This window comes from uncultured Anaerococcus sp. (genome assembly GCF_963512375.1).
Classification (GTDB): Bacteria; Bacillota; Clostridia; order Tissierellales; family Peptoniphilaceae; genus Anaerococcus.
On sequence record NZ_CAUPMI010000002.1, the window covers coordinates 1 to 55270 of the forward strand.

The following is a 55270-nucleotide window of genomic DNA, read 5'->3' on the forward strand; positions in this document are numbered from 1 at the left end:
GATTGAGAACAAAATGTAGTATTTATTACTACAACTATAATATACGAGGAGGTTTGTGTATGGAGAAGGCCATTACAAAGATTCATGAGGTTATTGATAATAATTTACCCTCTAGATATGTTGAGGGTCTTGAATTTACTAAGGATAAGCTGCCGGGTATGTCGATTGATGTTTTGAGGAGGGCCTGTAGGGCTGGGATGCTGACTTTTGCGGTTGGTTTGCCGCCTGAGGGTGAGAATATCAAGTGGAGATACTTGGTGGATGTGAATGCCTTTGAGAAGTGTCTTAGGGGCGAAATGAATTTATTTAAGTAAGGAGGATTTATGAGTATTGAAGATTTTAACAAGGCTCTAGGAGAGCTTGAAAAGGGATACTACGCTAGGGAAGAGGGGGAGCTTTTCTTGGTGTATAAGGATGCGAGTCCTGTGGATGAATTTGTTGGGTCTTGCTATGCAGATGAGGTTGAAGAGTATGGGATTGAGGATACTCTTAGGGAATTTGGAGTTTATTAGGAGGATATTATGGATAATTTGAAGAGAAAAGATATTTATAGGATTTTGAATGATGAGATGGTGAACAAACCTTATAGGGTGCCTAGGAGGTGGAAGCTTAGGAAGAAGGATAGGCTTATTGAATTAGGCATTATTGTTATTGTTGCTAGTGGGATGTGTATGCTGGCTTTGGCTGGTCCTAGGGAGGCTGATAGGGTTTTTGGTGTGATTGGTCTGTTTGTGATTAGCTTGGTGGGGAGTTTGGTATGAGTTTGGATTTTAAGGAGGCTATGGAGTGTCTAAAGAGTGAGAGGCCTGTCTACTATGACGGGGTTTTGATGAGAAAGATTACTGGCGTTATTTGGAGACGTGATGTGGATGCTTTGGTGGCTAGTGCTGAGATCTTGGATGAGGAGACTCATGCTATATCTTTTGTGGGGCTTGATAAGCTTGAAGTTGCTCCAGATATCGAAAGGGATGTGGCGGATGGCCAGGATGTGCTTAAGGCTATTTATAGGATGGAGGATATATTAGGTCAGATTAAGTCTTGTGTGATTTATGAGCGTGGGGCTGGGGCTGCGGATGGATATGTGAGGATGATGCGCGAGGCTATTAAGCTTGATGAGTCTATTTTTGATTTGCAGCAGAAGGAAGCTGATAAGAAGATGGTGGCTGAGATTGATGCAGCTAGGAAAGAGATTGATCCTTTTATCGTTAAGGCTGAAAATGACAAGTTGGCTGAAAGGGTTGAGCAATTTAAAGATTTTGAAGAGATTGAAGAAGTAGAAGAAGAAAGTTTATAAAAAAAGATGAGCTTTGAAAGCTCATCAGCGGTTTGTGTACTAATATTATACCCTCTAATCGCTTGAATGCAAGCTATTGAGCTAGTTTTGGGAGCTTTTGCGAAAGGCTCCCTTACGGGCTTGTAATTGGTATTATCTTTTCGACGGTACACAAAGTATGGGTGGTATATGAGAAATTTTGTTAGAGAAAAAAAGATTTACTGTGGTGATAAGTATATGGAGGTGGACCTCTATTCTTTATCTGAGTATCAGTTGGAAAGGAAAAAGGGCAAGAGGTCTAAGAAAAAGTACATGACTCTTCCTAAGCAGGAGAAGATGAATGATAAAAATGCTAGGAGAAAGTTTGTACAATTGGCTGAAGCAAATTTTGGCCAGGATGATATTTTCTTATCACTGACTTATAAGGATAAGTATCTACCAAAGTCTTATGATGAAGCCCAGAAAGAGATTACTAACTATATTAGGAGACTTAAGACTAGGATGAAGGCCCAGGGAGTAGAGGAAGAATTGAAATACATTATTGTTACTTCTATGAGGAAGCCTAGGGGCAAGGATGAGGGTGTGAGATACCACCACCACCTTTTACTATCCTGTGGCCTTGATAGGGATACTGTTGAGGACTGCTGGAGAAGACCTAGGAGGAAGGGCCAAGAAAAGGGTGACCTGATAGGATATCCTGACTCTAAGAGGATTCAGGAGGACATTAATACCGGGATTTTGGGGCTGGCCAATTATATGGCCAAGCATACTAGCTATAAAAGAAAATGGACTTGTAGTCAAAATTTGGAGAGACCTTTTGAGAGGACTAACGATCATAAGTACTCCAGGAAGAAGCTTATAAAGTTTGCCCTTGATCCTTTTGATATTGACAGATGGGAAAAAATCTATCCTGGCTGGACTATTACTGATAAGGATATGGGAATTGAGGCTAGGTATAACGATTTTACTGGCTGGGCCATATACCTTAAGATGCGTAGAAAGCCTGAAAAGATTGAATAGGTTGACTTATCCACATTTGAAGTCTGTAGATAAGTGGTTAGTGAATATTATTCATGGGGATTTTTGTAAGGTTTATTATTTATTTATGAGTTTGATTTTATTAGGATTGTGATTTTAGGACTTATCCACAATGGATATATTGTTTAGTTTTGATTATCTTTTTAATTTATCCACATTGATTTATTGAAATAAATATTTCTAAAAGTATTGACTTATCCACAAGCAAGGTTAGGAATGGTCTATACTGTTGATAATCATTTAGGCATATTGGGTGGATTGGACTTATCCACAAGGCTTATGATGATTGATTTATAAATTATAGATTTACTTATCCACATGATTAAAATATATATAAAATTTAAAAATGCTATGAATAAATATTGTATAAGGAGGAAGTATGAGGATGCTTAGTATTAATGACAAAGAGATTTTTGGTGATTTGACTCTTATGGTCGATTCCAAGCTTTATGAAGTAATGACTGAAATTGCAGCTGGGAATTTCGGAGCTGGACAAGTTACTTTAAAGCTCGATGTCAAAGTTAGGTATGAAGAGTTAGAAGCGCCTAGAGAGGGTGGCGATTATGAAATCAAAAGCTATAAAAGACCAGTTATTGACTATAAGGTGGAGTCGACTCTTAAGAGGAAAGACTCTAGCTCAATGTCTGCTGTAACAGATAATTTGGCTATGGATGTTGATGATGATAAGCTTAGGATTTCTAAGGTTGATGATGGCCAGGTGAGTATGTTTGACTAGGGGAGATGACTTAATAAAAGAGATTTTAAAGATTTTTGAGTCTTTGAGATATAAGAGAGATTTGTGGAGTCTATACTCTGATTTTTTAGAGATGACTGCCATAGCTATTTCCAATTCTGCTGAGAGATTTTTCCTACCAGGAAGTTTTGAGAAAAGAGAGGAGAGATACTTATCCCTTGCCAAGTCTTATGATAAAGATGAGCTTTTGAAGATGTCGGAGGCCTTTAATCTTTTTGTTAAGCTTCAGGACTACAATCTAGAAAGCCAAGGTGCAAAGGACATCCTGGGTGGGATCCTTATGGACCTGGGTCTAGGGGATAAGTGGGCAGGTCAATTTTTCACTCCAGACCATGTGGCTAATCTTATGGCCAAACTTACTTATACTGAGGAAGGCTTGAAAAAAGAGATTAAAGAAAGAGGTTTTGTCTATGTGTCTGATCCTGCTGTTGGTGGTGGGGTGACTATGATAGGCCTTGTAAATGCCATGTTAGATGGTGGTTGCAATCCTCAGAGAGACCTTTTTATTGAGTGCGGGGACCTGGATAAGAGGGCCTGCTTTATGACTTATATCCAGCTTGCTACCCTTGGGATTCCTGCTATTGTGAAAAATCAAGATACCCTGCTTGGCAAGGTTTTTGATGTTTGGTTTACACCTGCCTTTTATATAGATGGCTGGTGGTTTAGGCTTAAAAGTTTTAAGGATAAGGAAAAAGGGGGAAATCTTGCGAAAAGTAAAGAAATTTTTGAGAAAAGGGAAGAGATTATTTATAAAGAAGATGAGCAATTGAGCTTGTTTTAGGAGAGATTATATGTTAGTGAAATTTAAGGTTTTTGATAAGCAGTTAAAGATTGTAAGAGAAGTTAAGAATATTGATTATGAAAATTCTGAGATTTTATTTTACTCAGATAATAATGCAGAGAAAAAAGATAGATGCAGCTTAGATGTTTTTAGAGGTTTTGATGATGTTATTTTTATGATGTCTACAGGCCTTATAGATAAAGATGGTGCAGAGATTTTTGAAGGAGATATTTGCTATTGGGAAAAATCTGGATTTCGAGGGATTTTCACTGTTAGCTTTGGGACTGAAAGTCTAAAGTGGATTGCAGATTCTAATTGTAAATTTAATAACTTGGGTGATTATAAAGATTATTATTTAAAAATCATAGGCAATGTTTATGAAGGGTCTCAGTTGTATCAAGAATGATTAGGAGAGATTATGGATATTTTTGAAAATAATGAAATAGTTAAGAGATCTAAGAAGTCTTTTACTGCTAGGAAGGCTTTGGGTTATGGTAAAAATTTTGAAAGTTTTATAAGTGCTGCTTGTGATTATTATAGGGATAATGGCATAGCTGATATATGCAAGGTGGATGAGCCTTTTAGAGTCCTTGAGCTTTATGATGAGGGCAAATTTAAGGGGCAGTTTACAAAGAAGGCTAATCCAGATTTTGAGGGGACTTTGAAGGGTGGCCACTCGATTTGCTTTGAGGCTAAGTACACCAGTCAAAAGAGGATGGCCAAGTCGGTGATTAGTGATAAGCAAGAGGAAGTTTTGAACTATAAATCAGCACTTGGAGCTGTTGTAGGTGTCTGTGTTGGTATTGGCCAGAGATATTTTTTTGTGCCTTGGGAAGTTTGGTCCAATATGAAGGAGATCTATGGCAAGAAATCCGTGTCGGCAGATGATTTGGCAAGATATGAGGTCAAGTTTAGTCATGGAGTTATGTTTTTGGATAGGATAAGTAAGGATAAGTAGGTACATGTGTAGGAAGTTAGAGGTAGAAGAATGAAGAAATGGTTGATTAGACTTATTGGACTTGTTTGTGTTTTGCTTTTGGTAGAATTAACGAATGCGAACAAAGAAAATGTCATTATTTGTATGTTGTCTTTGATTTACATGGATATGGCTAAAGAGAATTAGATATGAAAAGATATAGGGTCAAGGTCTTTCTAAGTGGGTCTAAGACTGTGGAGGTTGAAGCTTTTGATAAGGACCATGCTAGGATTAAAGCTTTGAGAGCTATTAGGCTTAAACCTGATGGTGGTTGTAAGTTTCTTTGCCAGGTGGATGAGATTGAAGGATTAAGGGATGAGTCTTAAAGAGAATTTGTTGTTTTGTTTAGCATTTTCATTATTTCAAGTTTTATTTATGGCTTTGTATGAATGTATTAGTATTTTTGTTGATGTACTTATAGAGATTTTGGAGGATTTATTTTTATGAAAGTTTATTTGTATGGGATGAAGTCTAGGGCTAGGGATGATAAGAATTATTTTTCTATGGGATATTTAAGAGATTTATACCTGGAGGAAATGACTTGTGATTTGAGGGATGAGTATTTTAATGTATTGGTTTATAAGTGCAAGTTGCCTACATTTATAGTTAAGAAATTTGATTATGAGTTTATTACCGAAAGAGAGATGGATATTGACAATGAGGGTGTCAACTTTTCGTTGATAACCAGTTAAGAGAAAATTTAAGGAGAGATTATGAAAATTGTTAAGGTTGTTTTTAGAAATGGTGTTAATAAAGATTTTGAGGTTGATGATTATAGTATCGCTGATAATGATATTTGCCTATATTTGCAGAGAAACCATCGTACTGCGGGGATGATTAATCTCTGTGAGGTCAGGTATTTTGATGTGGTGGATAAGGAGGATGATTAGTGGTTATGATTAAGAAAAATTCTGCTTTTGCGGCTTTGAAGTATAAGTGTGATTATGAGTTGACTAAAAAAGAGGGTGACCAGGGTTGGGATATTAGGTCTATTGAGGGGACTTTGATTAAGCCTGGTGAGAGGACTTTGATTGCGACTAGTTTGTTTTTGGAGTTGCCTGCAGGGATTTATGCGGATGTGAGGCCTAGGTCTGGTTTGTCTCTTGATGGGATTGATGTTTGCCTTGGTTTGATTGTTCTTCTTATCGTGGGGAGATTAAGGTTTGCATGATTAATAATTCTGGGAAGGATTATTGGACTTGGCCTGGTGATAGGATTGCCCAGCTTGTTTTTGGCCAAGAGATTTTGCTGGATCCTTTCCAAGTTGATGAGATTTCCTCTGATACTCACAGAGGTGAGAAAGGTTTTGGGTCTAGTGGGATATGAAAAATACTTTATGTTTTAGTTATTTAAATTATAAGATTGAGGATACTACTGGATATCCTGGGGCTAGGGATAATTTTATCTATATTATTTTTGAGCTGGAGGATGAGTATATAGATGACGTTAATAAAAAGGTTTATAAGCCTTATGATGGTTTTTTAAGGCCTTTGGATAAGTTTTCTTCTTGGGATGAGGATTTTAAAAAGGTTATCATTAAATATTGCCTGAAAAAGCTTGATGGCATCTTGGCTGAAATCTGGATTGATGATGTGAGGATTAAATGATTTTGTATCGTGTTTTTAAATTTGATAAGTATGCCAAGGAGTGGAAGAAGGTTAGAGTCTTTGATTGCGTAGATAAGGCTAAGGAATTTATTTATAGAAATTGGAAAGATATGGATGATATGTTTTACTTTGATATTAAGCTCTATGGGAAAGATTGTGGAGGCGAACATGCAGGAGTTGTATGAGAGATTGATGAAGGATTCTCTTAAGAAGTATATCTATGCTAGAGATTTTATTGACAAGGCTAGGCTTCAGGTGGAGGAGCTTGAGGTTAAGAAGGAGTCTAGGCAGGTTGCGAAGTATGGATTGTCTATGCCAGGGGGTGGTGGTCTGGCTAGTGATGATAAGATTATTAATATTAATGCAAAGATTTCAATGCTTGAGAAGAATATTAGGGCTAACCAGGATATTATTGATGAGCTTAAGTTTGGCTTTGAGGGTTTGTCTGATAAGGAGGTTGATATAACAGTGTCTATTTATGGTTATAGGCAGAGGTGGAGCAAGATTGATGAGCTTAAGGAGAAATATAATTATTCTAGATCTAGCTTGTATGAAATTGCTAATGCCAGTTTGGAACATATGGCCAGACGTATTTTTGGTGATGCTTGATTCTGGATTATTTCCGGACTATTTTCATTTTAATATGCGATATAATAATAGTGTGAAAGTGCAACCAAGTTTGATATGAGGCGGTTTTCGTACCGTCTTATGTCGCTTGTTTTTTATTTCTCCCTTTGAGTTAAGCTGCCATAGTCATCTGATCTCCTTATTTATTATAGATTCAAGCAGCAACAATAATGACAAGTTCTTTCATATGTACTCGGGTATATGGCGGCTTAACTGAGAGTGAGAAAGGGAAATGTAATGGCCAAGTTAAGACCAGATAGGCAAGGGAGCCATAGGGTAAACTTTGAGAAGAATAAAAAGATAATATTAAAGACACAAAACACTTGTGGGATATGTGGTAAGCCTGTTGATATGAGTCTTAAGTATCCTGATCCACTTGCACCTTGTGTGGACCACATAATACCAGTAGCCAAGGGTGGTCATCCAAGCGATATAGAAAATCTGCAGCTTGCCCACTGGACTTGCAACAGACAAAAGTCAGACAAGCTTTTTAAAAATAAAGAAGCAATGGAGCCTAAGGTTTTGGGCAACAGGAACTTGCCTTGGTCAATGGATTGGACTAGCTATGAACCAGACTAGGGGGGTAGGACCCCAGGTGGGCTAGCGGCCGATGTTCCGCCGTCTACTGTACATTTTTTCTCGTGAGGTGTTATTTTTGTGAAAAAGGAGGAATTTTGAAAGTATATTATGGAATATGGACTAGATTATTTGCGTGGAAAACTTGATAAGCACGCTGCAAGAGTTAATTTAAGATACAAACAATATGATGAAAAATACCAAGATAAAGATGTAGGAATAGTAATTCCTAAGGAAATGAAGGATAAGTATAGGGCGGTTATGGGCTGGTCTGCCAAGTCTGTAGATGCTCTTGCTGATAGGCTAGTTTTTAAGGGTTTTATTAATGATAATTTTAATATAGAGGAAATATTCAACATGAACAATCCTGATATATTTTTTGATTCTGCAATCTTATCAGCTTTGATAGGTTCTTGTTGCTTTATTTATATAAGCAAGGCTGAAACAGATGAGGCAAGACTACAAATAATAGAAGCTAGCAATGCTACTGGGATCATAGATCCTATTACAGGGCTTTTAACAGAAGGCTATGCGGTCTTATCTCGAGACGAATATAACAATCCAAAGTCGGAGGTCTACTTTAGTCCTTATTTCACTGACTACTACGAGAATGGCAAGTTTGCCTATAGGATAGATAATCCTACTGGTAGGGTTCTTTTAGTGCCAATTATGTATAGGCCTGATGCTGTAAGGCCTTTTGGCAGGTCTAGGATATCAAGGTCAGTGATGTATTATCAAGCATACGCTAAGAGGACTTTAGAAAGAGCTGATATCTCAGCGGAGTTTTATTCTTTCCCTCAAAAATACATGCTTGGTACTTCACAGGATGCAGAACCTATGGATAAATGTCAAGCAACAATTGCAACTATTCTCGAAGTCACCAAGGATGAAGATGGAGATATTCCAAAGCTTGGGCAATTCCAGCAACAATCTATGGCTCCATTTACCGAGCAATTAAAGACTTTAGCGTCTGTTTTTGCAGGTGAAACGGGTCTTACCTTAGATGACTTAGGATTTGCAACTGATAATCCATCCTCAGCAGACGCTATAAAAGCTAGCCATGAAACTCTTAGGGCTATCGCAAGGAAAGCTCAAAGATGTTTTAATTCTGGATTTTTAAATGTAGGCTACGTGGCAAGGTGTCTTGAAGACGATTATCCATACCTAAGGAATAAATTCTATAAAACAAAGGCTACCTGGTATCCAATATTTGAACCAGATGTGGCAGCCTTATCTGGTATAGGTGATGCTGCAATCAAAGTTAACCAAGCAGTTCCAGATTACTTTAATAAAAATAATTTATCAGATTTAACAGGTATAGACCATGAATAATGATATAGTTCCTGAATTATTAGAAGAGATTAAAAAGGCTTTTCTAAGTAAAAGTAGAGAATCAAGGATACTCCAAGATAAGTTACTTGCTTTAAAAAATAAGAAAGCAAACTATAAGGATGCTAATGAATTTGCAGAGGAACTTGGAGAAATACTTGCGGATACTTTTAAAGAAAATATAAAGACTGAAAACTTGCCAGATGGTAAGATGTTTTATAATATCGCCCAGAGAATAATAGACCCTAATATGCATATGACCTATGACATGGTAGGAGATTATTCTAGGGATGTACAAGCTTTGTTGAATCAAGAAGTTGGCATATCAATCGCTGCCTTAAAAGCTGATATAAACCAAGATAGGATTGATAAGATAGTCGAAAAAGTAAGCAGCTATGACTCATATGATGATGGTAAATGGCTACTAGATGAACCTATGATAAATTTTGCCCAGTCGATTGTGGACAGCACTATAAAGAAAAATGCTGATTTTCACTACAGTTTAGGATTTAAGCCTAAAATAGTAAGAAGAGAGGTGGGAGGATGCTGCAAGTGGTGCAAGGATAAGGCTGGGGTTTATGATTATGAGGAAGTCAAAGACACTGGCAATGATGTCTTTAGAAGACATAGGTTCTGCAGGTGTACTGTAGACTATGTGCCTGATAAAAGTAGAAGGCAGGATGTTTGGTCAAAACAGTGGAATAATTCTGACAAACGTGATAAAATAGAAGAAAGAATACTACTAAGTAAGCAGCCAAACCCAATAAGTGGAGGGATTTCTGGAGCTATAAGTGATACAAATAGTCCAGAAGCTAGAAAATTTGCTGAAACAGAGTATGGATCTATAAGAAAAAGAAAAGTAGATGTCAAAAGAATTGCTAAAAATACTGGCTATTCAGAAAAGCAAATTGAAGAAATTAAAAAATATTTATTCGTTGATAAACATGATTTAGGGGATGGAGAAACTAGAAGGTTCGACCCAAGTTTTGAAATTGCTCAGTCTTGGAATAGGCTTATGAGAGGCAATGCTGAAAATCATGATTTAACTCTAATTAAACATGAAATATTTGAAAAAGAACTTATTAGTAAAGGATTGAGTCAAGAAGAAGCTCATAAAATAGCAAGTAAGAAATATAATTATCGAAAGGAGAGTAGTGAGTATTATGCTAAAATTAAAAAACGTAAAAAGAATAAATAATTGGATACATGCTGACTATTATCCAGAAGATTGGGGTGAATTTGGAAAAGTTTCGGTTAATTGCTTAGATATAAGAGATTATAGAATGGAATTAAGTCCTACTGATAAAAAAGAATACAGTAGTTGCCCTTATGCAACAGAAGCATTAAATGGCCTTAGAGATATGGTTGAAGGGAAAAAAGAAATAAAAGATTGCACAATAATGTGGTATTAAAGCACAGCTAAACTTACAGGTGTAAGAAGTTAGAGGTGCTTTTTTAGTAGAAATTTATCGACCTGAGTAAGTCGTAAAACTGCTATTTTTTATTGGAAGGAGTCATGATGGTTCGATATGGTAGTCAGACTCCCAGCCAGTCGGTAATACTTGAGTATGATACAAGCCTTGGTGATGAGGCCCTTAAAATATATGAAAAGACAGGTCTTAAGCCATATCCTTGGCAAGAAGACCTGGTTAGGGCAATCTTTGCTACAAATGAGGATAAGCTTTGGACCCATTCTAGATTTGGCTATGCGGTTCCTAGAAGAAATGGTAAGACTGAAGCCTGTTATATAACTGAGCTTTGGTTTTTGATGCAGGGAAAGAACATTCTCCATACAGCCCACAGAATTTCTACTTCTCACTCATCTTTTGAGAAACTTAAAAAGTATCTAGAAAAGATGGGGATGGAAGATAAGGTTGATTTTAATTCTATTAAGGCCAAGGGCCAAGAAAGGATTGAACTTATAGAATCAGGTGGGGTTATCCAATTTAGGACTAGGACTTCTACAGGTGGTCTTGGTGAAGGTTTTGACCTGCTAGTAATAGATGAGGCTCAAGAGTATACAGATGACCAAGAATCGGCCCTTAAATATACTGTTACAGACTCTGATAACCCTATGACCATAATGTGTGGGACTCCACCTACTTTGGTATCTGGCGGAACAGTCTTTACTAAATATAGGCAGGCTATTCTTAGTGGAGCTAGAAAGCACAATGGTTGGGCTGAATGGTCGGTAGAAAATATTACTGATCCTTATGATAAGGAAGCCTGGTATAAGACAAATCCATCACTTGGCCATAAACTTACAGAAAGGGCAATCGAAGAAGAGATTGGCCCTGACAAGATTGACTTTAATATCCAAAGACTTGGTCATTGGATTAGCTACAATCAAAAGTCGGCAATTAGTAAGATTGAGTGGTCAAAGCTAAAACTTAAGGCCTTGCCAAGCCTTGTAGGCAAGATGCATGTAGGAATTAAGTATGGCAATGATGGCAAGAACGTAGCCATGGCCATAGCCATTAAGACCTTATCTGGCAAGGTTTTTATTGAGGTTATTGATTGCCAATCCATAAGAAATGGCAATGAGTGGATAGTTAAATTTCTAAGCCAGGCCAAACCTGCTAATATTGTTATAGACGGGGCCAGCAGGCAGGATATTCTAACAGCTGACCTAAAGAGGGTAGGCCTTAGGCAAGTTATATTACCGACAGTAAAAGAGATTATAAAGGCTAATTCCATGTGGGAGCAGGGCATATATGATAAAAGTCTTTGCCATCTAGACCAGCCGTCGCTAAGCCAAGTTGTTACTAATTGCGAAAAGAGAAATATTGGTTCTTCGGGCGGCTTTGGTTATAGGAGCCAGTTTGAAGATATGGATATTATACTTATGGATGCATGTCTTCTGGCCCACTACTCTTGCAAGGAAGTCAAAGAAAAGAACAAACAAAGAATTAGTTATTAGGATGACCCAAACCTGGGTCATTTTTAATATAAAATTACCGGACACGGGCAAATGGGAGGAAAAATGAGCGAATTTAAAGTGATAGAAAGTCAAGAAGAATTAGACAGGATAGTCAAAGATAGGCTAGAGAGAGCAGAGAAAAAAGCAAAGGAAGAAATGCAAGGCCTAATTGATAGCCTAAAGTCTGAGAATGCTGGTCTAAAGGAAGAAAACACCAATTACCAAAAACAAATAGAAGGGATAGGAGAAAAGGATAAGACTATATCAAGCCTAGAAGGTGAGATTGAATCTTATAAAAAGGCTGAACTTAGACGTAAGGTGGCCATAGAAAATAATATCCCTTATAAGCTAGCTGATAGGATAGTCGGTGATGATGAAGAAAGTATGGCAGAGGATGCCAAGAGATTGGCAGAATATGTAGGAAGTAAAACTTATGAGCCACCACTTAGGGATTATGAAAATAATAATCTAAATAGCGTGGATGGAGCATTAAAGGGTTTATTAAACAATATGAATATAGAAGGAGAGTAATATGGTATTAAGTAGAGGAGAATTGTTCCCAGAAATTTTAGTAAATGATTTGATGAACAAGGTTAAGGGTAGTTCATCTTTAGCGGTCTTATCTAAGCAAACTCCAATTTCTTTTAATGGAAATAAGGAATTTGTTTTTTCAATGGATAAGGAAGTAGACATTGTTGCTGAAGGTGGAATGAAAAGTGAAGGTGGAGTTACTGTTGATGATGTTATAATGGTTCCACTAAAGATAGAATATGGAGCAAGGGTAACAGATGAGTTCTTATATGCATCTGATGAATATAAATTAAATATTTTGAAGGCCTTTAATGATGGATACGCAAAAAAAGTTGCACGTGGTTTAGACCTTATGGCTTTTCATGGAATTAATCCAAGAACGGGACAATTATCTACAATAATTGGAGATAATTGTTTTGATAAAAAGGTCAGCCAAGCTGTTAAGTTTAATGCTGTAAATCCAGATGAAAATATTGAAAGTGCTGTCGCTTTAATTAGAGGCTCTGAAGGAGATGTTACAGGTGCTGCCTTTGACTCTTCTTTTGCAACCGCCATGGCTAAGCAAACTGTAGATGGTAAAGAAGGAAGTCCAAGATTGTTCCCAGAATTAAGATGGGGTGCAAATCCTGGTTCGGTTAATGGCTTAAAGGTAGATGTCAATGCTACTGTAGGCAAGGGGACTAAGGATAAGGCAATCATAGGAGATTTCGCAAATATGTTTAAGTGGGGTTATGCTAAGCAAATACCACTTGAAGTAATTAAGTATGGTGATCCTGATAACTCTGGTAAGGACCTTAAGGGCTATAACCAAGTTTACTTAAGATGTGAAACTTACCTAGGTTGGGGAATATTAGACCCTAATCATTTTGCTATTATCAAAGAGGGTGAACTATAATGTTTGAATATATAAATACAAAGACTGGGGCTAGAATATCTAGCCCTGATATTTTATCTGGAGAAAACTGGATAAGCTATGATGGTAAAGAAAAAATCGAAGAAGAATCTACAGAAACAGCAATTGAAAAGCCTATTGAAGAAAAGACTGCTGAAGAAGACCCAGCCTTGGATGGTATAACCAAAAAACAAATAGAACAAGAACTCCAAGCCTTGGGTATAGAATATGACCCGAAAGCAAAGAAAGCAGACCTTTATAAGCTAATGCAGGAGGCTTAAGATGGAATCTTATCTAAGTATTGATGACTTAATCAGATTATGGAGGCCACTTAAGGGTGAAGAGATTGAAAGAGCTGAGGCTCTTATACCAACAGTAGTAGATAGCCTGAGAGAAGAAGCAAAGCTGGTAGGTAAAGACTTAGATGAGATGGCAGAAAGCGTATCTTATAGGTCTGTACTTAAGTCGGTTATAGCAGATGTAGTAGCTAGGACCTTGATGACATCTACAGACACAGAACCTATGACGCAGTTTTCGGAGTCTGCCCTGGGCTATTCTTACTCTGGTAGCTTTTTAGTGCCTGGTGGTGGTCTTTTTATAAAAAACACAGAAAAGGCTAGACTTGGACTAAGAAGACAAAGATACGGGGTGATGAACATATATGACGAAGATAAAAGGTATTAAAGTTATATTAGTTGAAGAAGTAGAAGAAGGAAGAGACCCTTTCAATGCTCCTTTACTTGTAGAAAAAGAGATAGAAATTGAAAATGTCTTGGTAAGTCCTACTACAAGCGATGATATCATAAATTCCACCAATCTTTACGGTAAAAAGGCCGCCTATGTTCTAGGAATACCTAAGGGTGATAATCACGACTGGGAAAATAAAAAGATAAAATTTTTTGGTCAAACTTTCAAATCTTTTGGAAAAGTAACGCAAGGAATAGAAGCAATGATACCACTAGAATGGAATAAAAAAGTACGGGTAGAGACTTATGAGTAAATTTAAATTTAAATTAAATTCAGCTGGAGTAAGGAGCTTACTCAAAGGCCAAGAGATGATAGGAATCTTAAAAAAAGAAGCTGACGCTGTAAGGTCTAGAGCAGGTGAGGGCTATGTATCAAATACTTATGTAGGTAAGAATAGAGCCAATGCCAGCGTGAAGGTAGGAGATTATAGGTCTTATAGGGATAATCTGAAGAACAATACACTTATTAAGGCCTTAAAATGATAGAAGTTAAGATCATAGATTATTTAAATAAACATTTAGATGTCAAAGTATATATGGAGCAGCCAAAGGATAATAAGCCAGAAAGCTATGTAATTGTAGAGAAAACTAGCGGTGGTTATGAAAATAAGATAAACCAAGCCACAGTAGCCATTCAATCTTACGCTATATCCATGTATGAGGCAGCTAAGCTAAATGATAGAGTAAAAGAGCTATTAACAGTAATGGCAAATGAAGAAGATATAGGATCTTGCAAATTAAATTCAGATTACAATTTCACAGACATTAGTACTAAAGAATACCGCTACCAGGCGGTTTTTAATTTTATATATTAGGAGGAAGTATGACAGAAGTTAAATATGTATCTTGGGGTAAGCCTGGGGTAAATGGAGCGATCTTTGCAGCTCCAATAGGAACTAAATTACCAACTGACTCTTTAAGTGATTTAGATGAAGCCTTTAAGAGTCTAGGTTATGTATCAGAAGATGGAATGGCAAATGAAGACACTAAAGAGACTGACAGTGTAAAGGCCTGGGGTGGAGATACAGTCCTTACCACTTATGTAGGCAAGGAGGATGTCTATACCTATGCTTTAATAGAGGCTCTTAATGTGGAAGTCTTAAAGCATGTTTATGGGGATGACAATGTAAAGGGAGATTTAAAGACAGGTATTAGCATTAAGTCTAACTCCAAGCCAAACGAAGCACATTCAATAGTCATAGATATGATACTTAAGGGTGGAATCCTAAAAAGGATAGTAATACCAAGTGGAATCGTAGCAGAGGTAGGAGAGATTTCTTATAACGATAAAGACCCAATAGCCTACGAGACAACCTTAAATTGCCAACCAGATAAGGATGGCAATACCCACTATGAGTACATGATAGAAGGAAAGAAAGGAGCGGAAAATGCTTAAGGGCAAGACTAAATCAGGATTTGAATTTGAAATCGATGAAAAAATTAAAGATGACTATAGATTTTTTGAAACCTTATGCCAGGCAGAAGAAAATCCTATCCTTGCTCCTAAGATAATAAACATGCTTCTTGGAGAAGAAGAAAAAGAGAGACTTCTTAAACACGTTGAAAAAGACGGTTTTGTAAGCCAAGCAGATGTCTTAAAAGAAGTTTCAGAAATTATAAGAAGCGCTGGTGATATAAAAAACTAGCAATCCTTGCCTTGATGATGAGGGTAGACAAAGAAGCCTTGGAATGTGATTTAGCAGAGACCTATGGCATCTATGATATAAATTCGCTACCTATATCAAAGATTGCCATATTTGCAAAAGGTCTAAGAGAAAACTCTAGGATAAAGAAAACTCTAGGAGGTCTTCCTGCTGATCTAAATACAATCTTGCTGACATCTATAACGGATTCAGTAAATTGGCTAGTATGGTCAAAGACCAAAGATGGAAGCAAAAACAAGAACAAGCCAAAATCTTTGCTATCCTCTCTATATGGAAACACAAAGAAAACAGATGCCATTTCACTAAAATCTGGCAAGGAATATGAAATAATGAGAAAAGAAATAATAGAAAGTATCAGAAAGGAGGGAAAATGGCTGGAACAGAATTAGGTAAAGCCTATGTACAGATAGTTCCTTCTGCAAAAGGCATATCTGGCATGATAAGAAAAGAACTAGGGCCTGAAGCAGATTCTTCTGGTGAAGCAACAGGAAAAAGCTTTGCTGGTAAGTTTGTATCCATTGCAAGCAAAGCGTTAGCTGTAGCTGGGGTTGGCAAAGCCATCCAGGCATCAGTCATGGAAGGAGCAAACCTAGAACAATCATTAGGCGGTATAGAAACACTTTTTAAAGGCTCTGCCGGAAAGATGAAAGACTATGCTAGCCAAGCATTCAAAACAGTAGGAGTATCAGCAAATACCTACATGGAAAATGTAACAAGCTTTTCAGCAGGTCTTATATCTTCCCTAGGTGGTGATACTGCCAAAGCTGCAGAAGTAGCAAATATGGCCATGATAGACATGGGCGATAATGCCAATAAGATGGGTACTAACATGGAAGATATCCAGAATGCTTATCAGGGCTTTGCAAAGCAGAATTACACGATGCTGGATAACTTAAAACTCGGTAGAAAATCCATAGCCGAGTATAAACCTAGTGAAAACGGTGAAACTCTAATAAATATTATTAGACAATACCGTGTTTTATTATTGCACCTAGTACGTGGTTGGAATATAATTTATATATAACCATGTGGAGGTCATAAATGATTTGGGTAAAATTGTCGAGATTTAAAAATTATTCTATTAATGAATTAGGTCAGGTAAGAAATGATAATACTGGACATCTAAAAAAGTCATATAAAAATAAAAAAAGCGGGTACTTTATGGTTGATTTATGGGAAGATAACAGATCTAACAAAGTTACTATTCATAGATTACTTGCAGAAACATTTATACCAAATCCTGAAAATAAGCCTACTGTAGATCACGCTGACGGAAATAGGGAAAATAATGATTTAAAAAATTTAAGGCGGGCTACTTATTCTGAACAAAATTCACGTTTTAGGACAAATGGTGTTAGGAGCGAAAAAATTCTGGTAACACAATTTGAAGAGTTTAGAAAGAAACGTGGAGGTGGTCATATAGGATGGGGAAATATAATTAATAAATTGTACTTTAATAGTATTTCTGAGTGTGCTGACTACTTTAATTGCACAATATCTAATATATCTTTGAGATTAGAAGATGGAAATATAGGTAGACGTGGAATTACAAGGGGATTTTTAATAGAATATTTAAATGGCAATAGAATCAAACATAATAAAATGTAACGACTATCGAAACAAATTAAGCATCCAAAGGGGTGCTTTTTTAATGGAGTAGAGTACATTCAAGTGAATGGAAGCGCTAGGATGCAAATGCATAAGATATAGTCTAATCTGTATGGTGACATACAGCAGTTAATAACGGTTATGAACTAACGAATCATAATGAATATGTACTATGTATGGTGGTACAAAAACAGAGATGGAGCGACTCTTGGCGGATGCTACCAAGCTTACTGGAGTTAAGTATGACATAAATAATTTAAGCGATGTCTATGAGGCTATTCACGCTATACAAGAAAATATAGGAATCACAGGAACTACTGCCTTAGAAGCAAGTGAAACTGTATCGGGGTCTTTTAATGCTATGAAGGCCTCTTTTTCAGACTTTTTGGGTAATCTTGCTTTGGGCAATGATTTAAAGCCCAGCCTACAGAATTTGTTTCAAACTGTAGAGACTTTTCTTGTAGGTAACTTGCTACCAATGGTTGGAAGGATTTTTAAGGGCCTACCCCAAGTGGTAGAAGTAGGATTTCAAGAGTTAGGGTCTAGGTTTAAGAGATTAGGTGGTGAGCTTATGAGCTCCCTAGGTGTGTCGATGTCAAATACATCTGCAGTATCTAAAGCCTTTAGCAGTCTTGGCCAAGCTATAAGACCTGTAATTGATTCTATCAAGTCAAGTGTAATGCAAATCCCTCAAATATTTTCAAGCATGGGCCAAGCAATAGGACCCATCATTGAGTCAGTAGTTGTGGCCATGGGTAAGCTTAAATTTGATGGAATAGCAAACTTTGTTCAGGCTTTATTGCCTGCCATATCTGCAGGTTTTCAGTCCTTCATATCAGTTGTTGGACCAGCTGTGGAAATGGTAGCAAATTCCTTTGTAAATTTATGGAATGCTCTTCAACCAGTTATTTCAGCCCTAGCTTCTGCCCTCATGCCTGCCTTTCAGGTTATGGGGTCATACTTAGGTGGATTTTTTAAGGGAATGCTGACAGGCCTTTCTGGCACCTTCGATGCCTTAACTGCTGTGGTTAAATTCCTAACTCCAGTAATAAATGTGATGGTAGGAGCTTTTAAGGCCGCTGCTCCTGCTCTTAGTGTTGTAGCTAAATGGATAGGAACTGTCACAGGCCTATTTTCAGGTATGGGCAATGGAGGTAAGACCTTATCTCAGATTACTAAATCAGCCTGGGAGAATATCAAAAGTGCCATATCAATGGCTGGACAAGGTATTAAATCAGTTATAACTGGAATCAAAGGATTTTTCACTAGTTTAGGTCAGGCAGGTGGAAGCCTTAAAGAACTCTTATCTGCTGCTTGGAATGCAATAAAGGCTGCGATTTCTGCTGCGGCTTCAGCTATAGGTGGGGTGATTAACAATGTAAAATCATTTTTTACAAGCCTAACTTCATCTGGCAAGTCTTTATCATCTGGCTTAAAAGCTGCCTGGTCAGCTATAACTAGTGCTATATCAAGTGCGGTTGGAAGCATATCAGGTTTTATAAATAGGATTAAGGGAATGTTTAATTCCCTAAGAAATATCGACCTAAGAGGCGCTGGAACTGCCATCATGAATGGTTTCCTAGGCGGTTTAAAGGCGGCTTGGGGAGGGGTCAAAAGCTTTGTAGGTGGTATAGCTTCATGGATTAAGAGAAATAAAGGACCTATATCATATGATAAGAAACTTTTGATTCCAGCAGGCCGTGCTATCATGGATGGTCTTAACAAGGGCCTTGTAAAAAACTTTGAAAATGTCAAGGCTTCTGTATCTGATATGAATGGCCAAATCCTAGATGAATTTGTAAATGGTGACCTAGTAGGCCAAACTAATTTACAAAAATCCATATCCTATTCAAATTTAGATAAGGCAAATAAGGTTGATAATTACAAGCCAGAGTCAAAGACTCCTGTTCAATTAGTATTTGACATAAATGGTAGGTTATTTGAAGCTTTTGTTGATGATATAACAGACGTACAAAATAAGAAGATAAAACTAGAAGCAAGCTATTAGGAGGTCTTATGGAGTCATATTATAAATTAAGTAAGTCGGCCATAACTTTTAATGGCAAGTGCTTAGATGAAGAAATAAAAGGCTATATGACTTTAAATGTCATTGGCCGTCAGATGTTTGCTCCTAAGCTGGAAAGTCAAGAGATAAGGGGTAGGGATGGGGATATAACTACTAGCTTATCTTATCCAGCAAGGGATATAGAAGTTCAATATTATTTGCAAGCAGAAAATAACAGGGAATGGCTTCAAAAAATGAAGAAATTAACCATGCTCTTACAATCTAAAGAAGATGTAGAATATTCTTTTGCAGATGAATATGGAGTGAGATTTGGAAGGCTATCAGGCTTTGAAGACCCACCATATGATTGGAATGCAGGTATAGGTAAATTTACCATCCATTCCCAAGATCCTTTCTTATACTCAGAGCTTAGGGAAGATACAAACAAGATAAAAGAATTAAGGTATGACTACTATCCAGTAAAGATAGAGTCAATATCTTTAATGGTAGGTGTGGCTGGCAATAAACTTGTCTTAAAGAATGCTGAAACTGGCAATAGAATCATAGTTAATGATGATTTTAAAGCTGGAGATAAGATGGTCTTTAGAGATAAGAAAATCTTTAAAAACAATAAGAATATGCTAGCTAAACTAGACTATGTAGCAAGTGACTTTTTTGACTTTGACCTATACTCTGGTCATAGCTTATCCTGTAATCTAGCAAGCCAAATAAAGATAGAATATAGGGAGAAGGTTCTATGAGCGGTGTATTTTTATTTGATAGGAAGCAGAATTTATTTAAAGCAGTAGATAGCGATGATATAATAGAAAATTATCAAGAGATAGAGATTAATAATCTTATCAAAGCCACCTTAGTGCTAAAATACAAAAAGGACTTTGAAGAGGCCTATTATTTTGGAGTCAAAGAAGAAAATGACTTTTGGCTATATTCTATAAGAAATTATATCAAAGAAGATAATAAGCTAAGCCTTCAGGGCATCCACATCATGTTTGATGAGCTAAAAGGAGTATTAGTCAAAGACTTAAGGCCTACAAATAAAATGGCAGGGCCAGCCTTAAATGCTGCCCTTGCTGATAGTACTTGGACTGCCATATCATCTGCAACCAATAAAGCATCTACCAGTCTTTATTATATATCAGCCCTTGACTCCTTATACAAGATATGCAAGGAATGGAATCTAGAATTTAAGCCTGTTCTTAAGTTTGTAGATGGAAAAATCAAGTCCAAAGAGATACATCTTACTTATAATCAAGGAAAAGATTATGGTAAGGTGTTTTCTTATGGGGATAATCTTGTATCGGTAGTGGCTGAGACTAGCAAAGATGAGCTTTTCACCGCCTTTGTTGGTAGGGGCAAGGGTGAAGAGATTACAGATGATAAGGGCAATCCTACAGGTGGTTATGGTAGAAAAATCACCTTTGAAGATATTGACTATAAGGATGAAAAAGACGGGATAAAAGTCCATAGTCCTAAGGGAATTAGTTATATAGAAATTGAGGAAGCCACAGCCCTTTATGGCTATCCAGATGGAAGGCCTAGGATAACTTCTGTCGACTTTGAAAATATTGAAGATAAGAAGAAATTAGCAAAGGCCACCTTTGAATATGCCATTAAAAACTGCAGGCCTAAGGTTCAGCTAAAGGCTACAGGATACCAGAAAGAACCAGTTGAGCTTGGAGAGGTAGTCACAATAATAGCTGATATGGGAATCAGGTATAAGACCAGGGTCTTTAAGATAAAAAAAGACTTCATTTCTCAAAATATAGTAAGTTTTGAGTTTGGAGATAAGGTAGCTTTTTCCCTATCTAGTCGCTTAAGGGCTGCTGACTTAGAGAAAAAGGATGAAGAAGTTAAGCAACTATCCTATATTGAATCTATATTACAAGCTATAGAATCATCATATTTTAATGATGACGGCTACCAATATGACTTGAAGGTTGATAATAAATATAAGTTACCAGCTGGGTTTTATAGTTTCAATAAACCAATAGATAAAAATCCTACTAAGGTTATATATCTAGGTGCTGGGAAATTAATGATTGCCAACGGCAAAAAGCCAAATGGCCAGTGGGACTTTAGGGTTGCCCTTGATGGGGATTCAGTAAATGCTGAGGTAATAAGAGCTGGCATCCTAAAGGGTGGTAAGGTCTTTTGGAATCTAGAAGATGGGACTTTCCTAATAGGTAATAGCAAAGAAGACTATCACATGTATTGGGATGGTCATACCTTACACCTTAGAAATGTAGCTATAGATCTTAAAAATCAGTTGGATTTTAAAAATCTTAAGTATGATTTAGAAAAAATGCTTGATGAAAGCGGCGAATCTTATGCAAGTCAGCTAAAAGAATTAGAACAGACTTTTACCATGAAAAATGGTGAAATAGAGTCTAAAATAAAGGGAATTAGAGATGGTGTAGAAGAAACTGAGACAGACATAAAGAAGTTTGTTAGCGAAAACTATACCACCTTAACTCAGACTGATGAGCTAATAAGGGCTACTACCACTAATGTAAAAACTATGGTTGATGGGACCAAAGAGACTCTAGAAGCTAGGATGGATATGGTAGACTCCAATGTATCTATTTGGACTAGTAAGGTCGAAAAAAACTTAAAAGATATAGAAACAAATTACGCTACTCTCAATGTGGTAGGAGATAAGATAGAAACGGCTGTAATAAATAATTCCTTAAAGCTAACTGAAGACATTAAAAAGTATACTGAAGCCACCTATGCAAAAATAACTCAAACAAGCGACATGATAAAAACTGAAGTCAGTAAGCAAGTGCCAGACATAAGCGGCATTGAAACTCAAGCCAAGGAGGCCTTAAGTGTGGCCAAGCAGACGGCCGAAGAGATTTCGACTAAGGTTAGTAAGGGAGAATTACAATCAGAGATTTCCCAGACTAATGATAGGATAGCCACCAAGGTTGGCAAGCTGGATGTCTTATCAATAATCGAGCAATTGCCTGACTATGTCCAAATCAAGGCAAAAAACATTGACCTTAAGGGAGATGTAAGCGTGGTTGGTGAGTTTAAGACTTCATCTTATGGCAAGAGGGTAGAGGTGGTTGGGTCCAAAATAAACTTCTATGACGGCTATGTTACTAAGCTAGGCAGCATAGGAGTCAATGATGATGGGTCAGTTGAAATCATAGGTCCAAATGGTAGTACTGGGTCAATAGTAGTTAATAAATACAAAGATTTTGATTATTTAAACTTTTCATCATCACAACTAAACTCATTTCTAAATGGCACTTGGGGAGTCATAGACCTAAATGCCTTCGGAATAGTAGCTAAACATATAGGAGTCGACCAAACTTTAAAGGTTTATGGTGACATATACCTTGGTGACACCATTAAAGTCAGTAGGTATTACGGCCAACAATTACAATTTAAAAATGAGAGTTATGGCAACACCTTTGTAATAGATTTTTTAAACAATAAAACATTCTGGACCTAGGAGGACAAATGGAAGATATAAAAGACAAACTAATAACTAAGTATATGATGATTTGCATGAAGCAAACCCACTCAATTCAGGTATTAGAAATTAAAAATGAAGAACTAGAAGCAAGAATCAAAGAATTAGAAAACAAAGAGGAGGAAGAAGATGGAAAAGAGAACAGCTGAAGAAATTAAGATTGATAAGGTAGTAAGCGAATTAGTAGATGTGGCAGTCAAAAATGAATTGACCTTAGTAGAATTAGACCAAGCTTACTACAAGCTAAGAGACTACTACAATAAAAATGCAGTACTAAAGATGGAGACAGATAAATAGGAGGAGGCCCTATGGCTTTTAATTCACTAGACTTAAGACAAGTAAAGGGAGGTAGGATAATCAAGCAAGCTGATAGGTCCACTCCCTTTTCCTTTGTCCTAATAGACAGAAATGGCAAAGAAATAAACCTAGACGGCAAAGAAGCCCTCATATCCTTAAGAAATCCCCAGCATAAAACTTACTGGGAAATAAAGAAAAAAGTAGAAGGATCCATAGTAAATTTCTCCATGCCGGGTAATCTCAAAGATGACTTATACATCCTAGAAATCTCCTGCGACGGCTATGTCTTTCCATCAGATAACGAATTCCTAATTGATGTTAAGAAAGGCTATGCTGACTTTGCAGACAAGCAAACAGCAGAGCTAATAAAAAAAGAAACTAAAGACCTGGTTAGGGATGAAGCAATAAAAGCAGTAAAAGAACTAGGAGCAACTAAACTAAAGGGAGAAAAGGGAGACAGGGGCCCTCAAGGAATCCAAGGTCCTCCAGGTAAGGACGGTCAAAAAGGAGACCAAGGAGTACCAGGCAAAACAGGCCCACAGGGGCCGCCTGGCAAAGATGGAAACACAGGCCCTCAAGGCCCACCAGGTAAGGATGGAGAAATAAACCTAGCTAGTATCTCAAAGCTAACTAGCCAAGAAAAAAAGGGAATCAGAGACCAAATAGGAGCTCCAAGCAAAGATGAAGTAGTCCTAAAAGAAGTAGGCAAGGGGCTTTCTGATAATAACTTTGATAATCAATATAAGAAAAAGCTAGACAACCTAGACCAATCTTTTAAAGAGATTACCGATAGCATAGATAAGGTCAAAACCAAGCAAGACAACCACCTAAGCGACCTATCAAGCCTAGGAGCATATGAGGTTGGAGATAAACTCATAAAACTAAAACCAAGTATCACGGGAAATGAAGTAAAAATAGGCTATATAGAAATAGGTCAAATCCTAACTAACGACTTCTATGAATTCCCTTTTGAAGGTGAAATCCTAAATATAAAGTTCAAATCAGAAGCCGACGGCCACATCCTGCTATATGGCAAACCAGACTACGACGACCCGGCCCACCCTGAACTAAAATATGTAGCAAATGAAACAGAAAAGGCCACAAGATGTGTGGTAAAAGTCGATAAGAACTTAAACTCATACATTATAGATTTTAGAGGAAAAGAAGATGGCTTGCCTGGAAAGAAGTTCGAAGGGAAACTAGTGATAACTAATGTTACTATGCCTGAGGAGAAGCTGAGATTGATTAGAGAGGAGGGGTTATGATTATAAATGAAAACTTACTTGTAAATGATAATAAGTTAGCATTGCCTAATTATGAGGCGACAAAGTCTACTGTAAGCTTTAAGGATGGAAAAATATATTTTGAGAATTTAAACTCTTTCATATCTAATATGATAGTAAGCGGAAGTGCAGAGAGGTTATCAGAAAGTATTGATCCAAATGCAACCTACTGTGTAGGTGTATATGGAGAAAGCGATAAGACTTTAAGGATATATAAGGGAGATGGATATAAGGTAGCTAAGACTATAGGTGATTTCCACTATATAGAGATTAAAGGAAATAATATGAAAGGTGCGACCTATATATTATCTAACGAGTCGGCTAATGGATATATTTACGCTTTAGGTATTTATAAAGATTTTCCATCTGAAATATATGTGCCAAATAAAAATAGCGTAAAAGCTGAGAATCAAGCCATTTTTCTAGCGGGGGGGGTATTCAAGGAAGTGTATCCAGACTAGTCTCAATGGGGGTGCTTTATGTTAGTTAAGCACAACCTACTATTAAATGGTGGGAAGTTACAAAATCCAACTTACATGTATGCGAGGTCAAACGAGGATATCTTTATTAAAGACAATAAAGTTTATGTAAATAATCTAAAGACATCAGCAGCTGGATTCACTAGTATAGGAATGTATGAAAAGAATATGTCTTTAGATAATAATAAAAAATATTATCCTGGATTTTTTGGAAGTATTGATGGTGATGTCGATATTTATAAAGGTATATACAAACCATATAAAAGTAAGGGAAATTTTAATTATATAGAGCTGACAGGTAGCGAAGTAAAAGGACCTTTACACATTAGGTCTTATAATGGGGCTAATGTAATCTTAGAAAGATTATGCTTATTTGAAGAAGAAATAGGAGAAATATTTATGCCTTGTATCGAAGACCTACCCCAAGACAAACAACCCCTCCTACCACCAGAAGGAAACTACAAAGAAATAACACCACTATAAGAAGAGGATAACCCTCTTTTTTAGTACAAGAAAGGAAGAAAAAATGTACAAATTACAAAAACAATACTACGAAGGCAAGAATGTAACAGACGTAAGACTAACCCAAGATGAGCCATACAGGGACTTTGTCGTAAGTTTTGAGGGCAAAATCGAAGGCCTATCAGATGAAGAAATCACCCAGAGATCCCTAGCCAAGCTTGCAGTAGAATTTGACCCAAGCTTAGCCTTTAAAGACCTCATGGGAAAATTTGGGGCAATGGATACAAGGCTAAAGTCAGTAGAGGACTCTATATCCATGCTTATGCTTAAAGACATGGGGCTAGAAGAGATAGGAGGGGAGATATAATGCTACCAAAATACGCTTTAGAAGTTTTAACCAGAAGCCTTGCAAGAAGAATTATATATCAAGGCGAAACCATAGACTCACTTTTAAAAAAGCTATCCAAGCTAGATAAGGAGGTGAAAGAGCAGCTAAGAGAGAGTTTAGAAGTATATCTAGAAGAAAATAAGTATGAAATAGAAAAGATTAAGATGAAACTAGCCTTAGGCAAGTAAGGGAGGTCTTATGCATGAACCAACCATAAAAGAAGTAAACCAGGTATTTATAGACCAAGGCACGGCAGTAGCAATACTAATATTTCTAGTATTTTTATTAGTCATATACTTTGGCTTAAAAATTTGGTCAATCAAAAAACAAGAAGAAGCTACTCAAAGAAGAACTGATGAAGACAGAGCCTTTGAGAGAAAACAAAAGGAAGAAGACAGAAGACTGAGTCAAGAAAAAGATGATAAGTTTTTGGCCAGTCAAGAAAAAAGTACCGAAGCCTTGCAGCAGCTACTAAGGGAGGTGATAACGGCGGTTGAAAGTAGCAGGATATACACTGAAAAATTTGAGGACCAGCTAAAAGAGCATAGCGAAGACTCACATGTAAGCCTAGAAGCTTTAAACTCTTCCATCCATGAACTAAAATCCATGATGGAGATGGCCTTAAACACCCAGGATGACCTGGTCAAAAAAGAAATGTTAGAAGACCTAGAAAAGAAAATTGATGATTTATACAAGGAAATAAAAAAAGATTAAAGGGACTGGCCTAGGCTAGTCCTTTTGTAATGGAGGTAAATTATGGCAAGTATTGATAAAATGATGAATTATGCAAAGTCTAGATGGCACAAGCCTAAATACGTAATGGGTGGAGGTAGGATTGGAGCTGAATCCTCTTATGCCTCTAGGACGGATGATTGTGCTAGTTATGTATTTAAATGTCTAAAGAAGGGTGGTTTCATATCTGAATCGACTTGGAACGGAACAACCGAAGACTTATTCAAACTAGCTAGACAAGGAAAACTTAAAGAGATCAAAAGAAACGAAGTTCAAAGAGGAGATATTTTCATATCTGGTGTAGAAGGTAGGAGTCTAAATGCCGGTGGACATACTGGGCTATTTACACGTAAAGGTGAGATAATCCACTGTAATTACGGCAATGGCACAGTAACGACCAATAATGAGAGAGAAGGTTATGACTATTATCTATCATCTGCAAGAAGGCCTGTAAGGTTTTTCAGACCTGTAGGAGCAATTGAAAATAAACCTAAGAAAAGTGTATCAGAGATTGCTAAAGAGGTAATTGATGGTAAATGGGGTGTTGGTGGTGATAGAGCTAACAGACTACAAAAAGCTGGCTACTCATACAGACAAGTTCAAAATGAGGTAAATAAGCAACTAAGGTCTAGACCTGTTTATTATGTAGTTAAGGCTGGGGATAGTTTGTCTTTGATTGCCAAGAGACGTAGGGTTAGCCTGGATTCATTAATTAAGAAGAATCCTCATATTACTAACCCTAACCTTATAAAAGTTGGACAGAAAATTAGAATTAAATAGGAGGTAAAAATGAAAGAGTTATATAGCTTATTAGGTATTGCAGGAATAATAGCAGTTCTTTGTGCTGCTAAATATGCTATTGATTTAGCAAAGGCAAAGAAAGATGAAATTATTGATAGTAGGGCACGTGGGATAATTGATGTCCTAATTAAATTAATGGATGCAGCAGTCAAAGAAGCTAATCAAGAGGTTGTTGATGAATTAAAATCAAATCCAAAAAAGCTTTTTGACAAAGAGAAACAAGATGAAATTTTTAACTCAGTTATTGATAAAGTCAAGTCATGGCTAGGAGATGAGCAAAAAGATATTATAGCAAAATACCTAGGTGGTGCAAGAAGTCTTGATGATTTTATAGAAAGTGAAGTGTCAGCAAAAGTAAGGGACAATAAAAAACCAAAACTAGAAAACACTGAGAACGCTAAGGAAAAAGTGGGCGGAAATTTTAAGGTTGATTCTTTTAAGTAAGTTATAAAAAAGTTTAAGCTGGCTTAGGCTGGTTACAGTACAAATATAAAAAAGAAAAAAGGAATATCCGAGATTACACTAAAACCTACCTTGTACTGGGTAGGTCTTTTTTTATTTGATGTTTTGACATACGCATAAAAAGGCGTATAGTTAAAATAACAATTGAAGAAAGGGGGTTAATCCACCTTTGAATAGAAAAAAGCTCGTAAGATATATTGAAAGTAATGGTGCTATATTTGTTAGAAATGGCAGCAATCATGACATATATAGACTTAGAAATAAAACGACTTCAATTCCAAGGCACAATGAAATCAATGAACTTACAGCAAAAATAATTTTGAAGCAATTAGGCATAAAATCCTAGTTGCATCAAAATAGAAGTGGATAAAATTGAATATGAGGAGAGTAAAGGCATATCCAGTGTATTTTATTAAAAATGATACAGGTTATACAGTTTTTAATGAAGCGATTGGTATGGTAAGTGAGGGAAGAGATTTAGAGGACGCGATTTATAGTTCTAAAGATGCAATAGAATTATTAGCGTATGATTTTTTAATAGATGGTCGAGACTTCCCTGAGCCAGAAAATTGCTTGGGTACAGATGAGAAATATGATTTTATTAATTATGTGGTCTGTGATCTTGAAAGATATTTTAGATTAGATAATGATAATAAAGTCAAAAAAAATTGCACTATACCAGAAAGTTTAGCAAAAGCTGGAGAAAGCAGGGGATTAAATTTTTCAAAGATATTGACATATGCTCTTGAAAAAGAATTAAACCTAGCTTAAAGTAATCTTAATTGGATTAACCTTAGTCACCTGGAATAGGTGGCTTTTTTTGTGCTTATTTTCATAGGTGTATTTATATGGCTTAGATTTTTAAAAGGCTTAGAAGTTTATTTTGGATAATGAAAAAAATAAGAGGTCTTGATTGACCTCTTTTTAGTTGCCCACATCTTGCCCACACACATTTATAAGAGTGTTGAGTTTTCAATGTTTGCATAATATTTTTGGTGCACCATCAGAGACTCGAACTCTGGACGCCCTGATTAAGAGTCAGGTGCTCTACCAACTGAGCTAATGGTGCTCGCTAACTACTTTTATAGTATAACACCATTTATAGCTTTTGTCAAATTTTATTTTGAAATTTCCCAAATTTTTGCAATTTGATCAGAAATCTGGTCAAAATCCCACTCTATAACTGAGTTTTTTACACTATTTGGATCATTAATAATAAATTTATCACCCTTAACAGAATCTATTACCAATATATGACCATATAGGGTAAAATATCCTTTTTTGACTGATACTATGAGTGGACCTGTCTTTAATGCATCGATCATTTTTTTCTTATCTAGAGCGATATCTTTTACTTTCAAATTATATTTTTTCGCTTCATGTTCGATGAAAGCCCAATCCATTCCACCATCATTCATAAATTTGGCAGCATCTTTAGCCACTTCTTTTGGATAGATTAGTTTATTTTCAAATCTAGATAAGACCATAGCCACAGAAGTAGGACCACAACCTGAGATACCAATGTTAGTAGGGTAGAGAGTGTCATATGCCCATCTATTATCCCATTGTAAAAAATATGGTGTTTCTCTTTTAAGATTGACAGATTCTCCTTCATAAAATTCAAAATCTTTTATGTCATGGTTCATATTATATATAAATTCTATAGTATCTGGATCATTACCTGTTAGATAAGCATCGACATTATTTAAATTGTAGAAATTGTCATATATCCACTCTGCTTTTTTATCTTTTTTAGCCTCTGCTTCTACGTTTTTAATTATATCTTCTTTTACATCTGATTTTAATTTTGGTTTTATTTCATATTTAAAATCTAGTAGACTTTTAGTATTAAAGGTATTACTTGCCAAGGATTTTAAATCTTCAATTATTTTTACACTTTCTTCATCTATAAATCCCTTTAAGTCACTATCAGATTTTTTATGGCAGCCACTTAAAACAATTGCAGATAGAAGTATTATACATAGCTTTTTCATACCTCTATTTTACTAGATTTTGCTTAAGTCTTCAATATGATAAAATATAAAACTAAGTTTAAGAGGTCAGTTTTAATTTTAAAATATTTTAAATATCATTATAATTATTATTAAATTTTCTATGAGGATTTTTTTTAGTGAAAATATCTATTAATTTACCTAGAGATTCTATATACCTTTGTATTTCTTGAAAAATCTGCATTTTATGTTATAATAAACAAGTAATGTTTCTTGGCACCCATTATAAAAAAATCAAGGAGATGAAAAAATGAATGAGAAATATTTTAGTTTTACTGACACTAACTTTTTAGTAAAATCAGCAGTAGTAGCGGCCCTTTATGCAGTGCTCACAATTTTTATGCCTGTTGCATCTTATGGACCTATCCAATTTAGATTTAGTGAAATCTTAGTTTTATTAGTATTTTATAACAAGAGGTTTATTCCGGGTCTACTATTAGGATGTGCCCTTGCTAATTTTATGAGTCCAATGGCAGCTTTTGATGTTGTATTTGGTACTCTTGCATCTTTTGTAGCATTTAAACTAATGGAGAGAGCTAGTAATTTATTTATAGCTTCTTTATTTCCAGTACTATTGATGATTGTTCCTGCACTTGGAACATGGTTTATTCTTGCTAATAACGAAGCACTACTGATAATGATTTTCCAATTTATGCTTAGTGAATTCGTCATGGTATCAATCATTGGAGTAGGAATATTTAAAATGCTTGAAAAAAACCAAGGATTCATGTCATATATAAATAATTTTTAATTTTAAAAGGACTGCTGAGCAGTCCCTTTTTTAGTTCAATATTTATCTTTCTTCTTTTTTATCTTGATTTCTTTTAGCAAATTCTTCTTTTGTCAAAACATCAACTATATCAACCTTAACGGCTGCAACTTTTATACCTGTAAGTTCATATATTTCTTGTTTTATCAAAGAATCAATCTCTTTGAAGACTAGTGCTGCTTTTTTGCCATATTCTAATATTAACGAAGCTTCAACAATGCATTGTCTTTCTTCTTGATTAATAGAAATTCCAGATGTAGATTCTTCTTCTTTATTTGTAAAGCTTGACGTAATTGAGTTTAATAGGCCTCCTTGAAGATCCAATACACCATCTACCTTGTCTACAACTTTCTTTGTAATTTTTGCAAGAACCTTATCTGATACTGTATATTCACTAATTTCATCTTGAAATGGTTGCTTAATTTGATTTTCTGTCATATATATCTCCTTTATCTTTATATTATAAACATACCCAGCTAGCCAATATTGAAACTATAACTTGTTAAGTTTATCAATAATTTTCTCTATTTCATCAATTTTTTCTTTTATTGCTTCTTCATCATTTTGCTTCAAGCTATCATAAACACAATGCTCTAGATGACCTCTTAAGACATCTTTATTGATGTTTTTAAGGATAGAGATTGATGCCATTAGCTGGGTGGATATATCTATGCAGTACCTATCATCTTCAATCATTTTAATTAGACCATCGATTTGTCCACCTACTGTTTTAAGCTTCCTTATAGTTTTGCTCTTATCAGCGTGCATTTACTTATATTCGATTCCTTTATATTCATAGCCTGCTTCATCAATAGCAGATTTAAATATCTCTTCTTCTATATTTCCCTCATAAGATACTTCTGCTTGCTTATCTTCTAGATTTACATCTACTTCTTTAACACCGCTAATTTCACTTAGGGCTTTATTAACGTGTTTTGCACAATTATTACAGCTCATTCCATCAACATTTACGATTACTTTTTTAAGTTCACTCATTTTATCCTCCAAAATATTTTCTTCGATAGTGACATTCTTACTTTCCTCATATCCAGAAGCGCTTGACTTAAATCCTCTTAGTCTCAATGAGTTTAGACATACAAATACCGATGATAAACTCATAGCAACAGAAGCAAACATTGGATTAAGTCTTATGTTTAGGGCTGGATAGAGAAGACCTGCTGCGACAGGTATTAATAATATATTATAAAAGAAAGCCCAGAAAAGATTTTCTTTTATAGTTTTTATTGTAGCCTTAGATAATTCTATGGCCTTGACTATGTCTAGTAGTGAATTTTTAACTAGGATGACATCTGCAGAATCTATAGCAACATCAGCGCCGCTTCCTATAGCTATTCCTATATCTGCTCTAGCTAGGGCAGGAGCATCATTTATTCCATCACCAACCATAGCTACTTTTTTGCTATCAGCTTGTAGTCTTTTAACTACTTTATCCTTATCTTGAGGCAAAACTTCAGCAAATTTCTCATCTATATTTAGCTTTGCCCTTATAGCTTCAGCCGTATTTTCATTATCACCTGTTAGCATGGTTATCTTATAAGAATCTTTTTTTAGCAGGTCAATTGCTATTTTAGATGATTCCTTTGCCTGATCTTGGACGGCTATCAATCCTATGACCTTATCAGAATCAGAAAAATACATAGAAGTCTTACCTTCTTTTGATAGGTCTTTATGAATTGTTTCATATTTTCCAATAGAAATCTTATTTTCATCCATCAACCTAAGATTACCAGCAAAATAAGCTTGACCATCAATTTTTGCTGCAATTCCCTTACCAGGAAAAGATGTAAAATCATGAATTTCTATATTTTCTATATTTTTATCTTTAGCCTTATTGATTATAGCCTCTGATAAAGGATGTTCAGATAGGTGTTCAATTGAAGAAGCTATCTGTAAAAATTCATTTTGGTCCATATCTGTCATTATATCCGTTACTACAGGCTTTCCTTCTGTGATTGTTCCAGTCTTATCAAGGAGTATAGTATCAACCTTATGCAAGTTTTCAAGACTTTCTGCATTTTTAAATAATAGGCCTATTTGAGCACTCTTACCTGTTGCAACCATTATTGCCATTGGAGTGGCAAGCCCTAGTGCGCAAGGGCAAGAAATAACAAGTACAGATATCATCAGATTTAAAGCAAATTCAAAGTCTTTGCTATAAAAATACCAACCGATAAAGGTAAGAATAGATATTAAAATTACTGCTGGTACAAATATGGCTGATATCTTATCTGCTAATTTTGCTATTGAAGCCTTAGTTTCATTGGCTTCATTTACAAGATTTATGATTTGGGATAGGGTAGTGTCTTCTCCAACCCTTGTAGCCTCAAACTTAAAGGAACCTTGTTTGTTAATAGTAGCAGAAATAACTTCATCACCAACCCCTTTAGTAATTGGTATTGACTCGCCAGTAATCGCTGCTTCATCAACAAGAGAGCTTCCTTCAACAATTACACCATCTACCGGAATCCTGTTGCCGGGCCTAATAACTACCACATCACCTTTTTTTATATCAGCAGTATCTATAGTTATTTCCTCACCATCCCTTATGATATTTGCCTTATCTGGTGATAAATCCATAAGAGACTTAAGAGATGCTTTTGTCTCGCCCTTACTTCTTGCTTCAAAAAATTTACCAAGCGTAATTAAAGTTAGAATCATGGCTGATGATTCAAAGTACAGGTTATGTCTATAATGATCAATCACATCAAATTCTGATAGACCTGCTGCATGGGCCATTCTCATTATCACGAAGATACCATAAATAAGAGCTGACGAAGAACCTAAAGCAACTAGGGTGTCCATGTTCGGGCTACCATTTTTTAGTGATTTAAAACCTGAAATAAAAAACTTTCTATTAACAAAAATAACTGGAATAGTTAATAAAAATTGAACAAAAGCATTATTTATAGCTCCACTTGTTCCTTCTAAAAATCTCGGTAGGGGAAGATTTATCATAGGACCCATTGCTACATACATGAGTATTATCATAAAGAAAAAGGATACCTTAAGCCTAAACTTAGTATTATCTTCTTCTGATTCTTTAAGCAAATCCTTTGATGCCGACTCATTTTTCCCCTTTACCCTAGCATTATAACCAGCATCTACAACAGCCTTTATAATTTTTTCATCATTTAATTTGCTAGGATCATAATCAACGGTCATCGATTCATTTATTAGATTGACATTTACTTCTGTAACACCAAGCTTACTTACAGCCTTGCTGACAGCTGCTTGGCATGCAGAACAAGTCATACCTTCTATATCAAACCTCTGTTTCATTTAACCTCCTATATCACCCCTATGGGGTGTATTAGTATTATATTTTTACAAAATTTATTGTCAAGTATAATAAGGTATAAGGAGAATGTATGAAAAGATATCATATTATTTTTAAGGGAAGAGTACAGGGAGTAGGTTTTAGGTTTCAAGTAAAGATGCTCGCTGACTCATTAAATATTACTGGAACTGTAAAAAATTTATACGATGGGAGCGTCGAAGCCTATGTTCAAGCAGATAGAATTACTTTATATAAATTTTTTGAGGGGCTAGATAATATAAATTTTGCAAGAATTGAGAATAAATTTATAGAAGTAGTTGACATTAAGCCAAATGAAACTGATTTTGAAATAATTTATTAACTTTGAAAAATTAGCATAATAAGGTTTAATAATGTTATGAGTTTAAAAAGCAAACTAGTTAAAGTATTAGCAAAGTCGATAAGGTCTTCATTAAGATTATTAAATAGAAATGCTACTAGCCTTCCAGGCTATATTGCATATAAGTTAGATAAGGATATTTTAAAAGAATTATCCAAAAACACTAAGTTTATATTTGTAACAGGCACAAATGGTAAGACAATGACTACTCATTTTTTGGTAAGCATTTTAAAAGAGGAGTATCCTATTGTTCTTACAAATGAATCTGGTTCAAATATGGTCCAAGGCATTATAACATCTCTACTTGATAATCCTAGTGATAAAGAAAGTGTAGCAGTCCTAGAGGTGGATGAAGCTAACTTAGTAAGGATAGGCAACTATCTAAAAGCTGATTATATAGCTCTTACAAATATCTTTAGAGATCAAATGGATAGGTTTGGAGAAATTTATAATATCCTAGATAAGATAATAGAAGGAATTGATCTTATGCCTGATGCAAAAATTATAGCCAACGGTGACCTTCCTTTGTTTTCCTATGATTCTATAAGTAAGTTTAATCCAATCTATTTTGCTATTAGAGAAAATGAAGAAGACAATTATGTTTTAGATGCTGAGTTTAACTCAGATGGAATTTTGTGTCCTCATTGTCATTCAGTATTAAAATATAAGAGTGTAAATTATTCATCTTTAGGAAATTTTTCATGTCCTAATTGTGACTTTAAATCTCCAAAGATAAAGTATTGCATTGATGAAATATCAAAGGAAAGCCCTAATCATTCTGAATTTAGAATCGATGGAGACAAGTATGAAGTAAATGTAGGTGGTAAATACAATATTTATAATGCTCTTACTGCCATATCTGTTGCCAGAGAATTAGGAGTATCTAAAGATAAAATAAAAGAGGGTTTAAGAAAGCAAAAGAATGTATTTGGTAGACAAGAAAACATTAAAGTCAAGGATAAAAACTTAATTATAAACCTTGTAAAAAACCCAACTGGTCTAAACCAAGTGATTGATCTAATGCTTCTAGAAGAAAAAGAAATCAGCCTAATTTGTCTACTTAATGATAATTATGCTGATGGATTGGATGTATCTTGGATTTATGATGCTAATTACGAAAAATTAAGAAAACTTAATATCAAAAATATATATGTATCGGGTCTAAGGTCGAAAGATATGAAAAGAAGACTTGAAATTGCTGACTTAATTAATCAGCCTATAGTCGAATTTGATTATGAAAATGAGATCTATGATGTAATCGATAAGATCGATACTAGTGATATATATATTTTATCCACATATACAGCTATGCTAAGATTGAGGGAGGTGCTTGATTTATAGATAAGTTTAGAATTTGTCATCTCTATGGAAACCTATTGAATACCTATGGTGATGTAGGAAATTTAATGGCTTTTGAGTATGAACTTAAAAAATTGGGTATACAAACAGAAAGGAAGATAGTTTCTATAGGTGATGATTTTAAAGAATCTGATTATGATTTTGTTTTCTTTGGTGGTGGCCAGGACTATGAACAATCTATAGTTAAAGAAGACTTGATAAAAAAAAGAGATGAGCTAGTTAGGTATATAGAAAATAACGGCTTATTTTTAGCGATTTGCGGTGGTTATCAATTACTTGGCAAATACTATTATGATGCTTATGGAAACAAAATAGAAGGTCTATCTATCTTTGATCACTATACAGTCAATCAGGATTCTAAAAATAGGTTTACCGGCCAAATAAAAATACAAGTGGACAGCTTTGATGAAATATGCCTGGGTTTTGAAAATCACGGCGGTAGAACATTTTTGTCAGACAAGCAAAAAGCCTTTGGAAAAGTTTTGGAAGGTAACGGTAATAACGGTGAAGATAATAGCGAAGGCTTTATATATAAAAATACCATTGGGACTTATTTGCATGGTCCAATTCTTGCTAGGAACGAGAACCTGTGCAAAAAAATTATAGAAAAAATATTTAAGGAGAATAATTATGATGTCAGAATCAAAACTAAGAACTAAAGAAGCAGATGAACTTTTCGAAGCAATTTTAATGCTAAAAGATGTTGAGGAATGCTATCAATTTTTTACAGATATCTGTACAGCTAGAGAAATCCAATCAATTTCACAAAGACTACATGTGGCTAAATTATTAAAGATTAGAAAGACCTATTCTGTAATAGAGGAAGAAACAGGTGCTTCAACAGCTACTATTTCTAGAGTTAATAGATCACTTAACTACGGAGAAGGTGGTTATGATTTAGTTCTTGAAAAACTAATTGAAAAAGACCTTAAAGAATCAAAAGAGTAAGTTACTTACTCTTTTTTTGTGGTATAATATATAGGTCGAGAAAGTGAGGTCTTATGAACTTAGATAGGTTAAATGATAAGCAAAAAGAAGCGGTTTTACATAAGGATGGCCCTTTATTAGTCTTAGCAGGTGCAGGAAGTGGAAAAACCTCCGTTTTAACCACAAGTATAGCCTATAAAATCAAGGAGCAATCTATAAATCCTAGCCATATTTTAGCTATAACCTTTACCAACAAGGCGGCTGGAGAAATGAAAGAAAGAATAGCTGATTTGCTAGATATGGATGTTTCTTATTTATGGATAGGAACCTTTCACTCAATATGTGCTAGAATATTAAGGATGAACATAGAAAAAATTGGATATTCTAGTAATTTTACAATATATGATACTACAGATCAGAGAACCCTAATCAAAGAAATAATTAATGAGCTTGACCTCAAAGATGAAATAAATTATAGGCTTGCTCAAAATGTAATATCAAATGCAAAAAATAAATCTATAGGACCCGATGAGTTCTTAAAGTTAAATTTCTATATGCAAGATGCAGATGCCATTGCTGAGATTTATAAAGAATATGAAAAAAAGAAATTTGATTACAATGCGCTAGATTTTGATGATTTGATAGAAAAAGTCTTGGACTTATTTGAAAAAGATAAGGAAACTCTTGCCTATTACCAAAATAAATTTGATTATATATTTGTAGATGAATTTCAAGATACAAACAACTCTCAATATGAACTAATAAAATTCATAGCAGGGGAAAATCAAAACGTTGTTGCAGTAGGGGATGCAGACCAATCTATCTATTCATTTAGGGGAGCAGATATTAGAAATATCTTAAATTTCGAAAAAGACTTTCCAGCAACAAAAACTATAAAACTTGAGCAAAATTATAGGTCGACTTCAAAAATTTTAAATACTGCAAATAAATTAATAGCAAATAACCTCGAGAGAAAAGATAAAAATCTATGGACCGATCAAAATGAGGGAGCGGATGTAATTTATAAAGAAACATCTGTAGAGAGTGAAGAAAGTAAATTCGTAATTGAAACTATCAAAGAACTCATATCTGAGGGATGTAAGGAAAGTGATATTGTAATCCTCTATAGGACAAACGCTCAATCAAGACCTTTTGAAGAAATTCTTTTGAAAAATTTAATGGATTACAAAGTTATCGGTGGTTTGAAATTCTACGATAGGAAAGAAATTAAAGACTTAATAGCCTATTTAAATATCTTAGTCAACCACCAAGATGATATAAGTCTAAAAAGAATTATAAATGAACCAAAAAGAGGAATTGGGGCCAAATCAGTAGAAAATATAGAAAATATAGCTAGAAGTCACGGTATTTCTATGCTAGATTTGATAATAGATCCTAATTTTTCGCTTCTTCTAACTGACAGGTATAGAAAATTAGCTGATAAGTTCTACCTACCACTTAAAGATATTTTTGAAAATGTAGATAAATATAAGATTGTCGATTTAATCAATGAAGTACTTGAAAAATCCAACTATCTTAAAAATCTCGAAAAATCTATAGCAGTAGAAGATAGGGCAAGAATTGATAATATAAATGAATTTATATCATCTGCTGCTGAATACCAAGAAAATAATCCAGATGATAATTTAAGAGATTATTTAGAAAATCTTTCTCTCTTATCTGATATAGATAAGACCGAAGATTCTGAAAATTCAATATCTCTTATGACAATGCACCAGGCTAAGGGTCTTGAATATCCAGTAGTATTTATAGTTGGCCTAGATGAAGGACTCTTTCCTAGCAAAAGAAGCCTAGATGAGGGCAATCTAGAAGAAGAAAGGCGACTCTTTTATGTAGGAATAACCCGTGCTAAGGAAAAACTTTACCTAACCAGCTCTCAAATAAGAAGAAATTATGGTAAAGTAACATACTATAAGCCATCGAGATTTATAGAAGAAATAGATGATCAAATAATAAAACAAACAAATAAGGAATATATAGACTTTAACTCTAGGACTTACGAAAGATCTTTAAATGAAGATTATATGAGAGAAAAGGCTAGACAATCTGTTTTAAATCTTAAGTCAAAAGCCTACAAAAAGGATGATTCCACCTATCAAGTAGGTGATACAGTTATGCATAGCAAATGGGGAAAGGGAATGGTCGTTCAAATCAAAGAAAGCGAAGACGGTAATGAATTAGTAATAGCTTTTGATAAAAAAGGCCTTAAGAAATTAAACCAAGATTATGCACCAATAACAAAGGTATAAATATGGATAAAAGACAAGAACTTGAAAATTTAATAGAACAAATAAATATACTAGACTATAGGTATTATACATTAGATGAGCCTTTAGTATCTGATGGTGAATATGACAAGCTATATGATAGGCTTGTAAGTCTCCAAGAAGAACTAGATTTCATTCCTGATGATTCACCCACAAATAGGGTCGGAGGAGCAGTTCTTGATAAGTTTGAAAAGCACTATCACTTAACAAGACTATTAAGCCAAGATAAGGCCCAATCCTACGACCAGCTTAGGGACTGGATAGATAGGTGTGAGCGCCTTAAAGAAAATTACGAAAGAGAAAATTCCGTAAAATTACCTGACCTTGAATTTATAATGGAATATAAATTTGATGGTCTAACAATAAATCTAACCTATGAAAATGGCCTACTTAAGACTGCAGCAACAAGGGGGAACGGCTCCGTAGGGGAAGAAGTTAAGGCCCAGGTAGAGACGATAAGATCAATTCCACTAAGAATTAAGGAGGAGTCCCTACTAGAAATACAGGGAGAAGCTCTTATGCCTTTATCAGAGCTAGAAAGATATAATAAAGAAAACTCCCTACAACTTAAAAATGCAAGAAATGCAGCTGCGGGAGCAATTAGAAACCTAAATACCAGCGAAACTGCTAAAAGAAGATTGACTGCATTTTTCTATGCAGTGCCTACAAATTCTTTAGATTTTAAAACCGAAGAAGATATGCTTGATTTCTTAAGGGAAATGAAACTAAATGTACACCCTTATCATAAAAAAGTTAAAAACATTGATCAGATTATAGAAGAACTTGAAAGAATAGAAAAAGAAAGAAAAACATTAGATATCCTAACTGATGGGGTTGTAATAAAAATTAATGACAAAAAAACTCAAGAAGCCCTTGGATACACAAATAAATTCCCGAGATGGTCGATAGCTTATAAATTTGAAGCAGAAGAGTTTACAACAAAACTATTAGATGTAGTTTGGAATGTAGGAAGGACAGGTAAGGTCACACCATCTGCCATACTTGAACCGGTGGATTTTTCTGGAGTAACAGTTTCTAGAGCAACTTTAAATAACTATGATGATATCCTAAGGAAAAAGGTAAAAATTGGTTCTGAAGTATTCATAAGAAGGTCAAATGACGTCATCCCTGAAATCCTTGGTGTAGTAGATGAAAATCAAGAAGGAACTAAAGAAATAGAAAAACCAACCAAGTGTCCTTATTGTCACAGCGAATTGATACAAGGAAATGTCCACATAATTTGCCCTAATTCCATTTCTTGCAAACCGCAGCTACTTGCAAGAATGGAGCATTTTGCATCAAGAAATGCAATGGATATAGAAGGTCTTTCAGAAAAGACAATTGGTCAACTAATAGAAGAATTAGGCATAAATGAAATAGATGATATATATGATTTAAAGTATGATGATTTAATAAATCTAGATAGATTCGGGCCGAAGAAAACTAACAACTTGCTAACAGCAATAGAAGCTAGTAAAAATTGTGATCTTAATAGCTTCATCTATGCGATTGGTATACCAAATGTTGGTGAGAGAACAGCACGAGACCTAGCTAATAAGTTTAGAAGTTTTGAGAAATTAAGATTGGCAAAAGCTAGTGAACTTACAGAGGTTGACGATATAGGTGAAATAACCGCTGAAAATATCGTAGAGTTTTTCTCAGATGAAAATATCACTTCATCAATTGATAGGTTGCTAGCAAAAGGAATTAGCATCAATAACCCACAAACGAACGATAAATCTGATAAGCTTAAAGATTTAAGCTTTGTTATCACAGGAAGTATTGACGGCTTTAGTAGGGATGATATCAAGGAACTTTTAGAAAAAAATGGGGCTAGTGTAAGAGGATCTGTTTCAAAAAATACTGATATTGTCCTTGCTGGTGAAAAGGCTGGTTCAAAAAAGAAAAAAGCCCTAGAGCTTGAAATCGAGATATATGAAGGTGAGAAGCTAAATAAATTCTTATCAGAATTAAAAGGAGAATAAAATGAATGTAAAAGAAGTAGAAAGGATATATAACCTCAGCAATCTAAGCCTAGACAATGCTGATAAAGAGCTTATAGCTCAAAAATTTAATAAAGTCTTAGATTTTATCGAGGTAATCTTTGATGAAGATACTACAGATGTAGATATGTGTGAATATATCAGTAGGCACAAGGCAGTTTTTAGAAAAGATGAGCCAAGAAAATCACTTGATAGGGAAAAGGCACTTGAAAATGCCAAAGACACTGAATATGGCTACTTTAGATTAGACTGGAAATTATAGGAGCAATAATGGATATACAAAAATCAATAGAAGCTTATAAAGAAGGTAAGGTTAGCGTTGTTGAAAACACTAAGCAAGTCCTAGATAAAATAAAAAATGATACAACAAACGCATATATAACTTTCGATGAGGAAGATTCACTCAAAAGAGCAGAGTACCTAGATAAGAAATTAGCAAATAACGAAGAACTTGGTAAGCTCTTTGGTATAGCGGTAGCAGTTAAAGATAATATATCATATAAAAATATGGATATGACTTGTGCTTCTAACATGCTAAAAGGATTTAGACCAATGTTTGATGCAAAAGTTATAGAAAATCTACTCGAAGAAGATGCGATCATCATCGCGAAAACAAACATGGATGAATTTGCTATGGGAGCTAGGGGTAAAACCTCAGTTTTTGGTCCGGTAAAAAATCCAATTGACCCAAAAAGAGTAACCGGTGGTTCATCATCAGGTTCTGCAGCTGCAGTTAGCAAGGGTGATGTCTTAGTTTCACTTGGAACAGATACCGGTGGTTCTGTAAGAGGACCTGCTAGCTATTGTAATATCCTTGGTTATAAACCAAGCTATGGTATGGTCAGCAGAAATGGTGTAGTATCTATGGCAAATACCTTAGATCAAGTATCTGTTTTTGCAGAAAACATCGAAGACCTTAGAAATATAGCTAGTGTAATCGCTGGGCCTGATGCAAATGACATGACAGTTAGGTTGGATGATTATGACTTCAGCAAACAAGATTATGATTTCAAAGGAAAAAAGATTGCCTATATCAGCACCAATGATTTCCTAAATAAAGGAATAGAAGAAGAAGTTAAAAAAGATTATAAACTTGGCCTAGATACGCTTAAAAATATGGGGGCTGAACTTACAGAAATAAGTTTAAAATATTCTAAATATGCAAACCCAGTTTATAATGTCGTAATGAGCTCAGAAGTTTCTTCAAACATGTCAAGATTTGATGGTATAAGGTTTGGCCACCAAAGTGAAACTTATACATCAGTTGATGAATTATTTATAAATTCAAGATCTGAAGGCTTGGGAGAAGAGGTTCAAAGAAGGATTGCCCTAGGTACCATGTATCTCTCAGCTGATGATGATCAAAGAGTTTACAAACAAGGTCTAAAATTAAGAAACTTAATCAAAAAAGAACTAGAGAATGTTTTTAAAGATTATGATCTAATAATAACACCAACCACAACTAACTTGCCACCATTTTTAGATGATGACTATAATGACCCACTTTCTGATTTTAAGTCAGATGGATTTAACGTGTTAGTAAACTTAGCAGGCATGTGTGGTATATCTCTTCCTGTGAGGAAAGGTATTTCAGGTGCTTGTCAATTTATTGCTAATAGTTTTGAAGATAAAAAACTACTAAATGCAAGCGAAGAATTTTTAAGGAGAATCAATGAAAACTAAAACAATAATAGGACTTGAGATTCACGTTGAATTATCAACTGAAACAAAGATGTTTTGCTCCTGTAAAAATGAATTCGGAGCAATTCCAAATACAAATGTATGCCCAATATGTCTTGGCCATCCAGGCACCCTTCCAGCAATGAATGAAAGAGCGGTAGAATTAGCTGTAATGGCAGGCCTTGCTTTTAATTGTAAGATTAGAAATGATCAAAAAGTAGATAGAAAGAAATATTTCTACCCAGACCTTGTAAAGGGTTACCAGCTAACACAATTTGATAAGCCATACGCTTATGAAGGCTATCTTGAACTAGCTAGCGGTAAGCATATAAATATTAGGGAAATACACATGGAAGAAGATACTGGAAAATCTAACCACAATGATGATGACACAGTACTAATGGACTACAACAGGGCTGGAGTTCCACTAATAGAAATAGTAACAGACCCTGATATTTCTTCTCCAGAAGAGGCAAGAGAATTTGTTGAAACCTTAGCCTCAACTTTAAAATTCTTAAAGGTAAGTGACTGTATAATGGCTGAAGGTTCGATGCGTGTTGATGTAAACGTCAACTTAAAAGACGAGGACACAGGCCTTAGAACAGAAATTGCAGAAATTAAAAATATCAACTCAATTAAAGCTATAGAAAACGCCCTAGAATTTGAAGTAAAAAGACAAAGAGACCTTCTTGAAAATAATCAAACTGGTGATAAAGAAACAAGAAGATGGGATGATATAAAGCTTGAAACAATTCATATGAGAAATAAAGAAGTAGGAAATGATTATAGATTTTCTGCTGATGGCGATATACCTGACATCTATTTATCAGACGAATATATAAGCGATGTAGCAAAAAATCTTCCTGAACTTCCAAAGGATAAAGAAAAAATATATATAGCTGAGTATGGCTTATCAGCTTATGATGCAAACCTTCTAAGCCATGATAGAAACTTAGCTAAATTATTTGAAGAAACTAACATACTAGTAAAAGATGCAAATACCTGTGCAAATTGGATATTAACAGAGCTTTCAAGAAGACTTAATGAGGCAGAAGAAACTGCTGATCAAATGAAGTTGTCTGTAGAAAACTTTGCAAAATTAATAAATCTTGCCAAAGACAATAAGATAAATAACAACGTAGCAAAAAAATTGTTGCGTGAAATCTACCTTTCTAATGAAGACCCTGAAGTTCTTGCTCAAGAGAGAAATCTATTACAGATATCTGATTCTTCATACCTAGAAGAAATAGTAGATGAGGTTCTTAGCGAAAACCCAGAATCTATCGAAGATATCAAAAATGGTAAAGATAGGGCCTTTGGATTTTTAGTGGGTCAAGCCATGAAGAAAACCAAGGGTAAGGGAAATCCTCAAGAAATCAACAAATTACTAAAAGAAAAGATAGGAGAATAGAAAGTGTTCACGCACTTTCTTTTTTTAAAATGACTATATTAATTAAGAATGCAAAAATACTTCCAATGGATGGGTCTGATATTTTTACATCAGACCTATTCATTGAAGGTAGATACATAAAAAAAATAGAAAAAAATATAAGCGATGAAGCCGACCAAACAATAGATGCTAGTAACATGGTCCTAATGCCTGCATTTATCAACAGTCACAGCCATGTTGGAATGAGCCTATTTAGAAATTATGGAGAAGAGGTTGATCTTTATACCTGGTTAAATGATTATATATGGCCACTAGAAGAAAAGCTTGATAATAGGCAAACCTATCTTGCATCAATGCTTTCTCTAATCGAAATGGCTAATAATGGAATTGGTACCTTTGCAGACATGTACTTTTTCTCTGAAGCAACTATCAAAGCTTGCAAAGAAATTGGACTTAGGGCCCAGATCTCAAGAGGCTTATCTGTACCAGATGAGGATGATTATAGATTAAAGGAAAATATAGAACTATACAAGAAATATAAAGATTCTGACCTTATCGATATAGGTCTTGGACCACATGCCATCTACACATCAAATCTTGACCATCTTAAAAAGATATCTGACATAGCCTATAAATATAATATGCCTATTCATATACACTTATCAGAAACCGAGAAAGAAAATGAAGATTGCATAAAACGATTTGGAATGACACCAACTGAAGTCTTTGAAAAAGCTGGTATTTTTAAGCACAAAACCATTGCAGCCCACGGAGTTTACCTAACTGACAATGACCTAGATATAATAAAAGAAAATGAGGTATCTATAATTCACAATCCGTCTTCTAATCTAAAATTAAAATCAGGATTCATGAACTTATCAAGGTTACTTGATAAGGGAATAAATGTATGCCTAGGGACAGATTCATCAGCTAGTAACAATAAACTTTCAATACTTAGAGAAATGGAGCTTGCAGCCTTAGTATCAAAACTATATTCATCGAGGATAATTACAGCAAGAGAGATACTAGAAATGGCAACTATAAATGGTGCAAAAGCCCTAGGCCTAGATGATAAGATAGGAAGTGTAAAAGTAGGTAAAGATGCGGATCTTATATTAATAGATTTAGCCAATGTAAACCACACACCTACCAACAATATTTTATCATCTCTAATATATTCAAGCTATGAAAAAGATATTAAATGCACTATTGTAAATGGAAATATAGTTGCCAAGGATGGAAAAATACAAAATCTAAATCAAGAAACAATATCAAATGATATATTAAAAGCTAGCCAAAGGATTATGGACTGATGATAGGCATAGATATTCTTTCAATTAAGAAAATTAAAGATAAAAGTGAAAGTAATTTCATAAGTAAAGTCTTTACAGAAAATGAAATTTCCTATGCTTATAGCAAAGACAATCCCTACCAAACTCTTGCGGGTATTTTCGCTCTAAAAGAGGCAATCATCAAGGCTTATGACCTAAAACTATCCTATATTATAAAAAAAAGAATAGAAATTATTAGCAATAATAAGCCAAGTGCATATCTAGACGGCAAAAAACTTAATGCAGATTTATCAATATCCCACGATGGTGACTACGCCATTGGGATATGTTATAAAAAAGAAAATGTAATATCTATAGATGAAAAAATGAAAAACTTATTACCAAATAGACCTCACCAAAGTCATAAGGGAGATTATGGGAAAATAGCAATTTTAGGTGGATTTCCCGGCATGGCTGGCTCTTGCTATCTTTCATCTCTTGCTTGCTTAAGGTCAGGAGCAGGACTTGTTTATCTATTAGTCCCACAATCAATTTCTAATATTTTAGAAATAAAATCAGTTGAACAAATAATAAAAACTATTGATTCTGATATATTAAAGTATAATAAAAACATAATTAAGCAAATCTTATCTTCACTTGAAGATAAGGATGTACTTGCTATTGGCCCAGGTATGGGAAGAGATGAATCTCTAAATAAATTAATATCAGAAGTGATAGATAATTTTAGAGGGAAAATTATAATTGATGCTGACGGATTAAATGCCTTAAGTAATGATTTGAGTATTATAAAAGATAAGCAAAATCTAATTCTGACTCCTCATTTAAAAGAATTTTCTAGACTAACTGGGCTATCAATAAAAGAAATAAATTCAGATAGAATTAATATTGCCAAAAACTTTGCTAAAAAACATAAGCTTATATTGGTTCTTAAGTCTGAAAATACCCTTGTAACTGATGGTAATAAACTATATATAAATGAAATAGGTAACCCTGGAATGGCTACAGCCGGCAGCGGAGATGTGCTAACCGGTGTAATCAGCGGCATATTACATAAACTAGAACCTTTTGATGCCGCAAAGCTTGGTGTCTATATGCATTCCCTAGCAGGAGATTTAGCAGCAGCAGATTTATGCGAAGATTCCCTGATTGCTAGCGATATAATAGCTTATTTACCCAAGGCTATAAGGCTTATGAGGTAGTTATGCTAGAAAATTATTTAGAAATTAACATAGATAGAATAAGAGAAAATATTATTAACATAAAAAATGAGTCTAGGTCTTTGTTCTGTGCAGTAGTAAAGGCTAATGCCTATGGCTTGGGAGCTGTTGAAATCAGTCAAAATATCGAAGATATTGTTGATTATTTTGCAGTTGCCAGATTACAAGAAGCCATAAGTCTAAGAGAAAACAAAATCACAAAACCAATACTAGTTTTAGGTTATGTAGGCATTAACGATATTAAACTTTGCCATGACTATAATATTGATATAACAATATATGACTTTGATTTTGCTAAAGAAATTAACAAATTAAACTACAAGGTCAACTGTCATTTAGCTCTCGATACTGGTCATAGTAGGCTAGGATTTAGAAATTTTGAAATCAATAAAATTAATAAGCTAAAAGAATTAAAAAGCCTTAATATAATAGCTGCCTTCAGTCATTTTGCCACTGCAGATGAAGAAGATTCCTATTATACAGATTATCAATATAAGGTATTTAATGAAATGCTGGATGCTATTAATTTTGATTTAGATTTTGTACATATTTCAAATTCTTCAGGAGCGATGAAGCACCGTATCTATAAAAATATGATTAGGGTTGGTCTTGCCATGTACGGTTTATATCCGTCAGATGTTGTGAAAAATGATAGTGATATAAAATTATCTAGATCATTCAATCTTTATTCAACAGTATCCTTTGTAAAAAATATAAAACAAGGTACTGCAGTAAGTTACGGTAGAACATTCATTGCAGAAAAAGATATGAAAATTGCTACTATTACAATTGGATATGCAGATGGGTATTTCAGAGCTTTTTCAAATGTTGGAGAGGTTTATATAGATGGTAAGCCATGCAGGGTTCTTGGTAGAGTATGCATGGATCAGATTATGGTTGATGTAAGCAACTTAGATGTTAAGATTGGTGATAGGGTAGAGGTATACAAAGATATAGATCTAGAAGCAAGCAAGGCATCTACAATTTCTTATGAGCTTATGACTAGTATCTCACCTAGAGTTAATAGAAGGTATATTAGAAATGGTAAATACTTAAAAACGCACAATAATTTAGGAGAAATTTATGAAAGTTAGAAGAGGTGATTTATTTTATGCTGACTTATCTCCTGTCGTTGGAAGCGAACAGGGTGGCGTTAGACCTGTTATAGTAGTGCAAAATGATGTTGGTAATAAATATTCACCGACAATAATTGTTGCTCCAGTTACAAGTCAAATGAACAAGGCTAAACTTCCAACCCATGTAAAAATCAAGGGAAATAAGTATGGGCTTCCCAAAAACTCTGTAGCCCTTATGGAGCAATTAAGAACCATAGATAAAAAAAGACTAAGAGAAAAAATTGGCAGCTTCTCAAATGACATAATGAATAAAATTAATGAAGCAATGTCTATTTCTTTAGCTTTAGAAAATGATTAATACATAAAAAGGACTTTTATAAATAATGCTATGTTAAAATTTCTAGCAATATTTACATAAGTCCTTTTTTCTCTATTATTTATTCTGAAAGTCATCTACTATCATTTTAGCAAGTACGTCTGGGTTACCACATCCAGTTGTAATTACTAGATCATCTTCTCTTATAATCTCATATATATAATCTCTTGCTTCTTCGAAAGTAGATAGATATTTTGCATTTAAGCCTTTTTTAAGCATAGCATCTACAACATCCTTCGAATGGATAGTAGGGTCAAATTTTTCTCTTGCGGCATAAATATCTGTAACTATTACTTCATCTGCTGCATCAAAACTATTTAAAAAATCGTTAAATAGAGTTTTTGTCCTTGAATAAGTATGAGGCTGCCATACACAAATTAATCTACCCCTTGTATGCTCAGCTATAGCATTTAAGGTTACGAGGATCTCTGAAGGGTGGTGACCATAATCAGTCATAATAGTAGCATTATTTACATGACCAATTATTTGCATTCTTCTATCAAGACCTGTGTATTTTTTAATATTTTCTTTGATAGTTTCTATATCAATTCCATTTTCATATGTTGATATTATGGCTGCCATTGCATTGTTTATATTATGTCTACCTATAACTCCTAAAGTGAAATGTTCAACTGATCCATCTCTTAGTTTAAGATCAAAGCTTGGTCTACCAAGATCATCAAAGACAATGTTTGTAGCATTATAATCAGCCTCTGGATTTTCTTGACCATAAGTTATTAGCTGCCCCTGAACAGCATCCAATATAAGTTTATTATTTTCTTCATTAAGATTAAGTATTGTTTTAGAATTTTTATCTTGATTTCTAAGATATTCCTTGAAAGTATCTACAATATCATTTAAATCCTTATAATAATCTAAATGATCCTCATCTATATTTAAAATAATTACAGTTTGTGGAAAATAATACCTGATATTTCCTTTATATTCACAAGCCTCAGTCACAAGGTAATCTTCACTTCCTACCTTTACATTTCCTTTCATTTCATCAAGATTTCCACCTAATAAGATTGTGGCATCTTCATCAGAATGAAGCAAGATCTTAGAAATCATAGAAGTTGTTGTTGATTTACCATGAGATCCAGATACAGCTATAGAGTTTTTGTAATTTCTCATAAGAGCCCCTAAGAAAACTCCTCTAGTAACAACTGGAACATCAAGTTTTTTAGCAGCAATTAATTCTTCATTATCATCTGCAATAGCATCAGTATAGACAACTAGGTCAGGGTTATTAATATTTTCCTTCTTTTGTCCTATATAAACCTCTATACCTAGCTCTTTAAGTCCTTTTACCGAATCAGAAAGGCTTCTATCAGAACCTGTAACCTCATAACCCTTTTCAAATAGTAAGTGAGCAAGCCCACTCATTGATATTCCGCCTATACCGATAAAATGAACACGATTATAATCATGTCCATCTAAATTAAATTCAAACATATATACTCCTTAATAGTCTAATCTAAAGTAATTTTATTATATTATACCATATTTAATCTTGATATCTTGTCAAGTAATACTTTGAATATATCAAAGGATGACGTATATTTATTGTAGAAGATAATGTAAAAAAGGAGGGTTCATGAAATTTGTTTTAGCCAATGACCATGGGGGAATAGATTTAGAACCAGCGGTTAAGGAAAAACTAGAAGAACTTGGACATGATGTAATTCATGTTGGAACTTTTGATAAAAATTCATGTGATTATAGTGACTATGCTGTAAAAGCCTGTGAAAAAATTAAAGTCGGTGAGGCTGATTTTGGCATACTTATTTGTGGTACAGGTCTAGGAATGAGTATGTCCGCAAATAAAATTAAGGGTATCAGAGCTGCATGTGTTTCTGAACCATTTTCAGCTAAAATGTCTAGAGCACACAATAATGCAAACGTATTATGTTTAGGTGCTAGGGTAATAGGTTCTGAACTATGTAAAATGATAGTAGAAGAATTTGCTACAACAGATTTTGAAGGCGAACGCCATCAAAGACGCGTAGATAAAATAAGTAAAATAGAAGAAAATAACTGAGACTTTTGAAGTCTCTATTTTTGTTAACAAAGGAGAGTTTAATGACAATACCAACACCTCATATTTCAGCAACAAGCAAAGATCAGATTGCAAAAACTGTACTTATGCCAGGAGATCCATTAAGAGCTAAATTTATAGCTGATAACTTCTTAGAAGATGTTGAGCAATTCAATGAGACACGTGGAATGTTAGGCTATACTGGCTATTATAAGGGAAAAAGAGTTTCTGTAATGGGTTCAGGAATGGGAATTCCATCAGCAATGATCTACTATAATGAATTGTTTAATTTCTATGATGTAGATTGCATTATAAGGGTAGGTACAGCTGGTTCTATGCAAGAAAATGTAAAACTACATGATATTGTAATTGCAACATCTGCCTGCTCAGAGTCATCTATAAATGATAACCTATTTGGCAATATCCATTTTTCATCAACACCAGATTTTGATTTGCTAATGAAAGCTTATAATAAATCTATAGATTTAGGATACACAACCCACTGTGGTCAAGTACATTCTTCAGACCAATTCTATTCAGAAATGGACCCAAGAGTATTTGAAAATCTTAGAAAGTATGGTGTTCTTTGTGTGGAAATGGAATCATATGGTTTGTTTATGGCTGCTAGAAAACATGGCAAAAAAGGTCTTGGAATTTTTACAATCTCTGACTCCTTAATAGAAAATGTAGCTGATAGTGCAGAAAATAGACAAAAATCTTATACAAATATGATGGAATTAGCCCTAGAAGTAGCAGAAGACTAATAATGATTAAAACAATAATAATGGCAGCAGGTGAAGGTACAAGGATGAAGTCAAATACTTCTAAGGTACTTCACAAACTGCTCAATAGAGAAATAATAAAATATGTAACAGATGCAAGTAGTTTTGAAAATTCTGAAACAATATTAATAGCTGGTAAAAATAAACCAAAATTAGAAAGTCTCTTTCCAGATTTTAAGATAGTTGAACAAAAAATCGGTCCAGGTATACCTTATGGCACAGGCTATGCTGTAAGTTTAGCTATGGACTTAATAGATGATAATGACCAAGTATTAATACTTAATGGTGATATCCCACTAATTGAGAAAGATTCTTTAGCAGAATTTATCTCATATCACAAGCAAAATCAAAGTGCTTGTACTATCCTATCTACAACCATAGATAATCCAAAAGGTTATGGACGTATAATTAGAGATGATAATAATGAGTTTACTGCAATTATAGAAGATAGAGACCTTGAAGATAAGCAAAGAGATATCAAGGAAATAAATGTCGGTATCTACATCTTTAAAGCAAAAGATTTAAAAGAATCTCTTGCAAAAATAGATTCAAACAACGACCAAAACGAGCTATACTTAACTGATTGTATAGGGATTTTAAAGTCAGCTGGTAAAAAAGTAAGTGCATATATAAATTCTGACACCGATCAATTTTATGGCATTAATAACAAATTTGAGCTAAATCAGGCAAGCAAAATCCTTCAAAAAAGAATTAACAAGGCCTATATGCTTGATGGGGTAATAATTGAATCTCCAGAAACAACTTTTATCGAACCTGGGGTTGAGATTGGTCAAGATACAATAATATCTGGTTTTGTAAAAATATATGGCAATAGTATAATTGGTAAAAATTGCTATATTGACGGAACATCCAGAATTACTAATTCCACAATAGAAGACAATGTTAGAATTGATAATGCAATACTAGATGATGCTTACATGGAAAAAGACAGCAATATTGGACCATTTGCAAGATTAAGACCAAATGCCCATATCGGAGAAGCTGTACACATTGGAAATTTCGTAGAAGTTAAGAATTCAAGTCTTGGTAAGGGAACAAAGGCTGGTCACTTAGCTTACATAGGTGATAGTGATTTAGGATCAAATATAAATATTGGCTGTGGGGTTGTATTTGTTAATTATGATGGTAAATATAAACATAGGTCAATAATAGAAGATGATGCTTTTATAGGATCTAATGCAAACATTGTAGCACCTGTCCATGTTAAAAAAGAAGGTTTTGTGGCGGCTGGTTCTACAATTACTGAAGATGTTGATTCTGGCGAATTAATAATTGAAAGAGCTGACCAAAAACACGTAAAAGACTACGTCGAAAAAAAGAAACAAAGGGATAAAAATCATAAGGAGTAGAAATGACACTAACAAGAAACACCTACGTTCAAAGGGGAGAATTAAAGCTATTATCTGGAAATTCTAATATTAAACTTGCACAAAGTGTAGCAAAAAATCTTGGAATAAATCTAACTGAAGCAGATATTAACAAATTCAAAGATGGAGAAATAAGTATCAAAATCAATGAATCCATAAGAGGCAAAGATGTATTTATAATGCAACCAACATCAGCACCAACAAACGATAATATAATGGAATTATTAATTATGATTGATGCTTGTAGAAGAGCATCAGCTGGTTATATCAATGCTGTTATACCATACTATGGATATGCTAGACAAGATAGAAAAACAAGAGGAAGAGAACCAATCACTGCTAAACTAGTCGCAAATTTATTAACAGTAGCAGGTGCTAATAGGGTAATAACTATGGACCTTCACGCGGGACAAATACAAGGCTACTTCGATATACCAGTAGACCATTTTTCAGCAATAAGACTTTTATCTACACATTTTAAATCATTTGCCTATGATAAACCAGAAGAGTTTGTTGTAGTAAGTCCTGACTTAGGCGGAGTAAGACGTGCTAGAGAATTTGCTGACTATTTAAAACTTCCTATAGCAATCATAGAAAAAAGAAGACCAATGCCAAATGTTTCTGAAGTAATGTCAGTAATCGGTGATTTTGAAGGTAAGCATGCTATAATTGTTGATGATATGATAGATACTGCAGGAACAATTACAAATGCTGCAGACTTCCTAGTAGAAAATGGTGCAAAAGATGTATACCTAGTTGCAACTCACGGAGTATTTTCAGGTGATGCAATCAAGAAACTTCAAAAACCATCAGTAAAAGAAGTTGTGATAACAGATACAATTGAACTAGCAGAAGAAAAGAAAATAGATAAAATAGTTCAACTATCAATAGCTCCATTACTAGCAGAAGCAATTCATAGGATAAATACCTACGAATCAATCAGCGGACTATTTTCGGTTCTTGAATAATGTATTTTATAGTAGGTCTAGGCAATCCAGGTTTACAGTATGAAAATACCAGGCATAACGCAGGATTTTTAACAATAGATTATATAGCATCTAAATACAATATAGATGTAAGAAGGTCCAAATTTAAATCACTATATGGTCAGGGAGAAATCTCTGGCCAAAAAGTTATGCTCATTAAGCCACAAACTTTCATGAACAACTCTGGAGAAGCCGTAAGAGAAATTAAAAACTTTTATAAATTTGATAGTGACAAGCTAATTGTAATATATGATGATATTGATATAGACTTTGGTACAATTAGGATTAGAAAAAAAGGTTCTGCAGGTACTCACAATGGAATGAAATCTATAATTTACCAAATTCAAGATGATAATTTTCCAAGAATCAAGATAGCGGTGGGTAAGAAACCTGACTATATGAATCTGGCTAATTTTGTCCTATCAGGTTTTAGCCAAAAGGAAGTAAGTGTAATAGAAGATGAAATAAGACTTGCATCTGATGCAATCGAAACTATCTTAGCTGATAGCATTGACAAGTCCATGAACAAATTCAATTCTATTAAATTATTGGAAAAAGATAATGAATAAATTAATTGAAAAATTAATTAATCTCGATCAAGTAAAAACCATAAAAGATAATATAGGATTTAATAGTCCAATATATATTCAGGGCCTGAGTGAAGGGATAAAAACTCACCTGGCCCTAGCTTTGTTTGAATTGTTAGACAAAAATATAGTTATTGTTAGCGAAAATAACAAAACAAGCGAAAAATTAGTTTCAAGTATCAATGAAATTAAAAATATAGCTAAAAATTATCCTGCCCTTGAAACTAACTTTTATAACATAAAAAGCATTGATGATTCAAAACTAGACCAAAGACTTGATGTTTTAATTAGCTTGGCCAAAAAAGAAAAATTCATCACTGCAACAACAATAGAAGCTTTAAAAAATAAGCTAACACCTTTAGATAAATTTAATGGGTCCTTTGTTATAATTGATGATGAATCTATAATCGATGTAGATAATTTTATAAATAAACTCATAAGTCTTAATTATAACCCTAGTGATTTTGTTGAAGATAAGGGAGATTTTGCTAAAAGAGGTTCGATTATAGATTTATGGCCAATAAACTATGAAAAACCCGTTAGAATCGAACTTTTTGACGACGAGGTTGATTCTATAAGAGTCTTTGATAATAATAGCCAAAGGACAATTGATAAGCTAGATTCAGTTAAAATTTATCCAGCTAGTGAGCTTCTTTATGATAAGGACGATTATAAATCAGTAATAAATCTGATTAATTCCGATATCGAAAAGAAAAAAATAAAAGATAGTAGAGATCAAAAACTTATTGATAAATATAAGCAAATCATCTCTTACTTAGATCAAAGCATGTATATAGCAAATAAAGACTTGATTACTGCCTATAGAGATGATAATTATTCTTCAATGCTAGATTATTTAGATGAGGACACAGTTTTTATCTTTGATGATATATCAAGAATTTATGAATCCACATCTAAATTAGATGAAAAATTTGACTTTGACCTTGCATATCAAATGGAAAATGGCGAAGTTTTTAGGGCTTTCAAAAATTATTTGATAGATTCAAATGATATCTATAAACAAATAGAGAATTTTGACTTAATTAACTTCACATCGATTTTAAAAAGGTCAAAACTTTTTTCACCAAGGAAAATTATAGAATTAAAATCAATTGAAGCTGAAAATTTCAATAAGAATATTAAATCCTTTATAGATACTTGTATAGAGCTAGTTAATCAGGATAGAAAAATCTATGTATTTGCTGGTTCTCAATCAAAGAAAGATAATATTTTAAAAGCTTTTATTGCAAACTCATTTTCCCTAGCTGGTGATGAAGATAATAACCCTAGTTTTGATACCATTCCAATTATAGTATCAGAAAAAAAGGCTAGTGAAGGATATTATGTAAAAGATCTGAATCTTAATGTATTCACAAGCAAAGAAATTTTTGGTAAGTCAAACCTATCTAAGAAAAAAACTAGTAAAAAGACAACTTCTAAAAATATTATAAATTACTCAGACCTTGAAATTGGAGATTATGTCGTCCACGAAAATAATGGTATAGGAATTTATAAGGGTCTTACAAAAATTGAAAGAAATGACGTTGAAAAAGACTTTATCTTAATAGAGTATAGGGGGAATGATAAACTATATATTCCAGTTGATCAGATGAACCTGGTTAGCAAGTATATAGGAAATAGGGGAGAAAAACCAGAACTATCAGCGCTTGGGTCTGCCCAGTGGCAGAAA

72 protein-coding genes, 1 tRNA gene and 1 pseudogene (1 of these 74 cut by a window edge) are annotated in these 55270 nt (G+C 34.4%); 68 read left to right on the plus strand and 6 right to left on the minus strand.

Annotated features, from left to right (window positions below):
• From RRB46_RS01130 to RRB46_RS01365, 48 genes and pseudogenes are all read left to right on the plus strand, one after another.
• Positions 1 to 314 (plus strand): hypothetical protein (locus RRB46_RS01130; RefSeq protein ID WP_311537190.1); only part of this gene is annotated, 314 nt, incomplete at its 5' end.
• A gap of 9 nt (positions 315 to 323) precedes the next feature.
• Complete coding sequence (locus tag RRB46_RS01135; RefSeq protein WP_311537191.1) at positions 324 to 512, plus strand: hypothetical protein; 189 nt, start codon at positions 324 to 326, stop codon at positions 510 to 512.
• 9 nt (positions 513 to 521) lie between these two features.
• Positions 522 to 761 (plus strand): hypothetical protein, encoded by a 240-nt coding sequence (locus RRB46_RS01140; protein ID WP_311537192.1) that lies wholly within the window; start codon positions 522 to 524, stop codon positions 759 to 761.
• A complete protein-coding gene (locus RRB46_RS01145) occupies positions 758 to 1294 on the plus strand; it encodes a hypothetical protein (RefSeq protein ID WP_311537193.1) in 537 nt (178 codons plus the stop codon). The genes RRB46_RS01140 and RRB46_RS01145 overlap by 4 nt, the downstream gene beginning before the upstream one ends.
• 168 nt (positions 1295 to 1462) lie before the next feature.
• Entirely contained in the window at positions 1463 to 2293 is an 831-nt protein-coding gene (locus RRB46_RS01150; RefSeq protein ID WP_311537194.1) for a hypothetical protein, read from the plus strand.
• A gap of 397 nt (positions 2294 to 2690) precedes the next feature.
• The gene (locus RRB46_RS01155) at positions 2691 to 3047 is read left to right on the plus strand and encodes a hypothetical protein (RefSeq protein WP_311537195.1); all 357 of its coding nucleotides are present in this window, start codon (positions 2691 to 2693) and stop codon (positions 3045 to 3047) included.
• Positions 3040 to 3846, plus strand: a complete 807-nt coding sequence (locus RRB46_RS01160; protein ID WP_311537196.1) for a hypothetical protein — start codon at positions 3040 to 3042, stop codon at positions 3844 to 3846. The genes RRB46_RS01155 and RRB46_RS01160 overlap by 8 nt, the downstream gene beginning before the upstream one ends.
• A gap of 10 nt (positions 3847 to 3856) precedes the next feature.
• Positions 3857 to 4252 (plus strand): YopX family protein, encoded by a 396-nt coding sequence (locus tag RRB46_RS01165; RefSeq protein WP_311537197.1) that lies wholly within the window; start codon positions 3857 to 3859, stop codon positions 4250 to 4252.
• 12 nt (positions 4253 to 4264) lie between these two features.
• Positions 4265 to 4804: a Holliday junction resolvase RecU gene (locus RRB46_RS01170; protein WP_311537198.1), complete on the plus strand. Its 540-nt coding sequence runs from the start codon at positions 4265 to 4267 to the stop codon at positions 4802 to 4804.
• 167 nt (positions 4805 to 4971) lie between these two features.
• The gene (locus tag RRB46_RS01175; protein WP_311537199.1) at positions 4972 to 5148 is read left to right on the plus strand and encodes a hypothetical protein; all 177 of its coding nucleotides are present in this window, start codon (positions 4972 to 4974) and stop codon (positions 5146 to 5148) included.
• 117 nt (positions 5149 to 5265) lie between these two features.
• On the plus strand, positions 5266 to 5514 hold the full coding sequence (locus tag RRB46_RS01180) for a hypothetical protein (protein ID WP_311537200.1): 249 nt from the start codon (positions 5266 to 5268) through the stop codon (positions 5512 to 5514).
• Positions 5515 to 5535: 21 nt separating this feature from the next.
• Positions 5536 to 5712, plus strand: coding sequence for a hypothetical protein (locus RRB46_RS01185; RefSeq protein WP_311537201.1), 177 nt, complete (start codon positions 5536 to 5538; stop codon positions 5710 to 5712).
• Positions 5713 to 5717: 5 nt separating this feature from the next.
• Positions 5718 to 6148: pseudogene (locus RRB46_RS01190) on the plus strand (dUTP diphosphatase).
• On the plus strand, positions 6145 to 6429 hold the full coding sequence (locus tag RRB46_RS01195) for a hypothetical protein (protein WP_311537202.1): 285 nt from the start codon (positions 6145 to 6147) through the stop codon (positions 6427 to 6429). Before RRB46_RS01190 ends, RRB46_RS01195 begins: the two are co-directional and overlap by 4 nt.
• Positions 6426 to 6614 (plus strand): hypothetical protein, encoded by a 189-nt coding sequence (locus RRB46_RS01200; RefSeq protein ID WP_311537203.1) that lies wholly within the window; start codon positions 6426 to 6428, stop codon positions 6612 to 6614. Before RRB46_RS01195 ends, RRB46_RS01200 begins: the two co-directional genes overlap by 4 nt.
• The gene (locus RRB46_RS01205; RefSeq protein WP_311537204.1) at positions 6598 to 7038 is read left to right on the plus strand and encodes a hypothetical protein; all 441 of its coding nucleotides are present in this window, start codon (positions 6598 to 6600) and stop codon (positions 7036 to 7038) included. The genes RRB46_RS01200 and RRB46_RS01205 overlap by 17 nt, the downstream gene beginning before the upstream one ends.
• A 255-nt stretch (positions 7039 to 7293) precedes the next feature.
• Positions 7294 to 7635 carry an HNH endonuclease signature motif containing protein gene (locus RRB46_RS01210; protein WP_311537205.1) on the plus strand — a complete coding sequence of 114 codons (342 nt, stop codon included), beginning with the start codon at positions 7294 to 7296 and terminating at the stop codon, positions 7633 to 7635.
• Positions 7636 to 7743: 108 nt separating this feature from the next.
• Entirely contained in the window at positions 7744 to 8964 is a 1221-nt protein-coding gene (locus RRB46_RS01215; protein WP_311537206.1) for a hypothetical protein, read from the plus strand.
• Positions 8957 to 10159 carry a hypothetical protein gene (locus RRB46_RS01220; RefSeq protein WP_311537207.1) on the plus strand — a complete coding sequence of 401 codons (1203 nt, stop codon included), beginning with the start codon at positions 8957 to 8959 and terminating at the stop codon, positions 10157 to 10159. The genes RRB46_RS01215 and RRB46_RS01220 overlap by 8 nt, the downstream gene beginning before the upstream one ends.
• Positions 10125 to 10373 (plus strand): hypothetical protein, encoded by a 249-nt coding sequence (locus tag RRB46_RS01225; protein ID WP_311376141.1) that lies wholly within the window; start codon positions 10125 to 10127, stop codon positions 10371 to 10373. The genes RRB46_RS01220 and RRB46_RS01225 overlap by 35 nt, the downstream gene beginning before the upstream one ends.
• A 104-nt stretch (positions 10374 to 10477) precedes the next feature.
• Complete coding sequence (locus tag RRB46_RS01230; RefSeq protein WP_311537208.1) at positions 10478 to 11881, plus strand: terminase; 1404 nt, start codon at positions 10478 to 10480, stop codon at positions 11879 to 11881.
• Between the two features lie 63 nt (positions 11882 to 11944).
• Positions 11945 to 12412 carry a DUF4355 domain-containing protein gene (locus tag RRB46_RS01235; protein WP_311537209.1) on the plus strand — a complete coding sequence of 156 codons (468 nt, stop codon included), beginning with the start codon at positions 11945 to 11947 and terminating at the stop codon, positions 12410 to 12412.
• 1 nt (position 12413) lies between these two features.
• Entirely contained in the window at positions 12414 to 13307 is an 894-nt protein-coding gene (locus RRB46_RS01240) for a phage major capsid protein (protein WP_311537210.1), read from the plus strand.
• On the plus strand, positions 13307 to 13585 hold the full coding sequence (locus RRB46_RS01245) for a hypothetical protein (protein WP_311537211.1): 279 nt from the start codon (positions 13307 to 13309) through the stop codon (positions 13583 to 13585). Before RRB46_RS01240 ends, RRB46_RS01245 begins: the two co-directional genes overlap by 1 nt.
• A gap of 1 nt (position 13586) precedes the next feature.
• On the plus strand, positions 13587 to 13988 hold the full coding sequence (locus tag RRB46_RS01250) for a phage Gp19/Gp15/Gp42 family protein (protein ID WP_311537212.1): 402 nt from the start codon (positions 13587 to 13589) through the stop codon (positions 13986 to 13988).
• Positions 13966 to 14304, plus strand: a complete 339-nt coding sequence (locus tag RRB46_RS01255) for a hypothetical protein (RefSeq protein WP_311537213.1) — start codon at positions 13966 to 13968, stop codon at positions 14302 to 14304. Before RRB46_RS01250 ends, RRB46_RS01255 begins: the two co-directional genes overlap by 23 nt.
• Positions 14297 to 14533 (plus strand): hypothetical protein, encoded by a 237-nt coding sequence (locus RRB46_RS01260; RefSeq protein WP_311537214.1) that lies wholly within the window; start codon positions 14297 to 14299, stop codon positions 14531 to 14533. Before RRB46_RS01255 ends, RRB46_RS01260 begins: the two co-directional genes overlap by 8 nt.
• Complete coding sequence (locus RRB46_RS01265) at positions 14530 to 14865, plus strand: hypothetical protein (protein WP_311537215.1); 336 nt, start codon at positions 14530 to 14532, stop codon at positions 14863 to 14865. The genes RRB46_RS01260 and RRB46_RS01265 overlap by 4 nt, the downstream gene beginning before the upstream one ends.
• A gap of 8 nt (positions 14866 to 14873) precedes the next feature.
• Complete coding sequence (locus RRB46_RS01270) at positions 14874 to 15446, plus strand: phage tail protein (protein WP_311537216.1); 573 nt, start codon at positions 14874 to 14876, stop codon at positions 15444 to 15446.
• A complete protein-coding gene (locus RRB46_RS01275; RefSeq protein WP_311537217.1) occupies positions 15439 to 15696 on the plus strand; it encodes a hypothetical protein in 258 nt (85 codons plus the stop codon). Before RRB46_RS01270 ends, RRB46_RS01275 begins: the two co-directional genes overlap by 8 nt.
• 38 nt (positions 15697 to 15734) lie before the next feature.
• Complete coding sequence (locus tag RRB46_RS01280) at positions 15735 to 16103, plus strand: DUF5361 domain-containing protein (protein WP_311537218.1); 369 nt, start codon at positions 15735 to 15737, stop codon at positions 16101 to 16103.
• The gene (locus tag RRB46_RS01285) at positions 16085 to 16738 is read left to right on the plus strand and encodes a hypothetical protein (protein ID WP_311537219.1); all 654 of its coding nucleotides are present in this window, start codon (positions 16085 to 16087) and stop codon (positions 16736 to 16738) included. The genes RRB46_RS01280 and RRB46_RS01285 overlap by 19 nt, the downstream gene beginning before the upstream one ends.
• A 17-nt stretch (positions 16739 to 16755) precedes the next feature.
• A complete protein-coding gene (locus RRB46_RS01290; RefSeq protein WP_311537220.1) occupies positions 16756 to 17322 on the plus strand; it encodes an HNH endonuclease in 567 nt (188 codons plus the stop codon).
• Positions 17323 to 17494: 172 nt separating this feature from the next.
• The gene (locus RRB46_RS01295) at positions 17495 to 19330 is read left to right on the plus strand and encodes a hypothetical protein (protein WP_311537221.1); all 1836 of its coding nucleotides are present in this window, start codon (positions 17495 to 17497) and stop codon (positions 19328 to 19330) included.
• 8 nt (positions 19331 to 19338) lie between these two features.
• Positions 19339 to 20088: a distal tail protein Dit gene (locus tag RRB46_RS01300; RefSeq protein WP_311537222.1), complete on the plus strand. Its 750-nt coding sequence runs from the start codon at positions 19339 to 19341 to the stop codon at positions 20086 to 20088.
• Entirely contained in the window at positions 20085 to 22808 is a 2724-nt protein-coding gene (locus RRB46_RS01305; protein WP_311537223.1) for a phage tail spike protein, read from the plus strand. Before RRB46_RS01300 ends, RRB46_RS01305 begins: the two co-directional genes overlap by 4 nt.
• An 8-nt stretch (positions 22809 to 22816) precedes the next feature.
• Entirely contained in the window at positions 22817 to 22978 is a 162-nt protein-coding gene (locus tag RRB46_RS01310) for a hypothetical protein (RefSeq protein WP_311537224.1), read from the plus strand.
• The gene (locus tag RRB46_RS01315) at positions 22959 to 23126 is read left to right on the plus strand and encodes a hypothetical protein (protein ID WP_311537225.1); all 168 of its coding nucleotides are present in this window, start codon (positions 22959 to 22961) and stop codon (positions 23124 to 23126) included. Before RRB46_RS01310 ends, RRB46_RS01315 begins: the two co-directional genes overlap by 20 nt.
• An 11-nt stretch (positions 23127 to 23137) precedes the next feature.
• On the plus strand, positions 23138 to 24391 hold the full coding sequence (locus tag RRB46_RS01320; protein WP_311537226.1) for a collagen-like protein: 1254 nt from the start codon (positions 23138 to 23140) through the stop codon (positions 24389 to 24391).
• Positions 24388 to 24870, plus strand: coding sequence for a hypothetical protein (locus RRB46_RS01325; RefSeq protein ID WP_311537227.1), 483 nt, complete (start codon positions 24388 to 24390; stop codon positions 24868 to 24870). Before RRB46_RS01320 ends, RRB46_RS01325 begins: the two co-directional genes overlap by 4 nt.
• An 18-nt stretch (positions 24871 to 24888) precedes the next feature.
• Positions 24889 to 25371, plus strand: a complete 483-nt coding sequence (locus RRB46_RS01330) for a hypothetical protein (RefSeq protein WP_311537228.1) — start codon at positions 24889 to 24891, stop codon at positions 25369 to 25371.
• A gap of 43 nt (positions 25372 to 25414) precedes the next feature.
• Positions 25415 to 25717 (plus strand): hypothetical protein, encoded by a 303-nt coding sequence (locus RRB46_RS01335; protein WP_311537229.1) that lies wholly within the window; start codon positions 25415 to 25417, stop codon positions 25715 to 25717.
• Complete coding sequence (locus RRB46_RS01340; RefSeq protein ID WP_311537230.1) at positions 25717 to 25926, plus strand: hypothetical protein; 210 nt, start codon at positions 25717 to 25719, stop codon at positions 25924 to 25926. Before RRB46_RS01335 ends, RRB46_RS01340 begins: the two co-directional genes overlap by 1 nt.
• A gap of 10 nt (positions 25927 to 25936) precedes the next feature.
• Entirely contained in the window at positions 25937 to 26452 is a 516-nt protein-coding gene (locus tag RRB46_RS01345) for a hypothetical protein (protein WP_311537231.1), read from the plus strand.
• Positions 26453 to 26494: 42 nt separating this feature from the next.
• Complete coding sequence (locus tag RRB46_RS01350; protein WP_311537232.1) at positions 26495 to 27250, plus strand: peptidoglycan amidohydrolase family protein; 756 nt, start codon at positions 26495 to 26497, stop codon at positions 27248 to 27250.
• A 9-nt stretch (positions 27251 to 27259) separates the two neighbouring features.
• A complete protein-coding gene (locus tag RRB46_RS01355; RefSeq protein WP_311537233.1) occupies positions 27260 to 27715 on the plus strand; it encodes a hypothetical protein in 456 nt (151 codons plus the stop codon).
• Between the two features lie 187 nt (positions 27716 to 27902).
• The gene (locus tag RRB46_RS01360; protein WP_311537234.1) at positions 27903 to 28079 is read left to right on the plus strand and encodes a type II toxin-antitoxin system HicA family toxin; all 177 of its coding nucleotides are present in this window, start codon (positions 27903 to 27905) and stop codon (positions 28077 to 28079) included.
• Between the two features lie 32 nt (positions 28080 to 28111).
• Complete coding sequence (locus RRB46_RS01365; RefSeq protein WP_311537235.1) at positions 28112 to 28504, plus strand: hypothetical protein; 393 nt, start codon at positions 28112 to 28114, stop codon at positions 28502 to 28504.
• Between the two features lie 222 nt (positions 28505 to 28726).
• Here the strand turns inward: RRB46_RS01365 and RRB46_RS01370 are convergent.
• Both RRB46_RS01370 and RRB46_RS01375 read right to left on the minus strand, forming a co-directional pair.
• Positions 28727 to 28802, minus strand: a tRNA-Lys gene (locus RRB46_RS01370).
• 49 nt (positions 28803 to 28851) lie between these two features.
• Positions 28852 to 29727 (minus strand): C39 family peptidase, encoded by an 876-nt coding sequence (locus RRB46_RS01375; RefSeq protein ID WP_297688799.1) that lies wholly within the window; start codon positions 29725 to 29727, stop codon positions 28852 to 28854.
• A gap of 268 nt (positions 29728 to 29995) precedes the next feature.
• Between RRB46_RS01375 and RRB46_RS01380 the strand changes: the two genes are divergently transcribed.
• A complete protein-coding gene (locus RRB46_RS01380; protein WP_296128362.1) occupies positions 29996 to 30496 on the plus strand; it encodes a QueT transporter family protein in 501 nt (166 codons plus the stop codon).
• A 42-nt stretch (positions 30497 to 30538) separates the two neighbouring features.
• Here RRB46_RS01380 and RRB46_RS01385 read toward each other — a convergent pair whose 3' ends face one another.
• Genes RRB46_RS01385 through RRB46_RS01395 form a run of 3 tightly spaced genes read right to left on the minus strand, consistent with a single transcriptional unit; the run spans position 30539 to position 33814 of the window.
• On the minus strand, positions 30539 to 30952 hold the full coding sequence (locus RRB46_RS01385; RefSeq protein ID WP_296128366.1) for an Asp23/Gls24 family envelope stress response protein: 414 nt from the start codon (positions 30950 to 30952) through the stop codon (positions 30539 to 30541).
• 54 nt (positions 30953 to 31006) lie between these two features.
• Positions 31007 to 31282 (minus strand): metal-sensing transcriptional repressor, encoded by a 276-nt coding sequence (locus RRB46_RS01390; protein WP_296128369.1) that lies wholly within the window; start codon positions 31280 to 31282, stop codon positions 31007 to 31009.
• Entirely contained in the window at positions 31283 to 33814 is a 2532-nt protein-coding gene (locus RRB46_RS01395) for a heavy metal translocating P-type ATPase (RefSeq protein ID WP_311537236.1), read from the minus strand.
• An 89-nt stretch (positions 33815 to 33903) separates the two neighbouring features.
• On the opposite strand from RRB46_RS01395, the gene RRB46_RS01400 reads away from it, so the two are divergent.
• Genes RRB46_RS01400 through RRB46_RS01460 form a run of 13 tightly spaced genes read left to right on the plus strand, consistent with a single transcriptional unit; the run spans position 33904 to position 47781 of the window.
• Positions 33904 to 34173, plus strand: coding sequence for an acylphosphatase (locus RRB46_RS01400; RefSeq protein WP_296128375.1), 270 nt, complete (start codon positions 33904 to 33906; stop codon positions 34171 to 34173).
• A 36-nt stretch (positions 34174 to 34209) separates the two neighbouring features.
• Complete coding sequence (locus RRB46_RS01405; protein WP_311537237.1) at positions 34210 to 35532, plus strand: Mur ligase family protein; 1323 nt, start codon at positions 34210 to 34212, stop codon at positions 35530 to 35532.
• Between the two features lie 11 nt (positions 35533 to 35543).
• Complete coding sequence (locus RRB46_RS01410; protein WP_296128457.1) at positions 35544 to 36209, plus strand: type 1 glutamine amidotransferase; 666 nt, start codon at positions 35544 to 35546, stop codon at positions 36207 to 36209.
• Positions 36184 to 36498, plus strand: coding sequence for a YerC/YecD family TrpR-related protein (locus RRB46_RS01415; protein ID WP_106461115.1), 315 nt, complete (start codon positions 36184 to 36186; stop codon positions 36496 to 36498). Before RRB46_RS01410 ends, RRB46_RS01415 begins: the two co-directional genes overlap by 26 nt.
• A gap of 53 nt (positions 36499 to 36551) precedes the next feature.
• Positions 36552 to 38747 (plus strand): ATP-dependent helicase, encoded by a 2196-nt coding sequence (locus tag RRB46_RS01420; protein WP_297688808.1) that lies wholly within the window; start codon positions 36552 to 36554, stop codon positions 38745 to 38747.
• 2 nt (positions 38748 to 38749) lie between these two features.
• Positions 38750 to 40750: an NAD-dependent DNA ligase LigA gene (ligA, locus tag RRB46_RS01425; RefSeq protein WP_297688810.1), complete on the plus strand. Its 2001-nt coding sequence runs from the start codon at positions 38750 to 38752 to the stop codon at positions 40748 to 40750.
• A 1-nt stretch (position 40751) separates the two neighbouring features.
• Positions 40752 to 41030, plus strand: a complete 279-nt coding sequence (gene gatC / locus RRB46_RS01430) for an Asp-tRNA(Asn)/Glu-tRNA(Gln) amidotransferase subunit GatC (RefSeq protein WP_311537238.1) — start codon at positions 40752 to 40754, stop codon at positions 41028 to 41030.
• Between the two features lie 8 nt (positions 41031 to 41038).
• Entirely contained in the window at positions 41039 to 42451 is a 1413-nt protein-coding gene (gene gatA, locus RRB46_RS01435; RefSeq protein WP_297688814.1) for an Asp-tRNA(Asn)/Glu-tRNA(Gln) amidotransferase subunit GatA, read from the plus strand.
• On the plus strand, positions 42441 to 43859 hold the full coding sequence (gene gatB / locus RRB46_RS01440; protein ID WP_311537239.1) for an Asp-tRNA(Asn)/Glu-tRNA(Gln) amidotransferase subunit GatB: 1419 nt from the start codon (positions 42441 to 42443) through the stop codon (positions 43857 to 43859). Before gatA ends, gatB begins: the two co-directional genes overlap by 11 nt.
• A 29-nt stretch (positions 43860 to 43888) precedes the next feature.
• Positions 43889 to 45151, plus strand: a complete 1263-nt coding sequence (locus RRB46_RS01445) for an amidohydrolase (protein WP_297688817.1) — start codon at positions 43889 to 43891, stop codon at positions 45149 to 45151.
• The gene (locus RRB46_RS01450; protein ID WP_311537240.1) at positions 45151 to 46329 is read left to right on the plus strand and encodes an NAD(P)H-hydrate dehydratase; all 1179 of its coding nucleotides are present in this window, start codon (positions 45151 to 45153) and stop codon (positions 46327 to 46329) included. Before RRB46_RS01445 ends, RRB46_RS01450 begins: the two co-directional genes overlap by 1 nt.
• Positions 46330 to 46331: 2 nt before the next feature.
• Entirely contained in the window at positions 46332 to 47441 is a 1110-nt protein-coding gene (gene alr, locus RRB46_RS01455; protein WP_297688820.1) for an alanine racemase, read from the plus strand.
• Positions 47431 to 47781: a type II toxin-antitoxin system PemK/MazF family toxin gene (locus tag RRB46_RS01460; protein WP_296128403.1), complete on the plus strand. Its 351-nt coding sequence runs from the start codon at positions 47431 to 47433 to the stop codon at positions 47779 to 47781. Before alr ends, RRB46_RS01460 begins: the two co-directional genes overlap by 11 nt.
• A gap of 75 nt (positions 47782 to 47856) precedes the next feature.
• On the opposite strand, the gene murC is transcribed toward RRB46_RS01460, so the two are convergent.
• Entirely contained in the window at positions 47857 to 49254 is a 1398-nt protein-coding gene (gene murC, locus RRB46_RS01465; protein ID WP_297688822.1) for a UDP-N-acetylmuramate--L-alanine ligase, read from the minus strand.
• 142 nt (positions 49255 to 49396) lie between these two features.
• Here murC and rpiB point away from each other — a divergent pair, with 142 nt between their 5' ends.
• The 6 genes in view from rpiB to mfd are tightly spaced (at most 41 nt apart) and all read left to right on the plus strand, a layout consistent with a single transcriptional unit that may run on beyond the window.
• Positions 49397 to 49840 (plus strand): ribose 5-phosphate isomerase B, encoded by a 444-nt coding sequence (gene rpiB, locus RRB46_RS01470; RefSeq protein ID WP_297688824.1) that lies wholly within the window; start codon positions 49397 to 49399, stop codon positions 49838 to 49840.
• Positions 49841 to 49881: 41 nt separating this feature from the next.
• Complete coding sequence (gene deoD / locus RRB46_RS01475) at positions 49882 to 50601, plus strand: purine-nucleoside phosphorylase (protein WP_296128414.1); 720 nt, start codon at positions 49882 to 49884, stop codon at positions 50599 to 50601.
• Between the two features lie 2 nt (positions 50602 to 50603).
• Positions 50604 to 51989, plus strand: a complete 1386-nt coding sequence (glmU, locus tag RRB46_RS01480; RefSeq protein WP_296128416.1) for a bifunctional UDP-N-acetylglucosamine diphosphorylase/glucosamine-1-phosphate N-acetyltransferase GlmU — start codon at positions 50604 to 50606, stop codon at positions 51987 to 51989.
• 2 nt (positions 51990 to 51991) lie between these two features.
• Positions 51992 to 52975 (plus strand): ribose-phosphate pyrophosphokinase, encoded by a 984-nt coding sequence (locus RRB46_RS01485; protein WP_296128423.1) that lies wholly within the window; start codon positions 51992 to 51994, stop codon positions 52973 to 52975.
• Complete coding sequence (gene pth / locus RRB46_RS01490; RefSeq protein WP_296128426.1) at positions 52975 to 53562, plus strand: aminoacyl-tRNA hydrolase; 588 nt, start codon at positions 52975 to 52977, stop codon at positions 53560 to 53562. The genes RRB46_RS01485 and pth overlap by 1 nt, the downstream gene beginning before the upstream one ends.
• On the plus strand, positions 53555 to 55270 hold the start of the coding sequence (gene mfd / locus RRB46_RS01495) for a transcription-repair coupling factor (RefSeq protein ID WP_311537241.1). 1776 nt of this gene lie beyond the right edge of the window; the window shows 1716 of its 3492 coding nt (coding positions 1–1716); the start codon lies at positions 53555 to 53557; its stop codon lies off the right edge, out of view. The genes pth and mfd overlap by 8 nt, the downstream gene beginning before the upstream one ends.

Excerpts from the sequence above, each read along its gene's own strand:
- RRB46_RS01135 (WP_311537191.1), top strand. The coding sequence starts at position 324 with ATGAGTATTGAAGATTTTAACAAGGCTCTAGGAGAGCTTGAAAAGGGA.
- RRB46_RS01140 (WP_311537192.1), top strand. The coding sequence starts at position 522 with ATGGATAATTTGAAGAGAAAAGATATTTATAGGATTTTGAATGATGAG.
- RRB46_RS01145 (WP_311537193.1), top strand. The coding sequence starts at position 758 with ATGAGTTTGGATTTTAAGGAGGCTATGGAGTGTCTAAAGAGTGAGAGG.
- RRB46_RS01150 (WP_311537194.1), top strand. The coding sequence starts at position 1,463 with ATGAGAAATTTTGTTAGAGAAAAAAAGATTTACTGTGGTGATAAGTAT.
- RRB46_RS01155 (WP_311537195.1), top strand. The coding sequence starts at position 2,691 with ATGAGGATGCTTAGTATTAATGACAAAGAGATTTTTGGTGATTTGACT.
- RRB46_RS01165 (WP_311537197.1), top strand. The coding sequence starts at position 3,857 with ATGTTAGTGAAATTTAAGGTTTTTGATAAGCAGTTAAAGATTGTAAGA.
- RRB46_RS01170 (WP_311537198.1), top strand. The coding sequence starts at position 4,265 with ATGGATATTTTTGAAAATAATGAAATAGTTAAGAGATCTAAGAAGTCT.
- RRB46_RS01175 (WP_311537199.1), top strand. The coding sequence starts at position 4,972 with ATGAAAAGATATAGGGTCAAGGTCTTTCTAAGTGGGTCTAAGACTGTG.
- RRB46_RS01180 (WP_311537200.1), top strand. The coding sequence starts at position 5,266 with ATGAAAGTTTATTTGTATGGGATGAAGTCTAGGGCTAGGGATGATAAG.
- RRB46_RS01185 (WP_311537201.1), top strand. The coding sequence starts at position 5,536 with ATGAAAATTGTTAAGGTTGTTTTTAGAAATGGTGTTAATAAAGATTTT.
- RRB46_RS01195 (WP_311537202.1), top strand. The coding sequence starts at position 6,145 with ATGAAAAATACTTTATGTTTTAGTTATTTAAATTATAAGATTGAGGAT.
- RRB46_RS01200 (WP_311537203.1), top strand. The coding sequence starts at position 6,426 with ATGATTTTGTATCGTGTTTTTAAATTTGATAAGTATGCCAAGGAGTGG.
- RRB46_RS01205 (WP_311537204.1), top strand. The coding sequence starts at position 6,598 with ATGCAGGAGTTGTATGAGAGATTGATGAAGGATTCTCTTAAGAAGTAT.
- RRB46_RS01210 (WP_311537205.1), top strand. The coding sequence starts at position 7,294 with ATGGCCAAGTTAAGACCAGATAGGCAAGGGAGCCATAGGGTAAACTTT.
- RRB46_RS01215 (WP_311537206.1), top strand. The coding sequence starts at position 7,744 with ATGGAATATGGACTAGATTATTTGCGTGGAAAACTTGATAAGCACGCT.
- RRB46_RS01220 (WP_311537207.1), top strand. The coding sequence starts at position 8,957 with ATGAATAATGATATAGTTCCTGAATTATTAGAAGAGATTAAAAAGGCT.
- RRB46_RS01225 (WP_311376141.1), top strand. The coding sequence starts at position 10,125 with ATGCTAAAATTAAAAAACGTAAAAAGAATAAATAATTGGATACATGCT.
- RRB46_RS01230 (WP_311537208.1), top strand. The coding sequence starts at position 10,478 with ATGATGGTTCGATATGGTAGTCAGACTCCCAGCCAGTCGGTAATACTT.
- RRB46_RS01235 (WP_311537209.1), top strand. The coding sequence starts at position 11,945 with ATGAGCGAATTTAAAGTGATAGAAAGTCAAGAAGAATTAGACAGGATA.
- RRB46_RS01240 (WP_311537210.1), top strand. The coding sequence starts at position 12,414 with ATGGTATTAAGTAGAGGAGAATTGTTCCCAGAAATTTTAGTAAATGAT.
- RRB46_RS01245 (WP_311537211.1), top strand. The coding sequence starts at position 13,307 with ATGTTTGAATATATAAATACAAAGACTGGGGCTAGAATATCTAGCCCT.
- RRB46_RS01250 (WP_311537212.1), top strand. The coding sequence starts at position 13,587 with ATGGAATCTTATCTAAGTATTGATGACTTAATCAGATTATGGAGGCCA.
- RRB46_RS01255 (WP_311537213.1), top strand. The coding sequence starts at position 13,966 with ATGACGAAGATAAAAGGTATTAAAGTTATATTAGTTGAAGAAGTAGAA.
- RRB46_RS01260 (WP_311537214.1), top strand. The coding sequence starts at position 14,297 with ATGAGTAAATTTAAATTTAAATTAAATTCAGCTGGAGTAAGGAGCTTA.
- RRB46_RS01265 (WP_311537215.1), top strand. The coding sequence starts at position 14,530 with ATGATAGAAGTTAAGATCATAGATTATTTAAATAAACATTTAGATGTC.
- RRB46_RS01270 (WP_311537216.1), top strand. The coding sequence starts at position 14,874 with ATGACAGAAGTTAAATATGTATCTTGGGGTAAGCCTGGGGTAAATGGA.
- RRB46_RS01275 (WP_311537217.1), top strand. The coding sequence starts at position 15,439 with ATGCTTAAGGGCAAGACTAAATCAGGATTTGAATTTGAAATCGATGAA.
- RRB46_RS01285 (WP_311537219.1), top strand. The coding sequence starts at position 16,085 with ATGGCTGGAACAGAATTAGGTAAAGCCTATGTACAGATAGTTCCTTCT.
- RRB46_RS01290 (WP_311537220.1), top strand. The coding sequence starts at position 16,756 with ATGATTTGGGTAAAATTGTCGAGATTTAAAAATTATTCTATTAATGAA.
- RRB46_RS01295 (WP_311537221.1), top strand. The coding sequence starts at position 17,495 with ATGTATGGTGGTACAAAAACAGAGATGGAGCGACTCTTGGCGGATGCT.
- RRB46_RS01300 (WP_311537222.1), top strand. The coding sequence starts at position 19,339 with ATGGAGTCATATTATAAATTAAGTAAGTCGGCCATAACTTTTAATGGC.
- RRB46_RS01305 (WP_311537223.1), top strand. The coding sequence starts at position 20,085 with ATGAGCGGTGTATTTTTATTTGATAGGAAGCAGAATTTATTTAAAGCA.
- RRB46_RS01310 (WP_311537224.1), top strand. The coding sequence starts at position 22,817 with ATGGAAGATATAAAAGACAAACTAATAACTAAGTATATGATGATTTGC.
- RRB46_RS01315 (WP_311537225.1), top strand. The coding sequence starts at position 22,959 with ATGGAAAAGAGAACAGCTGAAGAAATTAAGATTGATAAGGTAGTAAGC.
- RRB46_RS01320 (WP_311537226.1), top strand. The coding sequence starts at position 23,138 with ATGGCTTTTAATTCACTAGACTTAAGACAAGTAAAGGGAGGTAGGATA.
- RRB46_RS01325 (WP_311537227.1), top strand. The coding sequence starts at position 24,388 with ATGATTATAAATGAAAACTTACTTGTAAATGATAATAAGTTAGCATTG.
- RRB46_RS01330 (WP_311537228.1), top strand. The coding sequence starts at position 24,889 with ATGTTAGTTAAGCACAACCTACTATTAAATGGTGGGAAGTTACAAAAT.
- RRB46_RS01335 (WP_311537229.1), top strand. The coding sequence starts at position 25,415 with ATGTACAAATTACAAAAACAATACTACGAAGGCAAGAATGTAACAGAC.
- RRB46_RS01340 (WP_311537230.1), top strand. The coding sequence starts at position 25,717 with ATGCTACCAAAATACGCTTTAGAAGTTTTAACCAGAAGCCTTGCAAGA.
- RRB46_RS01345 (WP_311537231.1), top strand. The coding sequence starts at position 25,937 with ATGCATGAACCAACCATAAAAGAAGTAAACCAGGTATTTATAGACCAA.
- RRB46_RS01350 (WP_311537232.1), top strand. The coding sequence starts at position 26,495 with ATGGCAAGTATTGATAAAATGATGAATTATGCAAAGTCTAGATGGCAC.
- RRB46_RS01355 (WP_311537233.1), top strand. The coding sequence starts at position 27,260 with ATGAAAGAGTTATATAGCTTATTAGGTATTGCAGGAATAATAGCAGTT.
- RRB46_RS01365 (WP_311537235.1), top strand. The coding sequence starts at position 28,112 with ATGAGGAGAGTAAAGGCATATCCAGTGTATTTTATTAAAAATGATACA.
- RRB46_RS01375 (WP_297688799.1), bottom strand. The coding sequence starts at position 29,727 with ATGAAAAAGCTATGTATAATACTTCTATCTGCAATTGTTTTAAGTGGC.
- RRB46_RS01380 (WP_296128362.1), top strand. The coding sequence starts at position 29,996 with ATGAATGAGAAATATTTTAGTTTTACTGACACTAACTTTTTAGTAAAA.
- RRB46_RS01385 (WP_296128366.1), bottom strand. The coding sequence starts at position 30,952 with ATGACAGAAAATCAAATTAAGCAACCATTTCAAGATGAAATTAGTGAA.
- RRB46_RS01390 (WP_296128369.1), bottom strand. The coding sequence starts at position 31,282 with ATGCACGCTGATAAGAGCAAAACTATAAGGAAGCTTAAAACAGTAGGT.
- RRB46_RS01395 (WP_311537236.1), bottom strand. The coding sequence starts at position 33,814 with ATGAAACAGAGGTTTGATATAGAAGGTATGACTTGTTCTGCATGCCAA.
- RRB46_RS01400 (WP_296128375.1), top strand. The coding sequence starts at position 33,904 with ATGAAAAGATATCATATTATTTTTAAGGGAAGAGTACAGGGAGTAGGT.
- RRB46_RS01405 (WP_311537237.1), top strand. The coding sequence starts at position 34,210 with ATGAGTTTAAAAAGCAAACTAGTTAAAGTATTAGCAAAGTCGATAAGG.
- RRB46_RS01415 (WP_106461115.1), top strand. The coding sequence starts at position 36,184 with ATGTCAGAATCAAAACTAAGAACTAAAGAAGCAGATGAACTTTTCGAA.
- RRB46_RS01420 (WP_297688808.1), top strand. The coding sequence starts at position 36,552 with ATGAACTTAGATAGGTTAAATGATAAGCAAAAAGAAGCGGTTTTACAT.
- ligA (WP_297688810.1), top strand. The coding sequence starts at position 38,750 with ATGGATAAAAGACAAGAACTTGAAAATTTAATAGAACAAATAAATATA.
- gatC (WP_311537238.1), top strand. The coding sequence starts at position 40,752 with ATGAATGTAAAAGAAGTAGAAAGGATATATAACCTCAGCAATCTAAGC.
- gatA (WP_297688814.1), top strand. The coding sequence starts at position 41,039 with ATGGATATACAAAAATCAATAGAAGCTTATAAAGAAGGTAAGGTTAGC.
- gatB (WP_311537239.1), top strand. The coding sequence starts at position 42,441 with ATGAAAACTAAAACAATAATAGGACTTGAGATTCACGTTGAATTATCA.
- RRB46_RS01445 (WP_297688817.1), top strand. The coding sequence starts at position 43,889 with ATGACTATATTAATTAAGAATGCAAAAATACTTCCAATGGATGGGTCT.
- RRB46_RS01450 (WP_311537240.1), top strand. The coding sequence starts at position 45,151 with ATGATAGGCATAGATATTCTTTCAATTAAGAAAATTAAAGATAAAAGT.
- alr (WP_297688820.1), top strand. The coding sequence starts at position 46,332 with ATGCTAGAAAATTATTTAGAAATTAACATAGATAGAATAAGAGAAAAT.
- RRB46_RS01460 (WP_296128403.1), top strand. The coding sequence starts at position 47,431 with ATGAAAGTTAGAAGAGGTGATTTATTTTATGCTGACTTATCTCCTGTC.
- murC (WP_297688822.1), bottom strand. The coding sequence starts at position 49,254 with ATGTTTGAATTTAATTTAGATGGACATGATTATAATCGTGTTCATTTT.
- rpiB (WP_297688824.1), top strand. The coding sequence starts at position 49,397 with ATGAAATTTGTTTTAGCCAATGACCATGGGGGAATAGATTTAGAACCA.
- deoD (WP_296128414.1), top strand. The coding sequence starts at position 49,882 with ATGACAATACCAACACCTCATATTTCAGCAACAAGCAAAGATCAGATT.
- glmU (WP_296128416.1), top strand. The coding sequence starts at position 50,604 with ATGATTAAAACAATAATAATGGCAGCAGGTGAAGGTACAAGGATGAAG.
- RRB46_RS01485 (WP_296128423.1), top strand. The coding sequence starts at position 51,992 with ATGACACTAACAAGAAACACCTACGTTCAAAGGGGAGAATTAAAGCTA.
- pth (WP_296128426.1), top strand. The coding sequence starts at position 52,975 with ATGTATTTTATAGTAGGTCTAGGCAATCCAGGTTTACAGTATGAAAAT.